The following is a 48,290-nucleotide window of genomic DNA, read 5'->3' as shown; positions in this document are numbered from 1 at the left end:
AAAGAAATTACGCTTTATACGCCATATAAAAAAGTAAAAGCAATTCTTGATCAAAGAATTGCCAGTTAAGAAGAATTATTAAATAAGTCGACTGCCACAAAGCGAAAGGCGGAATGCCTCTCCTTTTATCAGCTAAGCTGAGGACATGTCGCAAAGGACTTTAAGTCCATTCTTAGAGCTAGGGAATGTTCCTAGGCTAAAGAAAAACAAGAATCGAAGAACCTTCATGTGGGGCAGATCAAAGCCAGTCCCTATTAATAGGGTAATAGAAATATTAACCGCGCCGCGTTCAACCGTACCCACAGAGCTTAACGCTTAAAAAAATCGCTCTAGCAAAAGCTAGAGTGAGTGAGACATGATAAAAGCTATTAGGAATATTAGTTTTTATTAGGTTTTATAATTCGGTTTGAATAGAAAGAAGATATCAAAATGGTAAAGAACATTACGCCTGACTTAGTATATCGTTTAAATGGGATGCACAATGTTGTTGCTCAAGTTGGTGCAGTTATGGATAAACACGTTTTTGCTTTGCAGCTGCTGCACAGTGCACACGATGTTTTAGTTTATAGAAAACATGAGGGTTTAACTAAAAATATTGATTATACAGAACCACATTTAGTAATGACGGGCTTTGGTCATACGCAAACTTGGATTCCTGCTAACGATAAAGATGAATATTTTGTTGGGGCTAAGCCGAACTCAGGCAACTGGACGACGCAAATTGCAAGGGTAAAGTATCCTAAATTATTGTCCGAAAACTACACTTCAAATACGCAATTGCCACGTTTGTCCCATTTAAATCATGCAACTGATGTGCCTTATGATGGGCACAACCACTTGCACCGGGTTGAGGCCTGCGTTTCACCAAATGGTAAATACTTTATGATTGCAGCTATTTGGAATGATGATTCTGGTCACTTTGCTTTGTATGATCTGAACGAAGTTAACCAAAAATTAGATGAAAATGGTACTAAGAATACGCCAATCACCGATTTGCACTGCTTAAGTGCATTTCATATTGATAATTTTGATCATCCAAGCGTTGCACCGAACCAAGAAGAGGATCAAGTAATTGATTCAGTTCAAGGCTATGCAATTGACAATGACAAGAATATTTATATTTCTAACCAATTGTCACCAGAGATTAACCACACAACTGGTGAGGTAACGACCTGGAAGCGCAAGATTGTTAAGTTCCCATGGGGCGAAACTAATAGCAACAACTGGGATGTCTCTATGATTGATGGCATTGATTTACCAGATCGCTACAGCGAAGTAGAAAGCATCCAAGTTAATGCCCCAGATGATATTTATTTGACGGTTGCCTACCACCAAAAGTACATTAAGAATGGTGAATTCAGTTTAAGAACTTTGGAAAATCAAGTTTTCCATATTAGTGATTTGTAGAATTAGATGAGCAGATTGCCGAAAGGTGATCTCTTTTTATTTTAAAAATATTTTGCAAAAATATATACAAACGATATGCATATGATATATAATATCCATAAATTCAGAAGGGAGTGATTGAGATGGCAGAGAAGACAACAGGCCTGTATGTCAGAATGAATCCTGAGAAGAAGGAAAAGGCAGAAGCAATTTTGAAGCAATTAGGCTTGAATTCTGCGACTGCGATTAACATGTTTTATGATCAAATTATTTTACATAATGGTATTCCTTTTAGAGTTGAAATTCCAAATGCGTGGGATAATTTGGATCATATGAATAAGTATGAATATGCTAAGCTCCTGGATGAACGGCTTAATACGCTCACCGGAAGGGAAGATCTATTGGGGGGATGTCGCTAGGCGACTCAATGCTGATAAGAAAGACAATTAGTTTGAGGTAATAATTATGGTTACGAAAGTTTTACTAGGTGTAATTATTGTTTTAATCATTGCTTACATTTGTTGTGGTTTTAGAATCGTGCCGCAGAACAATGAAGGTTTAGTTGAAACCTTAGGGAAGTATTCTAAGACTGTGAAGGCTGGTTTTATCTTTATTTGGCCATTATTCCAGAGAATTCGCAAGGTGCCGCTTGCTTTGCAGCCACTGGAGATTTCTAAGTATTCAATTATTACCAAGGATAATGCGGAGATTACGACTTCCTTGACGTTGAACTACTTGGTAACCGATTCATACCGCTACTTCTACAACAACACTGATTCAGTTGAATCGATGGTGCAATTAATCCGGGGTCACTTGCGTGATATTATCGGTCGAATGGATTTGAACTCTGCTTTAGGTTCTACTAAAGAAATCAACGATCAATTATTCGTAGCTACCGGCGATTTGACTGATATCTACGGCATCAAGGTGGTCCGGGTGAACGTCGATGAATTGTTGCCAAGTCCTGAGATTCAACGGGCCATGGACAAGCAATTAACGGCCGATCGTGAAAAGACTGCCTCAATTGCCAAGGCCGAAGGTGAAGCTAGAACAATTGAAATGACCACTAAGGCTAAAAATGATGCCTTGGTTGCTACGGCTAAGGCTAATGCTGAAGCCGTTAAGACACAGGCTGATGCTGATGCTTACCGTGTCCAAAAGATGCAGGATGCTTTGTCTAAGGCTGGTGAAGGCTACTTTAGAAATCAAAGTTTGGATAGTTTCAACCAGTTGGCCCAAGGGCCTAACAATTTGATTGTTGTAGGCAAAGATGAAATGACCGATCTGGGTAAGGTTCCAGCTTTAAAGAAGGTCTGGGATGCCAGTGGTAAAAACGAAGAATAATTTAGAATAAAGAAGCACATCTGTGCTTTTTTATTTTGTCTAAAAACATCAGGCTGAAAGAATAGCACTAAAACTGGTAAAATGGATAAGTAAGAAAAGAACTATTTAATAAAGGGGCAGACAATATGGCCGATAAAAAATTACTTTTAATTGATGGTAACTCAGTAGCTTTTAGAGCCTTTTATGCGCTTTATCGTCAGCTAGAATCTTTCAAAAATCCTGAAGGTTTGCATACCAATGCGATTTATGCTTTTAAAAATATGTTGGACGTCTTATTAAAAGATGTTGAACCAACCAACGTCTTAGTTGCGTTTGATGCAGGCAAGGTAACCTTTAGGACCAAGATGTACAGTGATTATAAGGGTGGTCGAGCCAAAACGCCTGAAGAATTGCTTGAACAAATGCCTTATATCCAAGAACTGTTGCATGATTTGGGTATTAAAACCTATGAACTAAAAGATTATGAAGCCGATGACATCATTGGTACTTTTGTTCAAAAGGGTGAAGATGCTGGCTTTACTACTACTGTAGTTACCGGTGACCGCGACCTAACTCAGTTAGCATCAGATAAGACAACAGTTGAAGTAACTAAATCTGGCGTTTCTCAACTTGAAGCCTATACGCCAGAACACATGAAAGAAGTTAATGGCGTGACCCCAACTGAATTTATCGACATGAAGGCCTTGATGGGCGATAATTCCGATAATTATCCTGGTGTCACTAAGGTTGGTCCCAAGACTGCTTCTCGTTTGATTCAAAAATATGGTTCAGTAGAAGATCTCTATGAACATGTTGATGAAATGAAGAAGTCTAAGTTGAAGGAAAATCTGATCAATGATAAGGATAAGGCCTTTTTAGCTAAGAAACTAGCTACCATTGATCGTGATTCACCAGTAACGATTGGTATCGACGACGTTAAGCGTGAACCAGTTGATTATGAAAAACTGCGCCAATTCTACGAGCAGATGAACTTTCGTAAGTTTTTGGCCGACTTGAATGCTTCAGGCAAAGGTCAAGCAGCTACTGAAGTGGAAAAAGTTGAATATACCGTTTTAAATGATCAAAATGTTAAAGATATTAAGGCTAGTGAAAACGATCAAGTTGAATTCTACTTAGCCATGCTCGGTGCCAACTATCATTTAGCGGATTTTGTCGGCTTTAGCTTGAAGATCAATGATCAGATTTACGTTTCAAGGGATGTCGATTTACTTAGTGAAGACAATTTGAAGCATCTTTTGGAAGATGAAAAGATCAAGAAAAATGTCTTTGATTTAAAGCGGACCACGGTTGGTTTAAATCGCTTAGGCATTCATGCCCATGGTTTGGACTACGATATGCTTTTAGCTTCATACTTGGTTAATAATGAAAACAACTCCAATGATTTAGGCGAAATTGCGCATTTATATGGTGATTACTCTGTTAAAACCGATATCGAAGTTTATGGTAAAGGCAAGAGTGAACATGTTCCAGATGAAGACGATGACTTATTCAACCACTTGGCTTCCAAAGTAAATGTCATCGCCAAATTAAAAGAACCGCTATTGCAGAAGTTGAAGGAACATGAACAAGATGACTTGTTTGATACAATTGAGATTCCAACGGCTCGCGTTTTAGCTAAAATGGAAATGAATGGCATGAAGGTGGAGGCCAGCACCTTGATTCAGTTGCAGAATGAGTTTGCCGTTAAGTTAAAAGAACTGGAAGACAAGATTTACCAGCAAGCTGGGGAACGTTTTAATTTGAATTCACCTAAGCAATTAGGCCATATCTTGTTTGAAAAATTAAACTTGCCAGTTTTAAAGAAAACCAAAACAGGTTACTCAACTTCGGTTGAGGTGCTTGATCAATTGAAGACGCAAAGTCCAATTGTCAGTGAGATTTTGGATTATCGTCAGATTGCCAAAATTCAGTCAACCTATGTTAAAGGTTTGCTTGATGTCATCCAACCTGATGGTCGCGTACATACGCGTTACTTGCAGACTTTAACGGCAACCGGACGTTTATCTAGTGTTGATCCTAACTTGCAAAATATTCCAACGCGTACTGAGGAAGGTAAGCAAATCAGAAAGGCCTTTGTGCCAACCGACCCTGATGGTTATATTTTCTCTTGTGACTATTCACAGGTTGAACTTCGTGTATTGGCTCATGTTTCTGGGGATGCTCATATGCAAGAGGCCTTCAAGACCGGCTATGATATTCACTCGCACACGGCGATGAAGATTTTCCACTTGGATTCACCAGACGAAGTAACTCCATTAATGCGGCGACATGCTAAGGCCGTTAACTTCGGAATTGTTTATGGTATTTCTGATTATGGTTTGTCTAAAAATTTAGGTATCTCTAGAAAGCAAGCCAAAGAATTTATTAACAATTACTTTGAACAGTATCCGCAAATTAAGGACTATATGGATAAGGCTGTGCAAGAGGCACGCGACAAGGGCTATGCTGAAACGATCATGCACCGGCGCAGATATTTGCCCGATATTCATGCTAAGAAATACACTGTCCGTGCTTTTGCCGAGAGAACCGCGATTAACTCGCCAATTCAGGGTTCAGCGGCCGATATCATCAAGATTGCGATGATCAATATGCAAAAGAAGCTGGATGAACTTCATCTGAAGACCAAGATGGTAGTACAGGTGCACGATGAATTGATTTTCGATGTGCCAAAGGATGAACTAGAAACGATTAAAAAGATTGTCCCTGAAGTTATGCAATCAGCAGTTAAACTTGATGTGCCACTGATTGCTGATTCTGGCTGGGGACACAATTGGTATGATGCAAAGTAGGTGATAGAATGCCTGAAATGCCTGAAGTAGAAACCGTACGGCGAACTTTAATTCCTTTAGTCAAAGGAAAAACAATTGAAAAAGTAATTCTGTGGTATCCCAAGATTGTGGCGACGGATCATGAACATTTTTTAACGGAGCTTCCTGGTAAAGAAATTATTGATATTGACCGCTATGCCAAGTATTTGCTTATTCGTTTGAGCGATAATTTAACGATCGTTTCGCATTTACGCATGGAAGGCAAATATCATTTGACCACGCCAAATGCGCCTAAGGATAAGCATGATCATGTGGAATTTATTTTTACTGATGGTACGGCTTTGCGCTATAACGACGTGCGAAAGTTCGGCCGCATGCAGCTGATTTTAACTGGTACTGAAAAACAAGCGACGGCAATCGGCAAACTGGGCCCCGAGCCTAATAGTCCGGAATTTAGCGACCAATATTTTATTGCTAGTTTAAAGCGCAAGAAGAAAAACATCAAAAATACTTTGCTTGATCAAAAGACCGTTGCGGGCCTGGGCAATATCTATGTTGATGAAACCTTGTGGCAAAGCGGGATCCATCCCTTAAGCAGCGCCAATAAGATCCCGGCTGATAAAGTGAAGGAGTTGCGTCGCAACATTAACGAAACAATTACCATTGCTACTAAAGAACGCGGCACAACGGTGCATACTTATCTGGATGCCAATGGTCAAACCGGCGGCTATCAAAAAATGCTTAAGGTTTACGGTCATGCTGGCGAAGCTTGTTCTAAGTGCGGCACGACGCTAGAAAAAATTAAGGTTTCAGGCAGAGGTACTACTTTTTGCCCCAAGTGTCAGGTGATGTATCAATGAGTTATGTTTTAGCATTAACCGGTGGAATTGCTACCGGCAAGAGTACAGCGGACAATTTTTTTAAAAAGAAAAAGATCCCGGTAATTGACTGCGATCAGATTGCACATGAGTTAATGAAGCCAGATCAGGCTTCCTGGCAGGCAGTCAAAAATAATTTTGGCAAGGAATATTTAAATCCTAATCAAACGATTAACCGTAAGAAATTAGGGCAATTGGTTTTTAATGATAAAAATGCCTTAGCAAAGTTAAACCAGTTGACTCATCCGTTAATTTTCGCTAAAACTATTCAAAAGATAAAAGAATATCAAAATAGTAGTCTAATTATTTTAGATGCACCGGTTTATTTTGAGTCAGGAATGGATAAAAAGAATATTGCTAATGGTGTTTTAGTAATTACTTTGCCTTTTGAATTGCAGCTTAAACGGTTGAAAGAGCGCAATCAATTGACTGATGAAGAGGCAAAGGCTCGCATCAATAGTCAGATACCGCTTAAGAAAAAAGCGCAAATGGCTGATTTTGTTATTGCAAATACTGGTACAATAAAAGAACTAGAAAATAAATTAGAACAAATATTAATTAAAATCAAAAAAGAGGGATAGCTATGGAATGTCCAAATTGTCATCAAAATGCCTCCCGCGTTATTGATTCACGTCCAAGCGATGAAAATCGCGCAATCAGACGACGCAGAGAGTGCGAAAATTGTGGTTTTCGTTTTACTACTTTTGAAAGAGTAGAAACTGCACCGTTGCTAGTTGTAAAAAATGATGGTACGCGTGAACCGTTCAATCGCAATAAAATTTTGCATGGAGTCATGGCGGCCGGTCAAAAACGACCAATCAGCAGTGAACAATTCGAGAAATTGGTTGATCGGGTTGAAAATAAAATTAGAAAACAAGGTGTCAGTGAGATTTCATCTAAGAAGATTGGTCAATACGTAATGGATGATCTGGCTAACCTAGATGATGTGGCCTACATTCGCTTTGCTTCTATCTATCGTGAATTTAAAGATATGTCTAGTTTTATGAAGACGATGGAAGACATGATGGCCAAGAAGGGAAAGAGTAACTAGGAATGTTTGAGACATCTAATCCCAAACATCTTTATTACGTGGCCAATAAGATTACTCTTTATCCAGATGATGAAAAGATCTTGATCAAGCTTTATCAACCGTTGGTGGGTGCAGTTGCGGTTGCACTTTATCAAACTTTGATTAGTGATTATGATCCCTATGGGATAATCTCTGATTCAAAGGGGATATATTCATTACAGGAGCAGCTTGATTGTAGCTTGAGAAAATTATTTCGAGCATTGCATAAGCTAGAAGCGGTGGGATTAGTTAAGACATATTTATCCGATAATGTTTTTAATAATATCTTAGTTTTTAAATTATTTAAGGTGCCGAGTGCGGATAAATTTTTTGCTACTCAGTTGTTGGCTAGTTTATTAAAAGAGAAAGTGGGCATAACTACTTTTCATCAGTTGAGCCATAATTTTGCGGAAGCAGCCAAGTTACGAGAAAAGCCGATCAAAAATGCTCGTGATGTGTCAGCTAATTTTATTGATGTCTTTCGGCTGCCTGGAGATGAAGCAATTACGCCATCAAGAGATGTAGTAGAGGCAGCTAAAGAGAATAAAATTAAAAAGGCAGAAACAGCCACAGTTAATGATCATGATAATGTAGATTGGGACTTTATCAAAAATAAATATCAAGTTTATCAGATTCCAGCCAAAGAAGTTGAAATCAATCAAAATCAAATTCGTAGTTTAATGCAGACTTACGGCTTATCTGAAGAAGAATTCGTAGATGAAAGTTTGCCTTGTTTGCATGGCTCGTATAAATTAAATATGCGTGACATTAGTAATACCTTGGCTGAAAATTATAAACGTTCTAAGACTAGAGAAAATGTGCAAAAACAGCTTAATGAAGGTCAAGAGAAAGCATTAGCAGCGATTGAAAGCTTAGATGCAAATGACAAGAAGCTACTGAAAAAAGCTCAAGAGAATTCACCAGCTGAGTTTTTGTATTGGCTGAAAACCGAAAAGGGTGGAATCGCTAGTACTAATGAAAAATATATTATCAATAATTTGCATACGCAATATGGCTTGCCAGAAGATTTGATTAATATTTTGACTTATACTTGTTTAATCTATGATTCTGTAGTTAGTTCTAAATTGGCTTATAAGATTGCTAATGATTGGTTGCAGCATGGTGTAGCTACTGGCGTACAGGCCCTGCAATATGTAAAGAAACGTCACAATAGTTTGGGTAAAAAGAAAAATAGATGGGTACCTACTAAGCGCGTTGAAAAAGGTACAGATTGGAGTAAAAAGAAAGCTGATCCTAATAGTGGAGAATTTTCAACCGAGCAATTAAAGGATCTATTCAAAGACTTGAATAATAAATAAAGAGAGTAGGTGAGATAATGGAGCCAATTGGTAAGGTGATTAAGAGAATTGTCAAACAACGCAACTTAGATAGTGAGCAAGATTTAATTAACGAGGCTATCAAAGATCCAGATGTGCAAGCCTTTTTGACTCAGAATGCGGATAAAATTGATAAGGCAATGGTTAAAAATAGCATTTCAACGATTTACGAATTCTATAGTCAAAAAAAGAATCCGAGCAAAATAATGGCGGGCTATGTGCCCCAACTGTTTCTAAATGGTAAGGTGATTGATATTCGTTATACGCCTACCAGAAGCAAAATAGCGGTTGATCGTAAGCGTGATGCTCGAAGAAGGTTGCAGCTAATTGATCTGCCTGCTCGTTTACAAAATGTTGAACTGAGCAAAATTGATATTAGTGATGAGCGTAAGCCAGCACTAAATTTAGTTTATGCTTTTTTGAGAAATTTTAAGCATAATCCTCATGCCAAAGGACTTTATTTATCAGGAGACTTTGGCGTTGGTAAAACCTATCTTTTAGCAGGACTAGCTAATTATGTAGTTACCAACATGAATAAAAATGTAATCTTCTTACATGTACCTACTTTTATAGCAGGGCTTGCTAGTCATTTTGATGATAATAGTCGAACAAGTTTGCAAGAAGAAATTCGACGTTTGTCAGAGTGCGATTTGCTTATTTTAGATGATATTGGTGCAGAGAGTCTTAGTCAGTGGTCACGTGACGATGTTTTAGGCGTTATTTTACAAGCTAGAATGGACAATGTATTACCTACTTTCTTTTCGTCTAATTTAGATATGGAAGCCTTGCAATCTCACTTTGAAGAGACGCGTAATGCTACTGATCCGGTTAAGGCCAGAAGATTAATGCAGCGAGTACGTTTTTTGGCAACAGAAGTGGTGGTCTCTGGTCATGATCGTAGAAATTCTTTGCATTAATTTGATAAAAAGTCTTGCATTGATGTCTTCATTGCGTATAATTGAAATTAATTAAACGAGACATGTTGATGTTCGCCTCAGAGAGAAAAGCCTAGTTCTGGAAGCTTTTCATTAGAGCATCTTCCCGACTCGTTTATTCCCAAAGTTGAATTTCTATTAGGCTGGATACCTTTATTAATCCATATAAGAGGTTAGACGTACGCTAACCTGAATTTTGGGTGGAACCACGCAATTAACGTCCCGGTGCTAGCAATAGCACTGGGATTTTTTATTTGGAGGTAAAAAATATGAGTTTTTCAGTTACTCTACCAGATGGCTCAAAGAAAGATTTTGACAAAGCCGTTTCAGTTAAGGAATTAGCTTCATCAATTGCAACTTCTCTTGGAAAAGCTGCTGTTGGTGCTAAGGTAAACGGTGCAATTAAGCCAGTTGATTATGAAATTAACAATGATGTTGAAGTTGCTATTCTTACTGATAAGGATGAAGAGGGCTTAGACATCTTAAGAGCTACTGCAGCATTCGCACTTGAAGCCGTAGCTAAGAAGGAATACCCAGAACTTCACTTGGGTCAACATGTTGCTGACAAAGATGGCTTCTATGTTGATACTGACAAGAAGGACCAAATCAAGGTTACTGAATTGCCAAATCTTGAAAAGGCTATGGAGAAGTTAATCAAGAGCGGTCAACCAATTGAACACGTTGAAATGGACAAAGCAGTTCTTGCAGATATGATTAAGGACGATCCTTACAAGAGCGAACTCTTAAAGAGGGTTGAAGGCGATAAGGTTGATGCTTACAAGTTAGGCGACTTTGTTGACTTTGGCTTCAATGCTCTTTTGCCAAATACTGGCAAGATTAAGCATTTCAAGCTGTTATCAGTTGCTGGTGCTTACTGGTTAGGCAAGTCATCAAACCCAATGCTTCAAAGAATCTTTGGTACTGCATTCTTCAAGGAAGCAGCATTAAAAGATGATTTAAAGCGTCGTGCTGAAATTAAGGAACGCGATCACAGAACTATCGGCCGTGACCTTGATCTCTTCTTCGTTGATCCTAAGGTTGGTGCTGGTCTTCCTTACTGGATGCCAAAGGGTGCTACTATTCGTCGTGTTGTTGAACGCTACATCATCGACCGTGAAGTTGCTGACGGTTACCAACACGTTTATACTCCAGTGTTAATGAACCTTGATGCCTACAAGACTTCTGGTCACTGGGCACACTACCGTGATGACATGTTCCCACCAATGGACATGGGTGATGGTGAAATGCTTGAACTTCGTCCAATGAACTGTCCATCACATATTCAAATTTACAAGCACCACATTCGTTCATACCGTGACCTTCCACTTCGCGTTGCTGAACTTGGTATGATGCACAGATATGAAAAATCAGGTGCTTTATCAGGCTTACAACGTGTACGTGAAATGACTTTGAATGATGGGCACACCTTCGTAGCTCTTGACCAAGTTCAAGATGAATTTGCTAAGATCTTGAAGTTGATCATGGATGTTTACAAGGACTTCGATATTACTGATTACTACTTCAGACTTTCATACCGTGATCCAAAGAACACTGAGAAGTACTTTGCTAACGATGAAATGTGGGAAAGAAGTCAAAAGATGCTTAAGGGTGCTATGGATGACCTTGGCCTTGATTACGTTGAAGCTGAAGGCGAAGCAGCATTCTACGGCCCTAAGCTTGATATTCAAACTAAGACTGCTTTGGGCAATGATGAAACTATGTCAACTATCCAACTTGACTTCATGCTTCCAGAAAGATTTGGCTTGACTTATGTTGGTCAAGATGGTGAAGAACACCGTCCAGTTATGATTCACCGTGGTATTGTTGGTACTATGGAAAGATTCATTGCTTATCTTACTGAAATCTACAAGGGTGCATTCCCAACTTGGCTTGCCCCAGTTCAAGCTGAAATCATTCCAGTTAACAACGAAGTTCACGGCGAGTACGCTGAAAAAGTTCGTCAAGAACTTGCTAAGCGTGGCTTTAGAGCAGAGGTTGACAACCGTAACGAAAAGTTAGGCTACAAGATTCGTGAATCACAAACCCAAAAGGTACCTTACACTTTGGTATTAGGTGACGATGAAATGAAGGCTAATGGAGTAAACGTTCGTCCTTATGGTACTGAGGAAGAAAACTCAATGAGCCTTGATGAATTCATCAAGGAAATCGATGCTGATGTTAAGTCATACTCACGCGAAAATTAATTAAATTAGTTAATAAAGAAGATCGTATGCAATTTTTGCATGCGATTTTTTTGTAAGGAAAATGCAAATTAATTGTTAATTGTATTAATCTGTTTGTCATATTTGGATGAGACAATAAGAGTAACGAGATTTTAGCGAGGGGACTTAAGCATGAAGAAAAAAATAAGTATGTTGTTAATAGCTATTTTATTGATGCTTGGATTATCTAGTACGCTTATTGCTAAAGCTAGTGCTGCTTCCTGGGGAGCTAAAAAAGTCTATACAACGCCTAAACGTACGCGGGGTAATTGGTATTATAAGAAAAATGGTAAAATTAGAAAGCTTAGAATTACTACTCATACGCTGAATGGGGTTAAACTTTACAAAATATTAAAAGGCAGTGCAATGGAAAGCTGGACAAGAAAATTGGCTAAAGCAGATGAAGATGCCAATTTTAAATTAGCCAAAAAAGTAGGTAATTCTAAATATGAGGCTTATACTTTTAAATTCCATGGCAATTATGGGTTTAACGCTAGTGACTGGCTGGCCAATGATAGTACAAATACCGGTTCATATTATGCACCAGTGAAAAAACACCGTAAGGGTAAAAAAGTCACAGTTTTACGAGTAGGAAATGGCACGGATAATAGCTTTTCATTCTACGGCTATTCAAGTAAAAAATTAGCTAAATAGGCATAGGGGCATTGAGAAAAAATCTCAGTGTCTTTTTTGCATAAATATTTTGTTTATCAAGCCGAAATATTAAAATAGAAGATGCGTATAGTTATAGAAGGAGAAAAAATGAAGAGACATAAATTAATAACGGTAGTTGCTTTAATTACGCTGCTATCTAGCGTGCCGGTGTTCTTTAATAAACAACCACAATTAGTGTTAGCTAGCAAGAAGAATGGTAATGCTAAGAAGACAAAATTAAGTGATAGCCAAATTATTAAAAACTTAGGCGTGAAGAAAGTAGCTAACCTTACTAATGATAGTTTGACTGCTAAGTATGCAGCGATTGTAAAGGGTCAAAATTACACTTGGGAGAATCCTTATATTAAAGTCAACCCATATGAGAATTCACCATTGACTGCGTTGATGATTTTTCATACTGATGAACCTACCAAGATTAGCTATCGGGTAATTGGGAAAACAGCTAATACAACTATTTCTAATAAAGTAGAAGGCTATCAAACTGATCATCAAGTTCCGATTGTAGGACTATATGCTGGTTATGAAAATTTCGTTGAAGTTACTATGACTAGCAAAAATAATGAAAAGGAAACTAAAACCTTCAAGATTAAGACGATTAATTTACCTAAATGGATTAGAAATTTCCCAATTAAGGTTACAGTTAATGACAAGAACAAAATGAATATTGGTTCAAATGAATTAACTGTCTTAAATAGAACGACTAAACAAACTTTTGCAGTTGATGCTGATGGACAAGTTCGCTGGTATTATTTACGCTGGAACGAGCATATTTTTGAACAATTGAGCAATGGACGTTTGCTTTTGTTTAATAAAATTAAATCTGGCGATGAAAAATATAATATGTTAGTAGAAACTGATTATTTGGGCCGCGTCTATCGTCAATTTAGCTTCGATAAAACTTTAGGTGGTAGTTATGCTGGAACGGCCGGTTTGTCTTTAGTGCACCATGATGTTGCTGAGATGCCTAATGGCAACTGGCTATTGACGGTTGATGATGGCAGCAAGTATGTTGAAGATACAATTGCTGAACTAGATCCTAAGACTGGTAAAATTGTGAAGGTAATTGACTTTAAGAAATTTTTTCCAGAATCCATGTATAAGAATAACAAGATAAAGGCTAATGATAATACAAGTAGCGGCTTGGGCCTGATGGATTGGCTGCATATTAATTCAATCTATTATGACCCTAAGACGGATAATATTCTACTGTCAGCTCGTAATCAGGATATTATTTGGTCAATGAATTATCGTACGAATAAGCTTAATTGGATCTTTACTAGTAAACCGGCTAAAGAATGGCCAAGTTCATTTAGAAAATATTTGTTAAAGCCAACGAAGGGTACTAAATATACTGGTGGGCAACATGGTTTATACATCTTAAAAGAGTCCGGCAATAAATTAGATATTCTGCTTTATGACAATAATATTGCTGTAACTAACGGTGATAAAAAGCAAAGTGGAAAGTACTCTGCTGCCATTGAATATCAGATTGATACTAAGAAAAAGACAATTAAACAGGTATGGAGCTATGGTGAAAAATTGGGTAAGAGCAATTTTACTGAAGTAATTGGCTATGCTCAGCGTTTAGCTAATGGCAATACTTTGATTGATTTCGGTTTTAAGAATAAAGGCAAGGAGAGCAATATCATTGAAGTTGATGCTCATGGCAACCAGGTCTTTAACTTAACGATTAGCAATAGTGCCAAGGATATGACTTACGTTTACCGGGCATATCGAATGAAGTTCTATCCAGACAACTATATTTTTGATGCAACAAAATAGAATTTTCTCTTGACGAGTTTTAATTAAACTCGTATAATACAGGAGTTGAGAACAAGAAGAAGCTCCCGCTTCTCGCCTAAGTTAAGTTAACCTCTGGGCTGATCGATAATTTCTGTTGATTAAAGGCGGGCGTTACTTATCCCGCCTTTTTCTTGTCCTCAAATTAACACGGAGGTGAATAGTCATACCAAGGAGTTTAATCTTAAACGAAAGAATTCGCGCTCGCGAAGTTCGTTTAATCAATGAAGATGGTCAGCAAGTTGGTGTTATGAACAAGATGGAAGCTTTGCGTCGCGCAAGTGAAGCAGGTCTTGACCTTGTCTTAATTTCACCTAATGCTAAGCCACCAGTAGCACGTATCATGGACTACGGTAAGTACCGCTTTGAACAACAAAAGAAGCTTAAGGAATCCTGTAAGAAGTCCAATACAGTCAGTGTAAAAGAAATTCGTTTGAGTCCAACAATTGAAGGCAATGACTTCGATACTAAATTGAAGCATGTTCGGAAGTTCCTTACTAAAGAAGGTGCTAAGGTTCGTGTATCAATTCGCTTTAGAGGTCGTGCCATCACTCATAAGGAATTAGGTCAACAAGTACTTGAGAAGATGGCCGAAGTCAATTCGGATATTGCTAGTGTAATTAGCAGACCGAAGATGGAAGGTCGTTCAATGTTCTTAATGCTCGCACCTAAGAGTGAAAAGGGCAAAAAGAAAAAGTAGTTAATTGGAGGAAATAGAAATATGCCAAAGATGAAAACAAACCGCGCTTCTGCTAAGCGTTTTAAGAGAACTGCAAACGGTGGCTTGAAGCGTCACCACGCATTTACTGGTCACCGTTTCCACGGTAAGACCAAGAAGCAACGTCGTCACTTGAGAAAAGCTGCTATGGTTTCAAGTAGTGACATGAAGCGTATCAAGCAAATGCTTGCTCAAATGCGTTAATTATTCGTTCTTTAAGACTATAGTAGGAGGAAATTTAAATGCCAAGAGTTAAAGGTAGAATTGTAACACGTAAACGTCGTAAGAAGGTCATGAAGCTTGCCAAGGGTTACCGTGGCGCAAAGCACATGCAATTTAAGGCCGCAAGTACTCAATTATTTGTTTCATACAAGTACGCATTCCGCGACCGTAGAAGACGTAAGAGCGAATTCAGAAAGTTATGGATTGCTCGTATTAACGCTGCTGCAAGACAAAATGACATCTCATATTCTAAGTTAATGCATGGTTTGAAGTTAGCCGGTGTTGATATGAACCGTAAGATGTTAGCTGATATTGCTTACAACGATTCAAAGACTTTTGCACAATTAGCAGAAACTGCTAAGAAGGCATTGAACTAAAGTTGCTTAATGAATAAAGGCCAGGGAAATATCTCTGACCTTTATTTTTTTATTTCATTTTTGAATTAAAGCACGTAACCTGATTTTTTCGTCAGGTGATGTAAAGGCAGCGTCGACTGCATTTAGATAAAGTGTAGTTTCTTCTTCTGACGTTAAGTTAGTCTTTTCTTCAAGTAATTTATATTCACGTGGAAGATTGGTATTAGAAACTGTCATGTCATCAGAATTAAGGGTAACTTTCATACCCTTATGCAACAGATTCTTGATAGGGTAAGAAGTGATTCGATTAAAAGCTTTAGTATCCATGTTAGATGTTGCGCAGCATTCTAATACAGTTTGCTGTTGGATTAATTCTTTGGTTAGTTCAGGATCTTCAATGCAGTGAATGCCATGCCCAATCCGATGAGCGCCCATGGCTAATGCTTGACGAATGGAGTCAGGGCCAGCTGCTTCACCTGCATGTATAGTGAATGGTATGCCTAATTTTATTGCGCGATCAAAGAAAGGTTTGTATTTAATATTGGGAATCGGGCCTTCGCTGCCAGCTAAATCAATGCCGACAACGCCATGGTGTAAGAATTTCTTGGCTAACTCTACCGTTTTCATGTTCTCTACTTGATTATTCTTGAAACGCATTAAACATAGGATTAATCCGGCGTGTAATTCGGGTTGATTATTTTTACTTTGTTGATCCGCTAAAAAACGATTTAAGCCGGCGATTGCCGCTTCAATAACTGTTTTCTGCGTTAATTCATTTTTAGTATGTAATTGTGGGGCAAAACGAATCTCTGCATAGACTAGTCCTTGCTGTTTTAATTCAGTAAGCAAATCATAAACAATCGTCTCCAAATCATGACGAGTCTGCATTAATTTATTAGGTAAAGCGAATTTTTCTAAAAATTGATCTAGACTTTTGCAGTTAGCATTAACTGAGAGCTGTTGTCTTAAGTCATGATCTGAAGGTATGGGCAGATTATGTTCAGCCATTAATTTTTTAACAGTGGTAAAAGGAACAGAGCCATCCAAATGAAGGTGCAAATCAATAAATTTTTTCATCATTTTTCCTTTCTAAATTTAATTGATGAATAGGATAATAGGTTAAATTGTTTTGATTTTATCACTTTTTCGTAAGAATGGAACAAAAATTTCTAATGCAAACGCATTTTTGATATTATAGAGAGTGATAAAAAATGGAGAGTTTATATGTTATTTAGACCAAAGTATACAATAAATACGATTTACAATTTGGACCCCGCCAAATTAAATGAAATGGGAATCAAAGCAGTTTTTTCAGATCTAGACAACACATTGCTAGCCTGGAATAAGTTTGAAACTGCCAAGGAAATGGATAAATTGAACCGGGCATTGGCTAAGGTTAATATTAAGCTGGTCGTAATTTCCAACAATAATGCTCAAAGAGTGGGCAAGGTGCTTAATCCTTACCACATAGATTTTGTGGCTAAATCGCGCAAGCCATTGCCTTTTGCAATTACCCGCAAGCGTGAGGAAATGCATTTAGAAAAGAGTCAGGTGATGATGGTTGGCGATCAGTTGATTACCGACATGCAAGCCGGCAATTTAGCGGGCGTTAATACGGTTTTGGTTAAGCCACTGGTTGAAACGGATAAGTGGAATACGCGGATTAACCGTTTCTTTGAGAAAATTATTTATTTCTTCCTCGGTTTATCGCATCGAGTAACATTTAAGGAGACTTTGCAAAATGGATGAGGATATTATTTGTATCGGCTGTGGCGCTGTACTGCAATCAGATGATCCTAAAAAGGCCGGCTATTTGCCTAAAAGCGCGTTAGATAAGGCAAGAACAAATGAAAATACTGATGTTTATTGTCAGCGCTGTTTTAGATTGCGTCATTATAATGAGATCATGCCAGTTGATTTAAATAATGATGATTTTTTAGCGTTGCTTAATTCGTTGGCAGAAAAGAAAGCATTAGTTGTGAATGTAGTTGACTTGTTTGACTTTTCAAATTCGCTGTTGTCATCCCTTAAACGGTTTGTTGGTAATAATGATTTTATCCTAGTTGGCAACAAATTTGACCTATTTCCTAAGAATTCCAAACAAAGCAAAATTAAGGATTGGATAAGGCAAGAAGCTAACCGCATGGGACTTTATCCTAAGAAAATCTTCTTGGTTTCTGCGCGTAAGAAATTGAATTTAGACACTTTGATTGAGTATATTAATCAGCAGTCTCAAGATAAAGATGTGTACTTCGTGGGAACTACTAATGTGGGTAAGTCTACTTTAATTAATGCTATCGTAGACATGATGGGTGATATTCAAGATCTGATTACTACTTCTCGTTTCCCCGGAACTACATTAGATAGGATTGAAATTCCTTTAGAGAATGGACATTTTTTGATTGATACACCGGGAATTATGACCGAGAGTCAATTGACTACACATCTGAATGCCAAAGATTTAGAATTAATCTCACCTAAAAAGCCACTTAAGCCGGCAACCTATCAATTGTTGCCAGGGAATACATTATTTTTAGCGGGCTTAGGTCGTATTGATTACTTGAAGGGTGAGTCAACCAGTTTTACAGTTTACGTAGCTAGAGGGATGTATGTTCACCGCACTAAGACAATTAACGCTGATGCTTTTTATGAAAAACATCGAGGCGAGCTGTTAGCACCTCCTGCTAGTGATGATCAATTACCTGCACTTAAGGGGCAAGAATTTAATACCAACTATAAGAGTGATCTTTTATTTGGTGGGATTGGCTTTGTTACTGTGCCTAAAGGCTGTGTTGTGAAGACTTATACCCCAGCTGGTATTGGATTAGGAATTCGTCGTGCATTGATTTAGAGGGTTTGAAAAATGGTTAATCCAAAATGCGTTGAAAAAGAAACACCACCAGTTGAAGCAAAACCAAAGATGGAGCAAGAAAAAAGTCGCGGCCGGCAAATTGGCATTATGGGCGGCACTTTTAATCCGGTTCATATTGCGCACTTAGTTGCAGCTGAACAAGCGATGACTAAGCTACGTTTAGATGAAGTATGGTTTATTCCAGATAATATTCCGCCACATAAAAACGCTCCATTAACTTCTGCTAAAGATAGAGCTACAATGCTAGATTTAGCAACTCGGGATAATCCTAAGTTTAGAGTAAAATTACTGGAATTGTTCCGCGGCGGTGTTTCTTATACTGTTGACACAATGCGTTATTTGAAGGAGAAAGCACCTCAAAATAATTATTATTTGATTATGGGCAGCGATCAGGTAAACAGTTTCCATACTTGGAAAGAAGCACCAACATTAGCTAAAATGGTAACTTTAGTTGGAATTCGGCGACCAGGTTACCCGCAAGATCCACAATACCCAATGATTTGGGTAGATGCACCTGACATTCGCTTAAGTTCAACAGCTATTCGTCGTTCCGTGGCTACGGGCACCTCAATTAGATACTTGGTACCAGAAGCAGTTAGAAAGTATATTATAGAGAAGGGACTTTATCTTGACGAAACTAACATTTAAAAAAACGTATTCACCATTATCTAGTGCTGAAATTATCGCTAAAGAAAAAGCTAATATGGATGAAAAGCGGTTTGAGCATTGTGTTCGCGTTAGTGAAACTTCACGAGAATTAGCTAAGTTAAATGGATATGATGAAGATAAGGCAGCATTGGCTGGATTTGTTCATGATTATGCTAAGCAAGTACCTGTAGAGCAATATCGCAAAGTAATTAAAGAGCAAGATTTTGATTTAGATTTGCTTAATTGGAATCGGGCAATTTGGCATGGGATTGTAGGGACCTACTTTATTGAGCGTGATTTAAAAATCCGTGATCCAGAAATTCTGACTGCTGTTCGGCGTCACACTACTGGGGATGTTAAAATGACGACGCTTGATAAGATCGTTTTTATGGCGGATTTTATTGAGCCAGGACGCCATTTTCCTGGAGTTGAAGAAGCACGTAAAATTACCTATGCTAATTTAGATGAAGGTGTGGGTTACCAATTGACTCATACTTTGGCATTTTTAATTGAAGAAAGAAATAAAATTTATCCTCGCACAATTGATGCGTACAATTTTTGGGGTATTAAGAAAGATTAATTCATAAAGGAGATAATATTTTGACTAGTCAAGAAATTTTAAATTTTACTACTAAGGCAATTAGTGACCGTCATGGTGAAGACACAGAAGCTTATGATATGCGTGGAATTAGTATCTTAGCCGATTATTATGTCATTACCAGTGCTGGTTCTAATCGACAACTACATGCGATTGCTAACTCAATTGTCGAAGAGGCACATAAGAACAATTACACCGATTATCGCATTGAAGGTACTAGAGACTCTAACTGGCTTTTGCTTGATTTAGGTGATGTAGTTGTTAATGTCTTTACTCAAGAAGCTCGTGAATTTTATAATTTGGAAAAATTATGGGCTAATGGTAAGCAAGTTGAATTGAAGGAAGATTAATCAATGAGCGTGGTGGGGATTATTGCGGAATTTAATCCTTTTCATAGTGGACATGAATTTTTGTTAAATCAAGCGCGGCTTATTGCTGGCAATGATCCGATCGTAGTCTTAACGTCTGGTAACTACGTCCAACGTGGTGAAATGGCAATTATGAGCAAATGGAATCGAGCTAAGGCCGCACTTCAATCAGGAGCCGATTTAGTGTTTGAAACACCATTTTCAACCACGGTTGAGCCAGCCGATTTATTTTCATTAGGCAATATTGAGCAACTAGCTAAATTAGGTGTGACCGATCTAGTTTTTGGCGTGGAAGATGCAAATTTGAATTTTACTTATCTTGGTAGCAAGATTGCTGAAATCCCACAAAATCATATGAATTTTAAGGATTATAGTCAAACTTATTCGACTCAATATAATCAAATGGTTGCGCGGGAAGTTGGTCATGAAATTAATCAGCCTAATGCGATCTTAGGTTTGGCTTATGCTGTTGCCAACCATAATTTAGGTTCACCGCTTAGTTTGCATCCAGTTCATCGCATTGGAGCGGGACACGATGATTTGCTTCAACGTAGTGGCGTGGTTCAAAGTGCTAGTGCGATTCGCAATTTATTGCTTCATAATGAAAATACGGATAATTTGAAATATTGGATGCCTAAATCTGAAGCCGTTGAACTTGCTAAGCAGGAAGTTTATCCTAACTGGAATTTGCTTTTTCCTTTCTTAAAGTATCGTTTAGAATCTTCTTCAATAGAAGATCTGCATCAGATCTATCAAATGAGTGAGGGATTAGAATATAAGATGAAGGAAGGAATTCATTTAGCACGTGATTTTACTGAGTTTTTGCGTCGGATTAAGTCTAAGCGTTATACATATTCACGTTTGCGTCGCTTAAGCCTGTATACATTGTTAAATATTACTCAGGCAGATATGATTGCCAGCTTTAACGAAGAGTCATTGCTGCTTTTAGGTTTTAGCAAGATTGGACGTAAATTCTTAAAAGACAATCGTAAAAATTCTCAAACGAAAATTATTTCTAAAGTAGATAAAAGAAGTGCTAAAAGTGGTTCACTGGCATTACAAGTGCGAGTTGATCGCTTATTTGAACAAATAATGGGCGTGGATCAAAATTTTGGTCGGCGTCCGCTCGAGGTGTAATATGCTAGAAATTAGTTTTGCTAAAATTCAAAATTCTGCCGAACCGTTGGTTCACATTGAACGTGACGTAGAGATGCGACCAGAATTCTTTAAACGAAGTAAAGATTTATTAATTGATGCACAAAATATACATGTAACAGGTGATCTGTTTTATCAAGAGCCTTTTGTTACTGGAAATTTCCAAGTAACAGCTGGTTTAGTTGTTCCGTCAAGTAGAAGCTTGAAACCAGTTAAGTATCATGAAGACTTCGCTTTTACTGAAAATTATGTTGATCGCAAACCAACTAAAGAAGAATTAGAGGATAACGATACCATCGTTCAAGTTAAGGATGACGTTATTGATTTACAAACGGCCGTTGAAGATAATATGTTATTAAATATCCCAACTACTATTCTTACCCCAGAAGAAAAGGAGAAGAATATTTATCCTGAGGGCAAGGATTGGGAAGTAGTTTCTGAAGCAGTTTTTGAGGAAGGCAAAAAGAATCAAATTAATCCAGCTTTTGCGAAGTTAAAAGTGCTATTCGATAATGAGGATTAGAAGAAAAAGTAACAAAATTTTACAATTTTTAAAAATCAGCCAGAGAAATTTTACTTTGACTGTTTTTTTGCTTGTTTTAGAAGCATTTTTAAAGTATCCTTTAATTATAAAAACATTTTTTAATTAATTTATTAGTATTAAAAACCAAATTGATCTAGAGGAACTGAGTTAACATGGCAAAAATTCTAATTATTGAAGATGAAAAGAATTTGGCTCGTTTTGTTGAGCTTGAATTACAACATGAAAATTATGAAACAGTAGTAGAAAATAATGGTCGTAAAGGTCTAGAAGATGCTTTGAAACAAGACTTTGACGCTATTTTACTTGACCTAATGCTACCTGATTTAAATGGGTTAGAAATTGCGCGTCGCGTTCGTCAAGTTAAGATGACACCGATTATTATGATGACGGCACGTGATTCTGTGATTGATCGTGTATCTGGCTTAGACCATGGTGCAGATGATTATATTGTTAAGCCTTTTGCAATTGAAGAGCTTTTAGCTCGTTTACGTGCTGTTTTACGTCGCGTTAAGATCGAAAAAGACGCTTCTAAAGTTACAGTAGCTAAGCAGAAGATTGTTAAGTTTAAAGACTTGACAATTGAAACTGCTAATAGAATTGTTCATCGTGGCGACGGCAAAGCAATTGATTTGACTAAGCGCGAATACAATCTATTAATGACTTTGATTGAGAACAAAAACAATGTAGTTAGTCGTGATCAACTTCTCAACAAGATTTGGGGTCCTGAATCAAATATTGAAACTAACGTAGTTGAAGTTTATGTACGTTACTTACGTAATAAGATTGACGTACCAGGTCAACCTTCATACATTAAGACGGTTCGTGGTACCGGCTATATGGTAAGAGATGAAGATGATGACCAATAATAAAGAAAGTAAAGAGACCAAGCATTCTTCGTTGATCGTCCGGTGGGTTAGCATCGTGGCATTAACGATCACGGTCTCTTTTGTCATATTTTCAGTAGTTGTCTATCAGTTGGTAAGTAAGCAATCAATGGACCAGCAGCAGGAAACTTCTACTAATGTCGTAACTACATTAGATCAGACATTGAGTTCAATTCCAGATGAATTAGAAATTTCTAACGTTATTCCATCGCTTTCGCCAGCAACGCGTAGAATTTTGCAAGGCGGACCAGCGATTAGCAAAAAAGATACTAAGAACAATGCTTTTAATGATAATTTGTTAGCAACTATTTATAATCCTGATATTAATATTGCTGTTTATAATAAACATAGAGAAGTAGTTTTTACTAATGGCAATGCTATTCCGGATTTAAAGCCATTTTCTGCAGAACGACAGAATAAAGTAATTAAGCGTAAAGGGCATTCAGTTCTAGTAACTTATCAAAAGGTACATTCGGAAGTTAACAATAAGTTGACAGGTTATATTGTTATTTCAAATAATATGACTTATTACAATCATTTAATGAATAATTTGTTGCATTCAGTGATAGCTATCTCATTAATTGCGATTATCTTCTTCATTGTAATTTCTTATATTTTAGTAGTTAATGTAGTTAAGCCGATTAAAGATATGTCCAAAGTGGCTAAAAAAGTTAATGCCGATCCTAATAGTGGAGCTCGAATTAAGGAGCTTCATCGTAATGACGAATTAGAGGATTTGGCAATATCGATTAATCAGATGCTTGATCGGATGCAAGGCTATATTGATCAACAAAAGCAATTCGTGGGAGATGTTTCTCATGAATTAAGAACGCCAGTGGCGGTAATTGAAGGGCATCTTAATATGCTTGAACGCTGGGGCAAAGATGATCCTCAAATTTTAGCTGAATCAATCGATGCTTCCTTGCAAGAAGCTGATCGGATGAAACATCTAATTCAGGAGATGTTGGATTTAACTCGGGCTGAACAAATCGATGTGCAATATCCATATGAGGTTACTAATGTTAATGAAGTAACTCAGCGTGTAGTAGCCGATATGGCGATGGTTCATCCTGACTTTAAGATTCAACTTGATGAAGATGATCTGCCAGCAGATACTGAAATTCAAATTTATCATGGTCACTTGGAGCAATTATTAGTTATTTTGATTGATAATGGGATTAAGTATTCTACCGATCGTAAGCAAATTATTGTTTCTGCTGGTGTGACCAAGAAAGATGTCAATATTATTGTGCAAGACTTTGGTGAAGGAATTTCTAAAGAAGATCAACATAAGATTTTCAACCGTTTCTACCGTGTCGATAAGGCTAGAACTCGTGAAAAAGGTGGTAATGGCCTAGGCTTATCAATTGCGCAAAAATTAGTTGATAGTTATCATGGTGAAATCAGCGTAGAGTCAGTTGAAGGACAAGGCAGTCAATTTAAGATGAGGTTCCCACGATTGACTAAAAAGAAAGCTGCCAAGTTAAGAAAACTAAATGAGAAAAAAGAAATGCCTAAGAGTAATCTGGAGGCATAATAAAGAAGCAGTTCAAATTGAGAACTGCTTTTTTTCATAGAGATCTTTCTTCAAAAAGATGACCAGTTGAACTTAATATTCTGGCCAGTTCAGTCCAAGAAAGACTGATCGTTTGGGTATTATCATTGGGATGTACGCCAACTAAGTTGCTTTCCTCCATAGCTGCTTGGTCAACGATTAATGGAATTGTATTGGTAGTGTCATTAAGTAAACTGAAGGGTGAGACTAAACCAGATTTAATCTGTAATTTCTCTTCAAGCTCTGTTTCAGAGACAAAGGTTAAACTACTGGAATGCAATTCAGCTTTAGTTTTTTGCCAATCGATTTTCTTATCTTCTGGCAGCATTAATAAATAATAGTGTTTGCTATTGCGCGTTTTGATGAAAAGATTCTTGCATTTAGCGAAGTCCTTATCTTTTAAATGTTGATCGGCTTCTTCACTGGTAAATACTGCGGGGTGAGAGAGGAGCCGGTAGGTGATATTATGTTCATCTAGTAACTGCAATATTTCTTGACTGTTCATCGTTTTCTCCTTAATAAAAAAGTCAGGTTTAATCCTGACTTTTTTTGTTTATTTGCGTTTTTGTTTGCCTTGATTACGTTTGCGTAGATCTTGATGCAATTCTTTTTTAGCTTCGTTAGTTTGACTATTATTAGAGTCGGTCTTGAATAAGGCATTAATCTTTTCTTTAGTAACTACAACTTCAATTGGCTTATCCTTCAATTCGGCAGCTACATGTTTCTTTACGCTTGGCATTAGGATAAAGGTAACGATTACTTGTTGAATAATCATTACTAAGTTACCGGCGGCCCAGTATAAGGCTAAGGCACCAGAGAAGGATAAACTGAAGAATAAAGTCATAATTGGGTTGAAGATCATCATTGATTGCATGGCCTTCTTTTGTTCTTCAGGAATACCGATCAGTGAGATGTAACTCTGGATAACGGTGAACACAGTAGCGATAATGGCCAATATTACTGATTTTTTACTCAGAGAAATACCAAAGAAAGTAGACTGCGCTAATTGTGGTGAGTAGAATACCGCTTGGTAAATCCCCCACATAATCGGCAGCTGAATAATCAATGGCAAACACCCCATGCCGCCAGTTAAGGACATTTCATTCTTAGAGTATAGTTCTCTTTGCCAGCCTGATAAAGTCATCTGCTGCTGAGGAGTGATGTCCTTATGCTTCATTGCGCCTTGGATTAGCTTCATTTGTGGCTGCAGGTGAGTCATTTTTTCTTGTTGACGCACGCTCTTATTTTGTTGAACCAGCATCAATGGCATCAAAATTAACCGTACGACTACAGTAATAATGACGATTCCCCAGCCGGCACCGTTGTTGCCACCCACTGTTTGGGCTGTATGCACCATGATATTTTGCAAAGGCTTGCCTAGCCATTGGTAGACCAAGCCGTAAATTCCACTGTGTGGAGCAACATGAGGATCAGTCGTTGCACCACAAGCACTTAGCACAAGAGTAGCTACTACGACGATAGCTAACAGTCCTGCATATTTTTTGATTTTTTTCATTTAAATTAATCACCACTTATTTTCTATTAAAAAGATACATCTAATATAATACATGAAAATCATGCATTTTTTCCACATTTGGGACAGATTCTTGACTAATATTTTCAATATGAGCAAAACCAGATGCGGATGACAATTTTTCAATGAAACGGTCGATTTCGCTACCTTCGGCTTGCAAGAAAATAGTAACTGTACCATCAGAGTTGTTTTTTACTGTGCCAGGAATGCCCATTTGATTGGCTAAATTTTGAGTACTCCAGCGAAAGCCAACGCCTTGTACTAAACCTGAAACGACTAATTTTCTAGTTTCCATATATTTGCTTCCTCTTTTTAAAAACAGTTTCATCTTTAATTTTAACATGTCTAATTATCATCTATAATGTAGAGAGAAGCAAAAAGGAGAAAAATATGCAACAAATCAGTTCAGTTAACAATGCAACAGTAAAGAAATTAGCTAAATTAAAGCAAAAGAAATATCGTGACGAAGAAAATCGCTACTTGATTGAGGGCTTTCACTTGTTTGAAGAAGCAATGAAGGCTAACAAGAAGTATCAATATATTTTGGGTACTGAACAGGCACTTGATCAGGCAGAAGAAAAGTATGATGTTGATCTTAGTGGTAAAAACGTAATTTTGATCAACAAAGCGATTGCTCGACACTTAAGCAGCACCAAGAATTCACAAGAAATTTTTATGGTGCTTAAAATTGACCAGCCGCGTGAATTCCCATTTAATTTTGGCAAATGGGTATTGCTGGATAATTTAGCTGATCCGGGAAATGTCGGTACGATTATTAGAACTGCGGATGCTGCAGGATTTGATGGCGTGGTTTTGTCACCAGAAAGTGCAGATTTGTACAATCCAAAAACACAAAGAGCAATGCAAGGCAGTCAATTCCATATTGACTTAATTAAACGCGATTTGGCTAATGTTATTACTGATTTTCAAGATATTGGCATTCCGGTTTATGCTAGCATGTTAGATAGAACTGCTAAACAATTGCTAGACTTTGAAAAAGTACCCCAGCTTGCTTTAATTATCGGCAATGAAGCACATGGCGTAAGTGAAACGATTGCCAATTTAAGTGATGAGAAGTTGTATATTCCAATTAAGGGACAGGCTGAATCGTTAAATGCTGCAGTAGCTGCCGGGATTATGATCTATCACTTTGCATAACACTTGTATTAAGTAAGTGAATTCTCTATAATGATCATTAGCAAGAACAACTCAACTATTATGTTAAAATATGCTAATATTTTTTGTTGGAATTAGATGATGATGGAGGAATCACTTATGCTTGAGGTTAAAGAAAAACAAGAAAAGGCTCCTTGTAGCCCAGAAGATTATGAATTATGCAAACATTTTATTAAAGCTTTCCAGATTATTGGCAAAAAGTGGAATGGCTTAATTATTAGTTCACTTTGTGATACCGAAGATATGCGTTTTAAGGACCTAGCTCGTTGCATCGAAGCTTGTTCTGATCGGGTTTTGGTTGAACGGGTGAAGGAACTTGAACGCGATCAAATCGTTCGCAGAACAGTAGATGATAAGACTGGCATTATTTCTTATGGGCTAACTGAAAAAGGTGCTGAACTTAAGCCAGTCTTTGATCAAGTGCATCATTGGGCCGATAAATGGGCCTAGGACTTGCAAGAAAATCAAAAAAGAAATATCATATTAATTAATTACTGAGATCAAGACTAGTAGCGATTAGCTTTTTGAGACAGAGAATCTTTTTTAAATAGCTGAAAGAAAAGATAAAAGAAGCAATTGTGAATTTCATCTTGGGAGTAGAATCTAATCAATTCCGGTATTTCACCGTTAACGAAAATTAAAGTGTGAGCTTAAGATGCTCAAACTAGGGTGGTACCGCGACGCTTCGTCCCTATGAAGGGACGGAGCTTTTTTTATTGTGAAAGGAAAAAGATTTAATGGACTTATTTGATAAGTTGAAAGAGCTCCATGAAGAGGGAGTTAACCAAATCAATAAGGCAACTAATGAAGATGCTTTAAATAAAGTTAGAGTTAAATTAGTTGGTAAAAAAGGCGAATTAACCAAGATTTTACACTCGATGCGTGACGTTGCACCAGAGAACAGACGTGAAGTCGGTCAAAAGGTGAACGAATTACGTGATATGTTTAATACGCAATTGGATGCTGCTAAGGAAAAAATGGTTAAAGCACTTTTGGCTAAGCGCCTTGAAGATGAAAAGATTGATGTTACTTTGCCAGGACGTGAAGCTCATTTAGGTTCTAAGCACCCCATCAATATTATCTTAGACGATCTTGAAAGCTACTTTATCGGTATGGGTTACAAAGTTGTGCAAGGTCCAGAAATTGAAACTGACCATTACTGTTTTGAAATGATGAACTTGCCTAAGGGTCACCCAGCTCGTGATATGCAAGCAACTTTTTATATCGATGACGAAAATCTGCTGAGAAGTCAAACTTCAGGTGACCAAGCTCGTGTGCTTGAAAAGCATGATTTTGCTAAGGGTCCATTAAAGATGGTTGGTCCTGGTAAGGTTTACCGTCGTGATGATGATGACGCTACTCACTCCCATCAATTCATGCAAATGGAGGGTTTGGTAGTGGATAAGCACGTTACGATGAGTGACTTAAAGGGTACCTTGGAAATGATTGCCAAGCACGTCTTTGGTCAAGATCGAGCAACTCGTCTTCGTCCAAGTTACTTCCCATTCACCGAGCTATCAGTTGAAATGGATGTATCCTGCTTCAATTGTGATGGCAAGGGCTGCCCGATTTGTAAGTATACTGGTTGGATTGAAGTTTTGGGTGCTGGTATGGTTCATCCTAATGTTTTGGAAAATGCTGGCGTTGATTCCACTATTTATGGTGGTTTTGCCTTTGGTTTAGGACTTGATCGTTTTGCTATTTTGAAGTACGGCATTGACGACATTCGTGACTTCTACACTAACGATGTTCGTTTCTTGAAGCAATTCCGTAAGGAGGAAAATTAATAGATGTTAGTTTCATATAATTGGTTACAAGATTTTCTTAATTTAGATCAAGAACCTCACGCTTTAGCTGAAAAAATCACTCGTACTGGCGTAGAAATCGCTGATGTTAAGCATCCAGCAGAGGGCTTAAAGAAATTAGTTGTTGGTAAAGTGCTTGACTGCAAGGGCGTTGAAGGCACTCACTTGCACTTGACTCACGTTGATGTAGGTGAAGATGAACCGTTGCAAATTGTTTGTGGTGCGCCTAATGTTGCCGCAGGTGAATTGGTCATCGTTGCTTTACACGGTGCTCGCATTACCGGCAATGAAAAGATCAAGAAGGGTAAGATCCGCGGCATGGAAAGCTACGGCATGATCTGTGGCATGCAAGAAATTGGCTTTAGCGACAGTGTTGTACCAGAAGAATTTGCCAACGGCATCTATGTCTTCCCAGAAGACGCTGACGTTAAGCCAGGGGAAGACGTTTATGAAGCACTTGGCATGAATGACTACATCTTGGACTTCGATATTACGCCTAACCGTGCCGATACTTTGGGCATGGAAGGTGCCGCATATGAAGTTGGTGCCATTGTTGATCAAAAGCCTAAGGTTGAAGACGTTGTATTAAAAGAAGACGGTCCCGCTTGGACTGACTCACTTGATGCTAAGGTTGATGAAAAGCTTACTCCTAAGTTTTATTTACGTAAATTGACTGGCGTTAAGATTCAAGACTCGCCACTTTGGATGCAAAGACGTCTGTGGAATGCCGGCATTCGTCCAATTAACAATGTCGTTGACGTTACTAACTACGTCATGCTTTTGACTGGTCAACCAATGCATGCTTATGATGCCAAGACTTTTGCTACTGGCAAGCTTGAAGTTAGATTGGCTAACAAGGGCGAAAAGCTTACTTTGCTTAATGAAAAAGAAGTTGAGCTTGATCCGCACGATATCGTGATTACTGATGGCGATAAGCCGGTAATGATGGCTGGTGTGATGGGCGGACTTAATTCTGAAATCACTTCAGAAACTACTGACGTCATTTTGGAATCAGCTATTTTTGACCCAACCTTGGTTAGAAAGGCTGCTCTTCGTCATGCTAACCGTACCGAAGCTTCAAGTCGTTATGAAAAAGGCGTTAACTGGGATGCAACCGAGAAGGCAATCAACATGGCTGCACTTTTGCTTAGAAATGATGCTTCAGCTACTGTTGATGAAGGCATTTTAAAGGCTACTGATAAAAAGCGTGGTCCAGTGGTAGTTAATACTACTGTTTCATACATTAATAAGGTTTTAGGTACTGAAATTAGCGCAGCTGACATGATTAAGATCTTTGATCGTTTGGGCTTCCCCATTGACCAAGACGGTGACAAGATTGCTGTTCATGTGCCAAACAGAAGATGGGATATTGCCATTCCAGCCGACTTGGTAGAAGAAGTTGGTCGAATTTACGGCTATGACAATTTGAAATCGACTCAGCCTCTGCTAGCTGAAACTCATGGTGGCTATTCCAAAAAAGAAGAAATGATGCGTCGGATGAAGGCTATTGTTCAAGGCCAAGGCTTGATGGAAGCTATTTCTTATTCATTGACTTCACCAGAAAAGGCTGTTCGCTACACTAAGGATCCTAAGGCTGTTGCTAAAGTAGAAATGCCACTTAACTCAGGTCGTTCAGTTATGCGTCAAAACTTGATGACTGGTTTGGTTGACGCTGCTAGCTACAACTTCGCTAGAAAGCAAACCCAATTAGCCTTCTTTGAGCAGGGTAGAGTTTATGACCACGATGGTGGTACATTTAATGAGCATGAACATTTAGCTACTCTTTATTCAGGTAATACTTTTGCAGAAAATTGGCAACATGTGACCCAAAAAGTAGACTTCTACTTTGTTAAGGGCCAATTGACTAACTTGTTTACTGCAATAGGGATTGATCCTGAAAGAGTGGTTTATAAAGCTGAAGGAATTGTAGGGATGCACCCAACGAGAACTGCTGGCATTTATATTGATAAGCAATATGTTGGGATGATTGGAATGATTGCTCATGCTGTAACTTTTGCTGACAAGGCTCTTCGCGGCAGCGAACTTTACGGTTATGAAATTAACCTGGATGTTATTATCCCAATGTTGACTAAAGGAATGACTGCTAAGCCAGCTCCTAAGTTCCCAGCAATTGAACGTGACCTATCACTCTTGGTCGATAAGGAAGTTACTAACCAAGAAGTTGAAAATGTCATTAAGTCTAATGCTGGTAAATACTTAGTGGCTCTTAAAGTAATCGATGTTTACGAAGGTAGCCATATTGAAGCTGGTAAGAAGAGTTTTGCCTACAATTTGACCTTCTTAAACGAAAAGGATACTTTAACTGACAAGGTTGTTAATAACGCTATGGACAAGATCAGAGCTGGCCTTGAAAATGATCTTGACATTAAAGTTCGTTAAAGGTTGACTTTACTGGTGTAAACCAATATTATTGATCAGTGCAAAGAAAATTTAATTTCTGAGGAGTTAAAAATATGCCTGAAAAATCTTATCCAATGACTGCTGAAGGTAAAGAAAAACTTCAAGCAGAATTGAAAAATTTAAAATTAGTTAAGCGTCCGGAAGTAATTAAGCGAATTAAGGTTGCACGTTCATTCGGTGACTTATCAGAAAACTCTGAATACGATGCAGCTAAGGACGAGCAAAGTCATGTAGAAGACAGAATTGCGCAAGTTGAAGACATGCTTAAGTATGCGCAAGTTGTTGATGCTGACAGTGTTGATCCTAATGAAGTTTCAGTTGGTAAGACTATTACCTATACTGAGGTCGGTACAGATGATCCTGAAACCTACACTATTGTTGGTAGTGATGAATCTGACCCATTAAACGGCAAGATTTCTAACGATTCACCAATCGCTCAAGCTCTTTTGGGCAAAAAGAAGGGTGAAACCGTATCAATTACCACTCCTGGTAGTCAATTTGACGTTGTAATTAACGAGGTTAAAGCTTAATTAGCAAAAAAGACCGGGATTTTTCTGGCCTTTTTGTGTAGAGAGGTTTTTAAAATGCGAACAGTAGGAATAATTGGCATGGGGCATGTTGGTGCTACAGTTGCATATACTTTATTTACCCATGGTATGGTTGACGATTTAATTTTAATTGATAAAAATGAAGACAAAGTAAATGCTGAATATAATGATTTGCATGACACTTTGGCTAGAAACGACAGCTATGTCAACGTAAGAAAACAAGACTGGGATGGCCTGGAAGATGCAGATATTATCATTACAGCCTTTGGTGATATTGCAGCTTCAGTTAAGACCGGCGACCGCTTTGGTGAATTTGATTTAAACGCTAAGAATGCTAAAGAAGTCGGTGCAGACATCAAGGAATCAGGTTTCCATGGTGTTTTGATTAACATTTCCAATCCATGTGATGCCATTACGCAAATTTTGCAAAAAACAAGTGGCTTAAAGAAGAATCGTGTCTTTGGCACTGGTACATTCCTTGATACTGCTAGAGTTCAAAGAATTATTGGTGAAAAATTGGGTCAAGATCCGCGTAATGTAGAAGGATTTGTGTTGGGTGAACATGGTTCTTCACAATTTACTGCTTGGTCAACGGTTAGAGTTAACAATAAAATTGCCTTGCAGTTATTTAGCGAAGATGAGCAAGAGAAGATTAGTGAACAATCAAATAAGAACTCATTTATCGTGGCTAAAGGCAAGGGCTATACCAGTTATGCTATTGCTACCTGTGCAGTTCGTTTAGTACAAGCTGTGTTTAGCGATGCTCGGTTATATTGCCCAGTTTCAGTTTATAATCCAGAATTTAAGACTTATATTGGCTATCCAGCAATCATTGGTCGCGATGGGATTGAAGAGGTAGTCGAACTCAAGCTTACTTCAAATGAACGTGAAAAGTTGCAAGGTGCTGCTGATAAGATTAAGGAACACTTGGAGCAATTGAGTAAGTAAAATTTAAGATAAATTAATTACTGTACAAAAGATCGAAATTTTGATTAATTTCGGTCTTTTGTATTTTTCTCAAAAAATTTTGGCCTTTTTTTGCGTAATAAATAATGGGAGGTAAATTTTGAAAATTAAACGCAAAAGAGGTGAAGTTTTTTTGAATCAAATGAAAAAATTGATCAAGAAGTTTGAGCAAAATCCTGGTGACTTTACATATGATGAAGCTATTAGATTAATGAGATATGCAGGTTTTAAGCTATTAAACAAAGGTCGTACAAGTGGCTCACGAGTGCAATTTGAGCGTGGTGATGTTAAAATTAATCTACATAAACCACATCCACAGAACACTCTTAAACAATATCAATTAAAAAAGTGAAGGGATGGATTAAGGAAGGCAGGTATAAGGCTATGAGTCTACTAACCTACAAGGGATATCAGGGTACTATTGAAACAGAAGACGACATCTTGTTTGGTGAAGTATTAGGGTTAGAAAATACTTTCATTTCTTATGAAGGAAAAACTTTAGCGGAATTAAAACAAGATTTTAAGGCGGGTATTGATGACTATCTTGAAAATTGTCAATTAGAACATGAAAAGCCCGAATGTCCGAATAAAGATAGAGCAAAAATTTAGTGGCAAGAGTTATTGTCAGCATCTTTAGCTTAAAAAAGTATTAAAAAAGTAATTGATATGTAATTTTGAAGGTAGTGAATATGAAAACAAATAAGTTTTCTTCTAAAGATTTTGTATTTGAAAAATCATCCAGAATTGTATAGTTTGGATGTCGACTAAAAATATGGATAAAAATGAAGCCCACAACCTTTATGCAAAGTTGTGAGCTTCTTTGTAACTATTTAGAACAGATCATTAGTGATCTTCATGGTTAGTGAAGTAACGGTAATCTTTACTCTTGTCGAATAAAACAGCACGAGCATTTTCACCATTAGAAATTGAGAAAACAACATCAGGATATTGGGTCTTAACTTCATCTTCAACTAAGCCTCTAAGCATAGCATTATTGGCTAAAACAGAACCAGTTAAGGCAATCTTCATTGGCTTAGGATCTTCGTAGCGACTCAAACCGATCAAGATATCACGAGCAAGAAGGTGAGCTTGTTCTTTAATAACCTTGGTTGCATCTTCATCGCCGGCGTCAGCAAGCTTAGCTACGTGAACGGCCATGCCAGCAACCTCTGGATTAGACATTCTGTAGAACTTAGCATTGCATTCATTCATGTGTTCTACATCGAATAACTTGGTAAACATTGGGATAAGTGAATTTTCTTCACGTTTGTCCCAACTAAGAAGTGCAGATTGCATAGCTGAACGAGCAATTGCATAACCTGAACCTTCGTCACCTAAGATATTACCATAACCGCCAACTGCGATTAAGTGACCATCTTGTAAACCATTATAAACGGATCCGGTACCGGCAATAACCAAAGCACCATCATCACCTTCAAGACCAGCATATAGAGCTAAGAGTGAGTCGGTAATTGCGCGTGTAGGCAAGTTATTGATTCTTGATGAAATAGTTGCAGCGACTTCTGGTGCGTTACCTACAACAGATAAACCCGCAATCCCAACTAAAACGCGCATGCAGTCGCCATCGACTTTATTCAGCAGTTCATTAATTGTATCTGAAATATTCTTGATACCGCCTTCGTAGTCAGCGTTAATTTGACCTGTACCGCCTTCTGCGCGACCGATTTCCTTGCCAGTTTCATCATATGCGATTGCAGTAGAATGTGTACCACCTGCATCAACACCAATTTGGTATTTAAGAGCCATAATTAAATCTTCCTTCTATATTAATTTATCCAAATGATAACGTATACATTTTATTACATTTTTATTGGCTAGGTCTAGTATTATTTCTGCTGTTAGCGCTAACAGTGCGTATTTTTTATCGAAAAATAGTAAATAATGATTGAAATAATAGTGATCAGTAATCCGATTAGAAAAATCCATGGGATATAAATTAAGGTAATTTGATGCTGTCCTTTAACTAATTTAAAGTTTAAAAATGTCTTCATGAATAAAGTTTTATTCTGATGCAGCAGTTTGCCTTTGTCAAAAATGAGCCAATTGGAGCTAGCAGGAATAGTGGAATTCATGGTCATTGCTTTTTTGGTTGCAAACCGGTTGGATTTGATTTTTAAACCAGCTTGCGAAAATATTGGTTGATTTCGTTTGAATGCGGTGATTTGCGTATTTAATTTAGTGGTATTTAATCGCCATAAGTTAGCTGAATTTAGATTTAAATCGTTCTTTTTTAGAGTGATAGCGATTTGAATACGTTGGCCTTGCATTTGGCTGCCTAGATTAATTAATCGTGGGTCGGGATCACGCACGGATAAATTAAGGTTAGAATCGTTAACATGAATTTCTGCGCTATTTTCATCAAGATCGCCTGGCAATTCGAGATAATAAGAATCATTAGTATGCGGTCTGAAATTAAAAATTACGCGACTAACTTGAGCATGCTTTTTTCTGGAGTATTGCATCCAGCCGCCTTCCCAACCAGTGACGCCAATTTTTTTAGGATCAGGCCAGATAACACGGGTAAAAAGCTGCGTTTTCTTACCAGTAGCCTGTTTAAAGAACAGGTTTTGGTTATTACTGATGCTGGCAGGATCAAACTTAATTTCTTTAGGAGCAGTTGGCGAAAGGAATAGTAGAGGCAAGGCATGATTATTTTTTACTATTAGTAATTGCTTGAATTTTTTCTGCATTGCATAGTCGCTAACATCAATTCGGTGATTAGGATTATCATATTTCATCTGCTTGTTTTTACGTAGCGGAATAATATCGTTGTTGGGTAAGAGATAATATTTAACCCCTAATAAATCATCAGTAATTGGCGTGCCACCAAAATTATTATAGGAATTACTGTTATTGACAAAACCTAAATTCATTAAAAGATTAAGAACGCGTTGGTCAGAAATGGAATTAAAACTACTGAGGCCGTTATAATCAGCCGTAAAGGGATCACCATCTGAGCGGTAAAAAGTTTTTTCTGTGCGGTAAAAGCCTTGATCATGCATTTTTAAGTATTGCGTAGCCTGGTTAGTATTAGCAGCGAAGTTTTGAAAATCGCTGTCTTTCTGATATGCCAAATTGCCTAAAGAAAGTACAACATTGATAATTAATTCTAGTTCTACAATTAAATAAAAGAATGGCGCGGCTAATTCAGTTTTTTGATAGATTAAGCCAATAAAAAGCAGACCTAATGCAAGAAAACTACAGGATGAAATTTGTGCTTCTTGAGTTAAAAATTCAAAACCTTGATTTAAGCATAAGTAAATAGCTAATCCCAATGCTAATATAGCTAAGATGCCAATTTGAATAAGCGAGATTTTTTCATGTTGTCGAAGAAAGTCAATCGCTAGGTTCAAACTGAGGAAGATCAAGACAAAACTAAAACGACCTGGATACCACACTGGAAATTGACCTAAGTGCCATAGTAAGACTAACGGTGTCCAAAACAATGAAGCAATTAAAAATGATAATAATAAGCCGTTAGCTAGTTTATTTTGCCAATTTATTTTTTTACTTAAGAAATATAGGATTGTAAACATAAGCAGGGGCAGGGCGATATAAATATTAGGCATCCCTTCCTGCATCTCATGAAAGTTGTAGGCACCATCAGCTAATTTGCTAAATTGTTCATATGGTGGGAACTGAAAGCCCCATGACCATTGAGCTGAGGACGCAGCTTTGCCCTGCAGCATTTCTACAAAAACAGGCAGCAACATAAAAGCATTGAAGAAGGAACCAAACATGCTACATTTGAGATAATTCCAAAAAAGTGGCAATCTGCTTTCTTTTTTAATGAAGAAGATCTTAGTTAAGAAATAAAGCAAGCCGAATAATAGTGCCATAAAAGCTGTGTAAAAATTGGTTAACCATAATAGAAAGGTGATTAGTGTTAAATGATTTTTTTGCTTAGCTAATACTTTATCTATGGCATCAATTAATAAAGGCAAAAGCAAAACTGCATCTAGCCACATTAAGTTATAGTAATTGCCAATTACATAACCAGATAAAGCGTAAGATGAACTAGCAGCTAAAACATAGAAATAATTAGCGATTTTTTGATGCCAATAGTAATAGCTAGTCAAGCCAGCCATTGCGATTTTTAATGCAATAATGATTAAAATTGCTTGGGGAACGAATTTTTGTGGGAATAAAAACAGCAATAAATTAAACGGACTAAAGAGATAATAAGCGTCAGTAGCTAGCATTGAGCCACCTAAGCCGTTAGAAAAGGTGTAGATTAGTTTAAGGGGATGCGTGAAGAGGTTGCTTCTAAAAAAAGCTAAAAAGTCAACGTATTGCTGACCTAAATCTACTGTTAAAATACCGTTGTGGGTATAGAAAAAGTAGCTCACAAAGATTAAACCCGGTAAAATAAAACTTATGAAATAAAAGAGAGTTTCTTTATTGAAAGATAATTTATGCATAGTAAAATAATGTTTCATTAAAATTTGTCAAAGCTCCATTCTCAATCGTAGAATTAACGTTCAGTTTTTGTTAAAATACAGACAGTTTTAGTAAGGGACGATATACGTGGATTATTTTAGAAAAAATAGTGGGACTGGCTCCAATAAGCAGTCCTCTACTCCAATAAGAATGCGAATCATTCTGGGCGTAATCCTGATCTTATTCGCGATGCTAATTGGTCAGCTGGCATATCTGCAGCTGGTCTATGGCTCTCGTTTTAAGGCGGAAGTGCAGAGAACTGATTCAACTGTTATCTCTAATCAGGTGCCCCGTGGGGTAATGTATGATGCTAAAGGGCGGATTCTAGTTGGTAATAAGGCAACCAATGCCATTACCTATACCAAGAGTGCGTCGATAACGACGACAGATGTTTATAAAATCTCCAATGCCTTAAGCAATTACATTAAGATTACCGATGAAAAGCCCACAAAGCAAATGATAGCTGATTATTATTTAGCTAATAGTGATAATAACACTAGAATTACGGCTAAATTACCTAGGTCAGCCAAGGTTGATCCTGATGGCAATAAAAAGACTAATGGTGAAGTCTATAAGGCAGCTTTAGCCTATGTGGAAAAGATGGATCCTAAGCTTACGCCTAAGGAAAAGACTGCAGCTTTGATCTTCAATAAGATTTCAGGGGCCTATACTTTATCAACGATTTATGTGAAAAACAAAAATCTGACTGATAAAGAAATTGCGCAGGTAGGTGAACACTTATCAGAATTGCCAGGAGTCGGCATTGGGACTGACTGGCAAAGATCGTATCCTAACGGTTCATCTATTCAAAGTATCATTGGTTCTGTTTCAACTGAAAAATCCGGTTTGCCAAGTGATAATCTACAGTATTACTTAAGAAATGGCTATTCCAGAAATGATCGAGTTGGTATATCATATCTTGAAGAAGAGTATGAATCGCTTTTGAAGGGTACTAAGTCGACTAGCCGTGTAACTACTAAGTCTAACGGCAATATTCAGCAAACTAAAACCGTTTATGACGGTCAAGCGGGTGCTAGCCTGATGCTAACGATTGACGCGCAATATCAAAAGAAGGTTCAAGCTGCGCTTAAACGAGTTTATAGTTCAGCTGAAGCAGCTGGGGCGGCTCGTTATTCTAATGGTGCTTATGCCGTTGCAATGAATCCTAAGACGGGAGCTTTGCTAGCTGTTGCTGGACTTAATCGCAATACTAACACAGGTAAAGTAACCGATAATGCCTTGGGCGTAATTAACCAATCATTTGTTATGGGGTCTGTTGTTAAGGGAGCAACGGTTTCTGGTGGTTTAATTAATCATGTGATCACGCCAACTAATAATACTTTGCCAGATACGCCAATTTACTTACCTGGCTCACCAGTTAAGAAATCTGTTTATCCAGTCGGTACATTCAGTGCCCTAGATGCAGAAACGGCTTTGGAAGTTTCAAGTAACATTTATATGATGCATTTAGCGATGAAATGGGTTGGCGCCAAATACGTGCCTAAGCAATACATTCATATGCCAGATGACTCGTTTAATGTGTTGCGAAGAAACTTTGCGATGTTTGGCTTAGGACAAAAAACCGATGTTGATTTGCCAGGAGAGGTTTCAGGAATTGAAGGTAAATCCTTTAACTCTAAAGGCAATATTTTGTCAGGTTCTGTCCTCGACTTGGCTTATGGTAACTATGATGCTTATACGCCAATTCAATTAGCGCAATATGTTTCTACGATTGCTAATGGTGGTAATCGGATGCAACCGTATATTGTGCAATCAGTTGGGCGCACCAGCAAGGATGGTAAGAAGGTCTACATTAGCTATAACAAAAAGCCTAATGTTCAGCAATCTATTCCTTGGACATCAGCTGAATTGAACGTGGTTCAACAAGGGTTCTGGCGCGTTGTTCATGGAACTAATGGTTGGGGTACGGCTCACCCATTAAAGAATGTTAAGCCTTCAATCTCTGGTAAAACTGGTACCGCACAGACATTCTATTATGATGCGGAACATCCTAACAGAAAACACAATATTGAATTGATTAACGCAACTTTCATTGGCTATGCTCCTTCTAAGAACCCTAAATTGGCTGTGGCAGTAGTCTTCCCAGGACTTGACCCAGATGGTGAAGGAACGTATACTTTACAGGTTGCAAAGGCCATGATTAAGGATTATTTTGCACTTCATTCCACAAAATAACAATTTTTACTGGTCAAATTGCTTGAAAAATGCTATTCTAGTACAGTCAGAATAAAAGTGTAGGTGGTGAAAAAAATGGCAGATAACATCATTTTGGAATGCACCGAATGTGGCGATAGAAGTTACTTATCTAAGAAGAACAAGCGTAAGCATCCGGAACGTTTATCTTTGAAGAAGTATTGCCCAGTTGAAAGACGAGTAACACTTCACCGTGAAACTAAGTAATAAACCAAAGTAGCAGGTTGTGTGCCTGCTATTTTTTGTTTTTAGGTAAAAATATGAAAAAATCAGAATTAAGACAACAACAGATAAAACGATTAAAAAAATATGTAAATTTCCAAGATAAAAAGCAAGAAGATAGTCAATTACTTGAAAAATTTTTGGGGTTAAAGATAGTAAAGGATAGCCAAACATTTGGCGTTACTGCATCTTTACCAATGGAAGTAGATACATCTGAATTGATTGCTCGTTTATGGGATCAAGGCAAGGAAGTTTATTTAGCTAAAGCTAGAACTGATCAAGAGCATACTTTAGATTTTTTACATTATACATATAAAAGCAAATTAGTGAGATCAAAATTTGGTGTAGAGGAAATCGCTGAAGATGATCATACAGAAATCAACAATGAACTTGATGTTGTTCTGGTTCCAGGCTTAGCCTTTGCATTAGATTCGCATGTTCGTTTAGGTTTTGGTGGCGGTTATTACGATCGTTTCTTAGCTAAATATCAGCGGCAGACTGTCTCTTTGGCAAATAAAGTGATGCAATTTCGACAGGCTAATTGGCCAGTTGAAAAGACAGATGTGCCAGTGCAAACAATTGTGACAACTGAAAAAATCTATTAGAATAATCACAATGATAAGTTTAAGGGGGATTATATGAATCACAAAATTAACCTCTCACAATCATTTGTGACTTTAGGAATTTTAATTATACTGCTCGCTGTTTTTTTGGTAGAAGTATTTTTAGGCGGCTCGGAAAATACTAACGTGCTAATGAAAATGGGCGCCATGAGCAATTTTGCCGTGGTTGTTGGTCAGCAGTGGTGGCGTTTATTTACTGCTCAATTTTTGCATATTGGTGTCATGCACCTGGTTTCTAATGCCGTGATTATTTACTACATGGGGCTTTATATGGAGCCGTTGATGGGTCATTGGCGTTTCTTAGCTACTTATTTGCTAGCCGGGATAGGTGGTAATTTACTTAGTTTGGCTTTTGGCTCAGATCGTGGCCTTAGTGCAGGGGCTTCAACCGCATTATTTGGTCTTTTTGGCGCAATGACCGCCATTGGTTTACGTAACATGCGCAACCCAATGATTAGCTATCTAGGACGGCAAGCCTTTGTATTAGCTTTGATTAATTTAGCACTAGATTTATTTGTACCAGGTATTGATATTTGGGGGCATCTTGGTGGTTTGATTAGTGGCTTTTTGCTCGCAATTATCATGGGTGATCATATAATGAAGACTTATAACCCTAAGTGGCGGGTTTTAGCTGGTGCGGTACTAATCGTGTATGTTGTTTGGACAGTTAGAACAGGGATGGTTATTAACTTCTGATGAAAACTTTATATGATGTACAGCAGCTGTTAGAAAAATATGGTATTTTGGTTCATGTAGGTAAACGGATCTGGGACATTGAGTTAATGGCCTTGGAGCTAGATAATATCAATCGTGCGGGGATAATAGATCCGCATGATTATATGGTGGCTAAGCTGATTTTACGTAAAGAGCACCGCGTTGAAGAATTAAAAGAAAAAGAACGCCAGAAAGACGCTAAAAAAGATAGCAAGTAAATTAGATTAGCGGTATCATTATATTTGTAAGTTTTTATGAAAGGGCAGATTAGAGTTTATGTCGAGTTTTTTAATTGTCTTAGATATTGTTTTATTAGTTATCTTACTAGGAATTGGTGGTATATGGGCTTGGAATAAGATTCAAGCTAAGTCTATCGGTGGCGAGATGACTAATAAAGAATTTAAAGAGGGCATGCGGAAGGCACAAATCATCGATCTGCGTGAGAAAGAACCATTTAAGCGGAAACATATTGATGGTGCCCGTAATCTGCCATATACAATGCTTAAGTATCAATATGGTGAGTTAAGAAGTGACTTGCCAGTTTATCTTTATTCGGATTCCAATACGATTACTTTAAGAGCTGCCCGTTTCTTGAAGAAGAAGGGCTTTGTTTCTATCCACTGGCTTAAGGGTGGATTCGAAGCATGGGATGGCAGAACTAAGAAGTCTAAATATTAATTAAAAAGACACATTTGGAGGAGATCCAATGTGCTTTTTTTGTATCAAAATTAACGAGAATGGATGTTTATGCAAAAAGTATTAGCAATCGTAGGACCGACTGCAATTGGCAAGACTGATTTAGCAATAAAAGTTGCTCAGCAATTGAATGGACAAATCGTGTCAGGAGATTCAATGCAAGTCTATCGTGAAGTGGCAGTCGGTACAGCCAAGGCGACTAAGGAAGAGCAAGAGCAGGTAAAGCATTATTTAGTTGATACCCGATCGATCTTTGATGAGTATTCAGTCAAAGACTTTGTTACTGAAGCAACAAAAGCAATTACTCAAATTACCGAGCAAAATAAACTGCCTATTTTAGCTGGCGGAACTGGTTTTTATGTTAATGCCTTGCTGAATCAGATGCAGCTAGGTGAAAAAAAGAATGAAGATCGTGGTACGTCTCAAAAATGGGAAGATTTTTTAAAGCAAAATGGCCCGCTAAAATTATGGCAAAAATTAAACACTAAGGATCCGGCGGCAGCTAAAAAGATTCCTGTACAGAATACACGTAGAGCGATGCGGGCATTAACAGTGATTGATCGCACGGGGAAGAAATTTTCACAGCAGCAAAAAAAGATTAAGCCGCGCTATGATTATTTGATTATTGGCCTCAATTCTGATCGTCAGGAAATATATCGACGCATCAATTTGCGTGTAGATAAGATGATAGAGAAGGGGATGCTTAACGAGGCGCGTTTTATTTATGATAATCGGACGAAAGAGCATCAAATTTTGCAAGCTATTGCTTATAAAGAATTTTTCCCTTATTTTGCGGGCGAAAAGACAGTGACTGAATGTGTTACTCAATTAAAAACGGCCTCTAGACGCTATGCCAAGCGGCAACTGACTTATTTTAGAAATCAATTGCCAATTACCTGGTTTGATCCCTTAAACGATCCAGAATGTGAAGCCAAGATTATTAGAAAAGCGAGTGAATGGCTAAATGAATAATTTACCAGAAAAATTACAAAAAATTGTTAAAGCAGTAGATCAGCAAATTGCGCCAAAATTGGCAGAAATTGAAGATCAAATCGTTTACAACCAAGCTAAGGTGCTAAAAGCCTTTCAAGACAATGATGTAGCTGAAGCTGATCTCAATGGTGCAACTGGTTATGGCGATGATGATATTGGTCGTGATAAATTAGATAAAGTGTATGCACAGGTATTTCAAACCGAAGATGCTTTGGTTCGTCCTCAATTTGTCTCAGGTACGCACACGCTCTTTACGGCATTAAATGGCAACTTGAAATATGGTGATACGTTAACTTACTTAACAGGAATGCCTTATGATACTTTACAAAAGGTGATTGGCTTAACTGACGATAAGCGCGGCACTTTAGCTGAAAGAGGGATTAAATTCTCTTATGTACCATTAAATGATCAAAATTTAATTGACTATGATGAAGCTGAAAAGATTTTAAAGCGTGATCAGCCCAAGATTGTTGCTATTCAGCGCTCACGCGGATATTCCACTAGAAAGACTTTTACTGTTGATCAAATCAAAGAAATGATTGCTTTTGTCAAAAAGGTAAGTCCAAATAGCATTGTCTTTATCGATAATTGCTATGGTGAATTTTCTGAAAAGCATGAGCCTACCGAATATGGTGCGGATTTAATGGCTGGTTCTTTAATTAAAAATGCCGGTGGTGGTCTAGCCAAGACCGGTGGTTATATTGTTGGTAAAAAGGAATTGGTTGAAAATGCTAAACTCGCACTAACTGTACCGGGATGCACTGATGAAGGAGCTACAATCGGCAACTTGCATGATTTTTATGAGGGCTTCTTCTTGTCGCCTAATGTAACAGGAATGGCTGAGAAGGGCATGATCTTTGCGGCTGCATTATTTGCCAAGATGGGGTTAAATGTGACGCCAGCTTGGGATGAGAAGCGTAGTGACATCATTGAAACAATTATTTTTAATGATCCTGATAAGATGATTAAGTTTGTGCAAGAAGTACAGAAAAACTCGCCAATTGATTCTTTCGTCACTCCTGAAGCAGTCCACATGGAAGGATATGAAGATAAAATTATTATGGCGGCTGGCAATTTCGTTTCAGGTTCAACGATTGAGTTTTCAGCCGATGGTCCGGTTAGACCGCCTTATGCTGTCTATATGCAAGGCGGTCTGACCTATGCCCATGATAAAGTGGCAATTGTCAACGCTGTGTGCGATACCTTTTTTAATAATGATTAACAAAAAGTAAAGTTTCGAAATTTTTAATGGACCAATTTGACTTTTTGAAATTGGTCTGCTATTGTATTAAATAGTTCTAGGAGATAAAAATTAATCATAGGACCAGACCAATTTTATATTTTTAGTTTTTATAGGTGAATAAGACTATGAGTAAACAATATACTGCAGAAGAAATTAAACAAGAAGTTGAAGACAACGACGTAAGATTTTTGCGTTTATGCTTCACTGATATTAATGGTACTGAAAAGGCTGTTGAAGTACCAACTAGTCAACTTGACAAGGTCTTGACTAACGATATTCGTTTTGATGGTTCTTCAATTGACGGCTTCGTTCGGCTTGAAGAAAGCGACATGGTTTTGTACCCTGACTTTTCAACTTGGTCAATTTTACCATGGGGCGACGAACACGGTGGCAGAATCGGTCGTTTGATCTGTTCAGTTCATACTACTGATGGTAAAGCTTTTGCAGGTGATCCAAGAAATAACTTGAAGCGAATTATTAAGCAAATGAATGATGCCGGTTTTGATGCATTTGACATTGGTTTTGAAATGGAATTCCACCTCTTCAAGTTAGGCGAAGATGGCAACTGGACTACAGAAGTTCCAGATCACGCTTCATACTTTGATATGACTTCAGATGATGAAGGTGCAAGATGTCGTCGTGATATCGTTGAGACTCTTGAAAGCATTGGCTTTGAAGTTGAAGCTGCTCACCATGAAGTAGGTGACGGTCAACAAGAAATTGACTTTAGATTCGATAATGCTTTAGCAACTGCCGATAGATGTCAAACCTTTAAGATGGTTGCTCGTCATATTGCAAGAAAGCACGGCTTATTCGCTACATTTATGGCTAAGCCGGTTGAAGGCCAAGCTGGTAACGGGATGCACAATAACATGTCACTCTTTAAGGGCAAGAAGAATGTCTTTTATGATGAAAATGGTGAATTCCACTTATCAGATACTGCACTTTACTTCTTAAATGGTATTTTGGAACATGCGCGTGCAATTACTGCAATTGGCAACCCAACTGTTAACTCATATAAGCGTTTAATTCCAGGTTACGAAGCCCCTTGCTACATTGCTTGGGCTGCTAAGAACCGTTCACCACTTGTTCGTATTCCAAGTGCTGTTGAAATCAATACTCGTCTTGAGATGCGTTCAGCTGATCCAACTGCTAACCCATACTTGCTTTTAGCTGCATGTTTGACTGCCGGTTTAAACGGAATCAAGGAACACAAGATGCCAATGAAGCCAGTTGAAGAAAACATCTTTGAAATGAGCGAAAAAGAAAGAGCTGAAAAGGGCATCAAGCCACTTCCAACTACTTTGCACAATGCTATTAAGGCATTTAAGGCTGACGACTTGATTAAGAGTGCATTGGGTGACCACTTAACTCGTAGCTTTATTGAATCCAAGGAATTGGAATGGTCTAAGTATTCACAATCCGTTTCAGATTGGGAACGTCAACGTTACATGAATTGGTAAAATTTAATTAAAATTAAATATATTTTTAGCTGAATTTGCTATATAATATTTAAAAATGATATCCCTAATGTAAGTTAGGGATATTTTTGTGTTCATAACGAAGCCTGGGGTAATGCAATGAGTAAAAGAATTTTAGCGCTAATTGGAATATTGATGGCATTAGGTTTAACTGCCTGCAATCAAAATACGGCTAATAATATGAATAATCAGCGTAAGGCTAATACTCAAAAGCAGGGCCTAACTACTAAGCTAAATGCTCCTGAGCAAGCTAGTGCTTTTATAATTTATGCAGCAATGAAATATAAGGGACATTGGCAGAAACTTTATCAACGAGCTCAAGCTACTAAGCTCAGTGTGAGCGTAAAAAATCATACTGGTTTTCGCGTTAAGAGCAAAGATTATATTTATGAGGCAAGTGATGATGGTAAGGAAGCCGATACTTTTTATACGGTAAAGGATGACCAGATTACTTGGTATACTGGCAAGAAAAAGCAGGGCAGTGCTGAATTAAGCAATGTTGTCAACTACTTAAATAGTCATGAACAAGCCAATCAAGTTAAACAATTAGCGGCTATTACCAAAATAGGAGCGGCAATTACGTCAGACAAATATGGTGTTAAGGGTGATAACGGCTTGAGCTTTATTCCTAAGAGCTTGCGTGGTACTTGGTATAATCGCCAGGGGAAAAAGCTAGTGGTAACTGATCATACGATCAATGGTGAAGAAATTCATATGATTGATAATGCTAGTTTTGCTCCAGTATCTTTTAAACAAACCGAAAAGTGGGCCCGTGCTCGGATGGAAAACATCAATGGAATTGATTGCTATCACGTTCAGAGCTTGAATCAGCAAGGCTTTGGTCTGCTCTATACCGTGCAAAAGAAAGACGGTGAACATGCAATAGCGACTTACAGCGTTGATACTGGCGATTTTACAGGATCTTATTGGAAGTCAATTAAGTCAGCTAAAATTAACAGAGATGCAGTATTTGCCAGTCTTAAGTAAAAATCGTAATTTTTCTATAAAATTGTTGTAAAAATTTGGTTAAACTGGCTTTTTATAATATGATTATTATAATGATTATTATAAAAAATAAGATAGGAAAATTAGAAAAGGGGAATCCTTTTGAAAAAGAAATTAACTGTATTGGTTGCTATTTCTGCAGCTTTAACTTTGGCAGGATGCAGTCAAAGCAGCCAAGGGAATACTCAATCACAATCAGCTAAGTCAAGTAAAATAGCTAAGAAGACTTCTACCAAGCCGACTGCAGAGTCAACTAGTTCTAAGAGCAGTAGCAATGATGATTTTGTTAAATTGTCAGCTGACAAGATGGACTATAAGACTACAGCTAGTGCAATTACTGTTTATGCTGCACAAAAGTATGGCGATACTTGGGAGATAGCCTTAAATGCAGCTGAAAAGGGCAATTTAGATGTAGCGTTTAGAACTAAGGATGCTACTGGAATCAGTGCTGATAACTCTGGCTATGTCTATGAAGTTAGTGGTACAGGTAAGAGTAGCAATGCCCGTTACATGTTAGGTGGCGGCGATGGTAGTGATAAACAGGTTACAATCTTCGTTAAGCAGCGTAATTTAGGTACTATCAGTTTAGGTGAGATTGTTAATTACTTAAATAGTAAGAAGGCTGGCACTACAGTTGATAGTTTAGCTAAGAATACGCAACTAAACGTTAAATTGCAGGGCGATGAGGCCGCAAGCAAGACGTCACCTGTTCAAAGCAATAAATCATCAGCTAGTGTGATTCCGGCGAACTTGCAAGGTACTTGGTACACTGCCGATACTGGCAATGGCAATATTGATACTTTAACAGTTTCAAGCAATAAGATTAATGATGAAGCTGGCTTTAGTATGGATGTTAAGAAGAAGAATACTGGTTCTTCAGATACCACTACTGGCTATATGAAGCAAACTGCTATCAATGGCATTAATTTCTATAGTTTTACTAATATGGGCCAACAACCTGGTCAAGGGAGTACTTACCTTGCACCACATACTGAGAACGGTCAGAGTGTGGTTGTATCTGCTAATTCTAATGGTCGTACAAATGCCGTCTATTGGAAGAGTGAAGCTTTAGCTAAACAAAATGCTAATAAGCAATTTAAAGATTTGAAATATTAAAAAGCATAAGAAATGATATGAACCCCAAATTTGGGACATATTATTGAACTGCTTTATTTAAAACCATATTTCGATATTCTATCGGAGTATGGTTTTTTAGTACTGTTTTAATTCTATCATGGTTGTAGTAATGAATGTATTCCTTGATTGCTTGTTCTAATTCATCCATGGTTTTGAATGTCTTTTCAAAGCCATAGAACATTTCTCGTTTAAGAATGCCAAAGAAGCCCTCCATTAAGCCATCATCCAATGAATTGCCCTTGCGTGACATAGACTGGGAAACACCATGATGTTCAAGCCATGCCTGAAAAGCTGCGTGCTGATATTGCCAGCCCTGATCAGTATGAAAAATTAAGCCATTAAGAGCTGGATGCTTTTGATAAGCTTGATCCAGCATGTCCATTACTTGTTTCAATACTGGATGACGGCTTAATGTATAAGCAACAATCTCTTGACTGCAGCCATCCATCACAGGTGATAGATAAAGCTTTTCTCCATTAAGGTGAAATTCAGTAATATCTGAGTACCAATGCCTATCTGGGATAATCGCCGCAAAATGACGTTTAATTAAATTGGGCTTGATTTTTCCAATAGTTCCTTTATAGCTTGAATATTTAAATCTGCGTCTAATCGAAATGGCATATAAATGCATTTTGACCATTAAGCGCTTAACACGCTTATGATTGACTATAATGCCTTCACGACGCAATTGAGCAGTAATTCTGCGATAACCATATC

49 protein-coding genes, 1 pseudogene and 2 other annotated features are annotated in these 48,290 nt (G+C 37.8%); of the genes and pseudogenes, 43 read left to right on the top strand and 7 right to left on the bottom strand.

The window, feature by feature from the left end; translation table 11 throughout:
- Positions 1-429: 429 nt before the first annotated feature.
- The 15 genes and pseudogenes from BLP58_RS07105 to rplT all read left to right on the top strand — a co-directional run bounded on the left by BLP58_RS07105 (position 430) and on the right by rplT (position 15,731).
- Positions 430-1,407: a class III bacteriocin gene (locus tag BLP58_RS07105; RefSeq protein ID WP_013853733.1), complete on the top strand. Its 978-nt coding sequence runs from the start codon at positions 430-432 to the stop codon at positions 1,405-1,407.
- 122 nt (positions 1,408-1,529) lie between these two features.
- Positions 1,530-1,836: pseudogene (locus tag BLP58_RS07100) on the top strand (type II toxin-antitoxin system RelB/DinJ family antitoxin).
- Between the two features lie 15 nt (positions 1,837-1,851).
- A complete protein-coding gene (locus BLP58_RS07095) occupies positions 1,852-2,730 on the top strand; it encodes an SPFH domain-containing protein (protein ID WP_013853735.1) in 879 nt (292 codons plus the stop codon).
- A 125-nt stretch (positions 2,731-2,855) separates the two neighbouring features.
- Positions 2,856-5,519 carry a DNA polymerase I gene (gene polA / locus BLP58_RS07090; protein ID WP_013853736.1) on the top strand — a complete coding sequence of 888 codons (2,664 nt, stop codon included), beginning with the start codon at positions 2,856-2,858 and terminating at the stop codon, positions 5,517-5,519.
- A gap of 8 nt (positions 5,520-5,527) precedes the next feature.
- Entirely contained in the window at positions 5,528-6,358 is an 831-nt protein-coding gene (mutM, locus tag BLP58_RS07085; RefSeq protein ID WP_013853737.1) for a bifunctional DNA-formamidopyrimidine glycosylase/DNA-(apurinic or apyrimidinic site) lyase, read from the top strand.
- On the top strand, positions 6,355-6,957 hold the full coding sequence (gene coaE, locus BLP58_RS07080) for a dephospho-CoA kinase (protein ID WP_013853738.1): 603 nt from the start codon (positions 6,355-6,357) through the stop codon (positions 6,955-6,957). Before mutM ends, coaE begins: the two co-directional genes overlap by 4 nt.
- 2 nt (positions 6,958-6,959) lie before the next feature.
- On the top strand, positions 6,960-7,427 hold the full coding sequence (gene nrdR, locus BLP58_RS07075; RefSeq protein ID WP_013853739.1) for a transcriptional regulator NrdR: 468 nt from the start codon (positions 6,960-6,962) through the stop codon (positions 7,425-7,427).
- 2 nt (positions 7,428-7,429) lie between these two features.
- On the top strand, positions 7,430-8,764 hold the full coding sequence (locus BLP58_RS07070; protein ID WP_013853740.1) for a replication initiation and membrane attachment family protein: 1,335 nt from the start codon (positions 7,430-7,432) through the stop codon (positions 8,762-8,764).
- A gap of 17 nt (positions 8,765-8,781) precedes the next feature.
- On the top strand, positions 8,782-9,699 hold the full coding sequence (dnaI, locus tag BLP58_RS07065; RefSeq protein WP_013853741.1) for a primosomal protein DnaI: 918 nt from the start codon (positions 8,782-8,784) through the stop codon (positions 9,697-9,699).
- Positions 9,700-9,986: 287 nt separating this feature from the next.
- On the top strand, positions 9,987-11,921 hold the full coding sequence (thrS, locus tag BLP58_RS07060) for a threonine--tRNA ligase (protein WP_013853742.1): 1,935 nt from the start codon (positions 9,987-9,989) through the stop codon (positions 11,919-11,921).
- Between the two features lie 150 nt (positions 11,922-12,071).
- Positions 12,072-12,593, top strand: a complete 522-nt coding sequence (locus BLP58_RS07055; protein ID WP_013853743.1) for a hypothetical protein — start codon at positions 12,072-12,074, stop codon at positions 12,591-12,593.
- Between the two features lie 108 nt (positions 12,594-12,701).
- Entirely contained in the window at positions 12,702-14,396 is a 1,695-nt protein-coding gene (locus tag BLP58_RS07050; RefSeq protein ID WP_013853744.1) for an aryl-sulfate sulfotransferase, read from the top strand.
- A 47-nt stretch (positions 14,397-14,443) separates the two neighbouring features.
- Positions 14,444-14,555 (top strand) — a sequence feature (ribosomal protein L20 leader region).
- Positions 14,556-14,580: 25 nt separating this feature from the next.
- Positions 14,581-15,114 carry a translation initiation factor IF-3 gene (gene infC, locus BLP58_RS07045; protein WP_074484257.1) on the top strand — a complete coding sequence of 178 codons (534 nt, stop codon included), beginning with the start codon at positions 14,581-14,583 and terminating at the stop codon, positions 15,112-15,114.
- 21 nt (positions 15,115-15,135) lie between these two features.
- Positions 15,136-15,336, top strand: coding sequence for a 50S ribosomal protein L35 (gene rpmI / locus BLP58_RS07040; RefSeq protein ID WP_013853746.1), 201 nt, complete (start codon positions 15,136-15,138; stop codon positions 15,334-15,336).
- Positions 15,337-15,374: 38 nt separating this feature from the next.
- Positions 15,375-15,731: a 50S ribosomal protein L20 gene (gene rplT, locus BLP58_RS07035; protein WP_013853747.1), complete on the top strand. Its 357-nt coding sequence runs from the start codon at positions 15,375-15,377 to the stop codon at positions 15,729-15,731.
- Positions 15,732-15,785: 54 nt separating this feature from the next.
- On the opposite strand, the gene add is transcribed toward rplT, so the two are convergent.
- Entirely contained in the window at positions 15,786-16,787 is a 1,002-nt protein-coding gene (gene add / locus BLP58_RS07030) for an adenosine deaminase (RefSeq protein WP_013853748.1), read from the bottom strand.
- 147 nt (positions 16,788-16,934) lie between these two features.
- Between add and BLP58_RS07025 the strand changes: the two genes are divergently transcribed.
- The 9 genes from BLP58_RS07025 to BLP58_RS06985 all read left to right on the top strand — a co-directional run bounded on the left by BLP58_RS07025 (position 16,935) and on the right by BLP58_RS06985 (position 24,316).
- Positions 16,935-17,459, top strand: a complete 525-nt coding sequence (locus BLP58_RS07025) for a YqeG family HAD IIIA-type phosphatase (RefSeq protein WP_013853749.1) — start codon at positions 16,935-16,937, stop codon at positions 17,457-17,459.
- On the top strand, positions 17,452-18,561 hold the full coding sequence (gene yqeH / locus BLP58_RS07020; protein ID WP_013853750.1) for a ribosome biogenesis GTPase YqeH: 1,110 nt from the start codon (positions 17,452-17,454) through the stop codon (positions 18,559-18,561). The genes BLP58_RS07025 and yqeH overlap by 8 nt, the downstream gene beginning before the upstream one ends.
- A gap of 12 nt (positions 18,562-18,573) precedes the next feature.
- Positions 18,574-19,230, top strand: a complete 657-nt coding sequence (locus BLP58_RS07015) for a nicotinate-nucleotide adenylyltransferase (RefSeq protein WP_013853751.1) — start codon at positions 18,574-18,576, stop codon at positions 19,228-19,230.
- Entirely contained in the window at positions 19,211-19,810 is a 600-nt protein-coding gene (gene yqeK / locus BLP58_RS07010; RefSeq protein ID WP_013853752.1) for a bis(5'-nucleosyl)-tetraphosphatase (symmetrical) YqeK, read from the top strand. The genes BLP58_RS07015 and yqeK overlap by 20 nt, the downstream gene beginning before the upstream one ends.
- 20 nt (positions 19,811-19,830) lie before the next feature.
- Entirely contained in the window at positions 19,831-20,178 is a 348-nt protein-coding gene (gene rsfS, locus BLP58_RS07005) for a ribosome silencing factor (protein WP_013853753.1), read from the top strand.
- Positions 20,179-20,181: 3 nt separating this feature from the next.
- The gene (locus tag BLP58_RS07000; protein ID WP_013853754.1) at positions 20,182-21,333 is read left to right on the top strand and encodes a nucleotidyltransferase; all 1,152 of its coding nucleotides are present in this window, start codon (positions 20,182-20,184) and stop codon (positions 21,331-21,333) included.
- 1 nt (position 21,334) lies between these two features.
- The gene (locus tag BLP58_RS06995) at positions 21,335-21,874 is read left to right on the top strand and encodes a YceD family protein (RefSeq protein ID WP_013853755.1); all 540 of its coding nucleotides are present in this window, start codon (positions 21,335-21,337) and stop codon (positions 21,872-21,874) included.
- A 173-nt stretch (positions 21,875-22,047) separates the two neighbouring features.
- Positions 22,048-22,761, top strand: a complete 714-nt coding sequence (locus tag BLP58_RS06990) for a response regulator transcription factor (protein WP_013853756.1) — start codon at positions 22,048-22,050, stop codon at positions 22,759-22,761.
- Positions 22,742-24,316, top strand: a complete 1,575-nt coding sequence (locus BLP58_RS06985; protein ID WP_025084206.1) for a HAMP domain-containing sensor histidine kinase — start codon at positions 22,742-22,744, stop codon at positions 24,314-24,316. The genes BLP58_RS06990 and BLP58_RS06985 overlap by 20 nt, the downstream gene beginning before the upstream one ends.
- A 34-nt stretch (positions 24,317-24,350) precedes the next feature.
- Here the strand turns inward: BLP58_RS06985 and BLP58_RS06980 are convergent, their stop codons facing one another.
- The 3 genes from BLP58_RS06980 to BLP58_RS06970 are packed head-to-tail and all read right to left on the bottom strand — an operon-like array spanning position 24,351 to position 26,163.
- Positions 24,351-24,839 carry a YbaK/EbsC family protein gene (locus BLP58_RS06980; protein ID WP_013853758.1) on the bottom strand — a complete coding sequence of 163 codons (489 nt, stop codon included), beginning with the start codon at positions 24,837-24,839 and terminating at the stop codon, positions 24,351-24,353.
- A 48-nt stretch (positions 24,840-24,887) separates the two neighbouring features.
- Entirely contained in the window at positions 24,888-25,850 is a 963-nt protein-coding gene (gene yidC / locus BLP58_RS06975; RefSeq protein WP_013853759.1) for a membrane protein insertase YidC, read from the bottom strand.
- Positions 25,851-25,890: 40 nt separating this feature from the next.
- On the bottom strand, positions 25,891-26,163 hold the full coding sequence (locus tag BLP58_RS06970; protein WP_013853760.1) for an acylphosphatase: 273 nt from the start codon (positions 26,161-26,163) through the stop codon (positions 25,891-25,893).
- 95 nt (positions 26,164-26,258) lie between these two features.
- Between BLP58_RS06970 and BLP58_RS06965 the strand changes: the two genes are divergently transcribed.
- The 8 genes from BLP58_RS06965 (at position 26,259) to BLP58_RS06930 (ending at position 33,393) form a co-directional block, all read left to right on the top strand.
- Positions 26,259-27,026, top strand: coding sequence for a TrmH family RNA methyltransferase (locus tag BLP58_RS06965; RefSeq protein ID WP_013853761.1), 768 nt, complete (start codon positions 26,259-26,261; stop codon positions 27,024-27,026).
- Positions 27,027-27,143: 117 nt separating this feature from the next.
- A complete protein-coding gene (locus BLP58_RS06960; protein WP_013853762.1) occupies positions 27,144-27,494 on the top strand; it encodes a winged helix-turn-helix transcriptional regulator in 351 nt (116 codons plus the stop codon).
- A 37-nt stretch (positions 27,495-27,531) separates the two neighbouring features.
- Positions 27,532-27,740: a binding site (T-box leader), on the top strand.
- 41 nt (positions 27,741-27,781) lie between these two features.
- Complete coding sequence (pheS, locus tag BLP58_RS06955) at positions 27,782-28,831, top strand: phenylalanine--tRNA ligase subunit alpha (protein ID WP_025084207.1); 1,050 nt, start codon at positions 27,782-27,784, stop codon at positions 28,829-28,831.
- A 3-nt stretch (positions 28,832-28,834) separates the two neighbouring features.
- Positions 28,835-31,249, top strand: coding sequence for a phenylalanine--tRNA ligase subunit beta (gene pheT, locus BLP58_RS06950; protein ID WP_013853764.1), 2,415 nt, complete (start codon positions 28,835-28,837; stop codon positions 31,247-31,249).
- A gap of 74 nt (positions 31,250-31,323) precedes the next feature.
- Positions 31,324-31,800 carry a transcription elongation factor GreA gene (greA, locus tag BLP58_RS06945; RefSeq protein ID WP_013853765.1) on the top strand — a complete coding sequence of 159 codons (477 nt, stop codon included), beginning with the start codon at positions 31,324-31,326 and terminating at the stop codon, positions 31,798-31,800.
- A gap of 54 nt (positions 31,801-31,854) precedes the next feature.
- Entirely contained in the window at positions 31,855-32,766 is a 912-nt protein-coding gene (locus BLP58_RS06940) for an L-lactate dehydrogenase (protein WP_013853766.1), read from the top strand.
- A gap of 118 nt (positions 32,767-32,884) precedes the next feature.
- Positions 32,885-33,136 (top strand): type II toxin-antitoxin system HicA family toxin, encoded by a 252-nt coding sequence (locus BLP58_RS06935; RefSeq protein ID WP_013853767.1) that lies wholly within the window; start codon positions 32,885-32,887, stop codon positions 33,134-33,136.
- A 32-nt stretch (positions 33,137-33,168) separates the two neighbouring features.
- Positions 33,169-33,393 carry a hypothetical protein gene (locus BLP58_RS06930; protein ID WP_013853768.1) on the top strand — a complete coding sequence of 75 codons (225 nt, stop codon included), beginning with the start codon at positions 33,169-33,171 and terminating at the stop codon, positions 33,391-33,393.
- A 234-nt stretch (positions 33,394-33,627) separates the two neighbouring features.
- Here BLP58_RS06930 and BLP58_RS06925 read toward each other — a convergent pair whose 3' ends face one another.
- Positions 33,628-34,551, bottom strand: coding sequence for an N-acetylglucosamine kinase (locus tag BLP58_RS06925; RefSeq protein WP_013853769.1), 924 nt, complete (start codon positions 34,549-34,551; stop codon positions 33,628-33,630).
- 98 nt (positions 34,552-34,649) lie between these two features.
- Positions 34,650-37,244 (bottom strand): YfhO family protein, encoded by a 2,595-nt coding sequence (locus BLP58_RS06920; RefSeq protein WP_013853770.1) that lies wholly within the window; start codon positions 37,242-37,244, stop codon positions 34,650-34,652.
- 88 nt (positions 37,245-37,332) lie between these two features.
- On the opposite strand from BLP58_RS06920, the gene BLP58_RS06915 reads away from it, so the two are divergent.
- The 11 genes from BLP58_RS06915 (at position 37,333) to BLP58_RS06865 (ending at position 47,552) form a co-directional block, all read left to right on the top strand.
- Positions 37,333-39,441 (top strand): peptidoglycan D,D-transpeptidase FtsI family protein, encoded by a 2,109-nt coding sequence (locus BLP58_RS06915; protein ID WP_013853771.1) that lies wholly within the window; start codon positions 37,333-37,335, stop codon positions 39,439-39,441.
- Positions 39,442-39,516: 75 nt separating this feature from the next.
- Entirely contained in the window at positions 39,517-39,666 is a 150-nt protein-coding gene (gene rpmG / locus BLP58_RS06910; protein ID WP_006351577.1) for a 50S ribosomal protein L33, read from the top strand.
- A 53-nt stretch (positions 39,667-39,719) separates the two neighbouring features.
- Complete coding sequence (locus BLP58_RS06905; protein WP_013853772.1) at positions 39,720-40,286, top strand: 5-formyltetrahydrofolate cyclo-ligase; 567 nt, start codon at positions 39,720-39,722, stop codon at positions 40,284-40,286.
- 33 nt (positions 40,287-40,319) lie between these two features.
- The gene (locus BLP58_RS06900; RefSeq protein ID WP_013853773.1) at positions 40,320-41,000 is read left to right on the top strand and encodes a rhomboid family intramembrane serine protease; all 681 of its coding nucleotides are present in this window, start codon (positions 40,320-40,322) and stop codon (positions 40,998-41,000) included.
- Positions 41,000-41,236 (top strand): YqgQ family protein, encoded by a 237-nt coding sequence (locus tag BLP58_RS06895; protein WP_013853774.1) that lies wholly within the window; start codon positions 41,000-41,002, stop codon positions 41,234-41,236. The genes BLP58_RS06900 and BLP58_RS06895 overlap by 1 nt, the downstream gene beginning before the upstream one ends.
- A 58-nt stretch (positions 41,237-41,294) precedes the next feature.
- The gene (locus BLP58_RS06890; RefSeq protein ID WP_013853775.1) at positions 41,295-41,696 is read left to right on the top strand and encodes a rhodanese-like domain-containing protein; all 402 of its coding nucleotides are present in this window, start codon (positions 41,295-41,297) and stop codon (positions 41,694-41,696) included.
- 69 nt (positions 41,697-41,765) lie between these two features.
- Positions 41,766-42,686, top strand: coding sequence for a tRNA (adenosine(37)-N6)-dimethylallyltransferase MiaA (gene miaA / locus BLP58_RS06885; RefSeq protein ID WP_025084208.1), 921 nt, complete (start codon positions 41,766-41,768; stop codon positions 42,684-42,686).
- Positions 42,679-43,929, top strand: coding sequence for a methionine gamma-lyase family protein (locus tag BLP58_RS06880; RefSeq protein ID WP_013853777.1), 1,251 nt, complete (start codon positions 42,679-42,681; stop codon positions 43,927-43,929). Before miaA ends, BLP58_RS06880 begins: the two co-directional genes overlap by 8 nt.
- 146 nt (positions 43,930-44,075) lie before the next feature.
- Entirely contained in the window at positions 44,076-45,413 is a 1,338-nt protein-coding gene (glnA, locus tag BLP58_RS06875) for a type I glutamate--ammonia ligase (protein ID WP_013853778.1), read from the top strand.
- A gap of 117 nt (positions 45,414-45,530) precedes the next feature.
- Positions 45,531-46,418 (top strand): hypothetical protein, encoded by an 888-nt coding sequence (locus BLP58_RS06870; RefSeq protein ID WP_013853779.1) that lies wholly within the window; start codon positions 45,531-45,533, stop codon positions 46,416-46,418.
- Positions 46,419-46,538: 120 nt separating this feature from the next.
- Positions 46,539-47,552, top strand: coding sequence for a hypothetical protein (locus BLP58_RS06865; RefSeq protein ID WP_013853780.1), 1,014 nt, complete (start codon positions 46,539-46,541; stop codon positions 47,550-47,552).
- A 40-nt stretch (positions 47,553-47,592) separates the two neighbouring features.
- On the opposite strand, the gene BLP58_RS06860 is transcribed toward BLP58_RS06865, so the two are convergent.
- Positions 47,593-48,290: IS3 family transposase (locus BLP58_RS06860; RefSeq protein WP_056941233.1), on the bottom strand; the 698-nt coding region annotated here is incomplete at its 5' end.

It is taken from the genome of Lactobacillus kefiranofaciens (assembly GCF_900103655.1).
Taxonomy (GTDB): Bacteria; Bacillota; Bacilli; order Lactobacillales; family Lactobacillaceae; genus Lactobacillus; species Lactobacillus kefiranofaciens.
The sequence above is the reverse complement of the archived record's forward strand: the minus strand, read 5'-3'. Positions and strand labels throughout refer to the sequence as shown.

Excerpts from the sequence above, each read along its gene's own strand:
- glnA (WP_013853778.1), top strand. The coding sequence starts at position 44,076 with ATGAGTAAACAATATACTGCAGAAGAAATTAAACAAGAAGTTGAAGAC.
- BLP58_RS07095 (WP_013853735.1), top strand. The coding sequence starts at position 1,852 with ATGGTTACGAAAGTTTTACTAGGTGTAATTATTGTTTTAATCATTGCT.
- BLP58_RS07000 (WP_013853754.1), top strand. The coding sequence starts at position 20,182 with ATGAGCGTGGTGGGGATTATTGCGGAATTTAATCCTTTTCATAGTGGA.
- yqeH (WP_013853750.1), top strand. The coding sequence starts at position 17,452 with ATGGATGAGGATATTATTTGTATCGGCTGTGGCGCTGTACTGCAATCA.
- BLP58_RS06990 (WP_013853756.1), top strand. The coding sequence starts at position 22,048 with ATGGCAAAAATTCTAATTATTGAAGATGAAAAGAATTTGGCTCGTTTT.
- BLP58_RS06970 (WP_013853760.1), bottom strand. The coding sequence starts at position 26,163 with ATGGAAACTAGAAAATTAGTCGTTTCAGGTTTAGTACAAGGCGTTGGC.
- mutM (WP_013853737.1), top strand. The coding sequence starts at position 5,528 with ATGCCTGAAATGCCTGAAGTAGAAACCGTACGGCGAACTTTAATTCCT.
- BLP58_RS06870 (WP_013853779.1), top strand. The coding sequence starts at position 45,531 with ATGAGTAAAAGAATTTTAGCGCTAATTGGAATATTGATGGCATTAGGT.
- BLP58_RS06995 (WP_013853755.1), top strand. The coding sequence starts at position 21,335 with ATGCTAGAAATTAGTTTTGCTAAAATTCAAAATTCTGCCGAACCGTTG.
- miaA (WP_025084208.1), top strand. The coding sequence starts at position 41,766 with ATGCAAAAAGTATTAGCAATCGTAGGACCGACTGCAATTGGCAAGACT.
- BLP58_RS06965 (WP_013853761.1), top strand. The coding sequence starts at position 26,259 with ATGCAACAAATCAGTTCAGTTAACAATGCAACAGTAAAGAAATTAGCT.
- coaE (WP_013853738.1), top strand. The coding sequence starts at position 6,355 with ATGAGTTATGTTTTAGCATTAACCGGTGGAATTGCTACCGGCAAGAGT.
- greA (WP_013853765.1), top strand. The coding sequence starts at position 31,324 with ATGCCTGAAAAATCTTATCCAATGACTGCTGAAGGTAAAGAAAAACTT.
- pheS (WP_025084207.1), top strand. The coding sequence starts at position 27,782 with ATGGACTTATTTGATAAGTTGAAAGAGCTCCATGAAGAGGGAGTTAAC.
- BLP58_RS06925 (WP_013853769.1), bottom strand. The coding sequence starts at position 34,551 with ATGGCTCTTAAATACCAAATTGGTGTTGATGCAGGTGGTACACATTCT.
- thrS (WP_013853742.1), top strand. The coding sequence starts at position 9,987 with ATGAGTTTTTCAGTTACTCTACCAGATGGCTCAAAGAAAGATTTTGAC.
- nrdR (WP_013853739.1), top strand. The coding sequence starts at position 6,960 with ATGGAATGTCCAAATTGTCATCAAAATGCCTCCCGCGTTATTGATTCA.
- BLP58_RS07070 (WP_013853740.1), top strand. The coding sequence starts at position 7,430 with ATGTTTGAGACATCTAATCCCAAACATCTTTATTACGTGGCCAATAAG.
- BLP58_RS07105 (WP_013853733.1), top strand. The coding sequence starts at position 430 with ATGGTAAAGAACATTACGCCTGACTTAGTATATCGTTTAAATGGGATG.
- BLP58_RS06895 (WP_013853774.1), top strand. The coding sequence starts at position 41,000 with ATGAAAACTTTATATGATGTACAGCAGCTGTTAGAAAAATATGGTATT.
- rplT (WP_013853747.1), top strand. The coding sequence starts at position 15,375 with ATGCCAAGAGTTAAAGGTAGAATTGTAACACGTAAACGTCGTAAGAAG.
- BLP58_RS06980 (WP_013853758.1), bottom strand. The coding sequence starts at position 24,839 with ATGAACAGTCAAGAAATATTGCAGTTACTAGATGAACATAATATCACC.
- BLP58_RS07015 (WP_013853751.1), top strand. The coding sequence starts at position 18,574 with ATGGTTAATCCAAAATGCGTTGAAAAAGAAACACCACCAGTTGAAGCA.
- pheT (WP_013853764.1), top strand. The coding sequence starts at position 28,835 with ATGTTAGTTTCATATAATTGGTTACAAGATTTTCTTAATTTAGATCAA.
- BLP58_RS06960 (WP_013853762.1), top strand. The coding sequence starts at position 27,144 with ATGCTTGAGGTTAAAGAAAAACAAGAAAAGGCTCCTTGTAGCCCAGAA.
- BLP58_RS06900 (WP_013853773.1), top strand. The coding sequence starts at position 40,320 with ATGAATCACAAAATTAACCTCTCACAATCATTTGTGACTTTAGGAATT.
- BLP58_RS06920 (WP_013853770.1), bottom strand. The coding sequence starts at position 37,244 with ATGAAACATTATTTTACTATGCATAAATTATCTTTCAATAAAGAAACT.
- BLP58_RS07050 (WP_013853744.1), top strand. The coding sequence starts at position 12,702 with ATGAAGAGACATAAATTAATAACGGTAGTTGCTTTAATTACGCTGCTA.
- rpmG (WP_006351577.1), top strand. The coding sequence starts at position 39,517 with ATGGCAGATAACATCATTTTGGAATGCACCGAATGTGGCGATAGAAGT.
- BLP58_RS07055 (WP_013853743.1), top strand. The coding sequence starts at position 12,072 with ATGAAGAAAAAAATAAGTATGTTGTTAATAGCTATTTTATTGATGCTT.
- yidC (WP_013853759.1), bottom strand. The coding sequence starts at position 25,850 with ATGAAAAAAATCAAAAAATATGCAGGACTGTTAGCTATCGTCGTAGTA.
- BLP58_RS06890 (WP_013853775.1), top strand. The coding sequence starts at position 41,295 with ATGTCGAGTTTTTTAATTGTCTTAGATATTGTTTTATTAGTTATCTTA.
- BLP58_RS07025 (WP_013853749.1), top strand. The coding sequence starts at position 16,935 with ATGTTATTTAGACCAAAGTATACAATAAATACGATTTACAATTTGGAC.
- BLP58_RS06905 (WP_013853772.1), top strand. The coding sequence starts at position 39,720 with ATGAAAAAATCAGAATTAAGACAACAACAGATAAAACGATTAAAAAAA.
- rpmI (WP_013853746.1), top strand. The coding sequence starts at position 15,136 with ATGCCAAAGATGAAAACAAACCGCGCTTCTGCTAAGCGTTTTAAGAGA.
- BLP58_RS06940 (WP_013853766.1), top strand. The coding sequence starts at position 31,855 with ATGCGAACAGTAGGAATAATTGGCATGGGGCATGTTGGTGCTACAGTT.
- polA (WP_013853736.1), top strand. The coding sequence starts at position 2,856 with ATGGCCGATAAAAAATTACTTTTAATTGATGGTAACTCAGTAGCTTTT.
- BLP58_RS06880 (WP_013853777.1), top strand. The coding sequence starts at position 42,679 with ATGAATAATTTACCAGAAAAATTACAAAAAATTGTTAAAGCAGTAGAT.
- dnaI (WP_013853741.1), top strand. The coding sequence starts at position 8,782 with ATGGAGCCAATTGGTAAGGTGATTAAGAGAATTGTCAAACAACGCAAC.
- BLP58_RS06930 (WP_013853768.1), top strand. The coding sequence starts at position 33,169 with ATGAGTCTACTAACCTACAAGGGATATCAGGGTACTATTGAAACAGAA.
- add (WP_013853748.1), bottom strand. The coding sequence starts at position 16,787 with ATGAAAAAATTTATTGATTTGCACCTTCATTTGGATGGCTCTGTTCCT.
- BLP58_RS06985 (WP_025084206.1), top strand. The coding sequence starts at position 22,742 with ATGAAGATGATGACCAATAATAAAGAAAGTAAAGAGACCAAGCATTCT.